We start from the raw sequence: 57,223 nt of genomic DNA, 5'->3' as shown, positions 1-57,223 counted from the left end.
GGGCGGCCATATGATCTGGATCGCACCGGAGCAGGAAATCGTGGCCGTGATGCGCTGGCTCGCCCCACCGCAGGCGCCCAAGTTTCTGGAACTGCTGATGGCGGCGTTAAGCGGCCCGGCCCGCAGCTGATAATCGAGAGGACTACACGATGGACATCAAAACCTTCGGCGTTGAAATGTGGATGAACGAATTCGAGAACCACTGCCGCTATAACCTTGCCGAAACCTGCGTGGACTCGATCACGTTGGGCGATCTGATCGACATGGCGGGTGTCGACAATAGTGTCTTGGGCGAACTGCGCGAGATGCGGATGGGATACGGCGCGATTGAGGGGTCCGACCGGCTGCGCGACGCGGCGGCGGGGCTTTACGAGGGCCAGTCCCGTGACAATGTGCTGACGACCCATGGCACCATTGGCGCGAATTCACTGGTACATCAGACGCTTGTGAGCCGTGGTGATCACGTCATCGCCATCGTGCCCACCTACCAGCAGCATTATTCCATCCCGGAAAGCATCGGCGCCGAGGTTGAGCTGCTGCACCTGCGCGAAGAGAACGGCTTTCTGCCCGATCTCAACGAATTGCGCGCCATGATGCGCCCCGATACGCGGATGATCGCAACAAACAACCCCAACAACCCCACCGGCGCTTTGATGGACCGCGAGATGCTGACCCAAATCGCGGAAATTGCGCGCGGCAGCGATGCTTGGGTGCTCTGCGATGAGGTCTATCGCGGGACGGATCAGGCGGGCGACGGCTATACCGCGTCGATCTGCGACCTCTACGACAAGGGCATCAGCACGGCGGGCATGTCCAAAGCCTATTCTCTGGCCGGGCTGCGCGTCGGTTGGGTCGCGGGCCCGCGCGACTTGCTAGAACGGATTATGATCCACCGCGACTATAACACCATTTCTGTCGGTAGGATTGATGAGTATTTCTCGGCCCTCGCGCTGGAGAACCGAGGGAAAATCCTCAAACGCGCCCATCGCATCACCCGCGAGAACCTCGCGATCCTGTCAGACTGGGTTGAGGCTGAGCCGCTGATTTCTTGGGTCAGGCCCAAGTCCGGCACGACCGCGCTGGTAAAGTATGACTTGCCGCTGCCCTCGCGCGATTTCTGCACCCGGTTGCTGGAGGAGGAGGGGGTGCTTTTCACCCCCGGCAGCGCGATGGACATGGAGGGCTGGCTGCGCATCGGCTATGCCAACCCCACGGCGGATCTGCGCGCTGGATTGGAACGGGTCTCGGCCTTCCTTGCGCGGCAGGGCGTCAGCTCAGCGGAGACTGTCGATCAGCTTTGACAGAAATGCGGCCCCACGGCGCAGCTCATCAGCGGTGATATATTCATCCGCTTGATGGGCTTGCGTGATGCTGCCCGGTCCGCAGACCACAGTGGCATAGCCCGCACTTTGGAAATGCCCGGCCTCGGTCTGATAGGCGACAAGGGTGTCAGAGTTGTCGCCGGTCAGCCGCCGTGCCAGTTCCTCGGCTGCGTTGCTGGGTTCGGGGGCCAGCGCCGGGGCGATGTCGATATCGCTCAGCGTTACACTGGTCTCAGGGTGGCGGGCCTGCATCGCAGCTTCGACCTTGGCAGCCTCGGCCCGGTAGGCCGCGATCCAATCGTCTGCGGTCTGGGGCGGTACATAGCGGATGTCGCTCTCAAAGACGCACACGTCGGGCACGGTATTCAGGGCCGTTCCGCCGTGAAGAGTGCCCACCTGAAGCGTCGTAAAAGCGGGGTCGAAACCACTCGGCCTTGCGCTTGCGGCCTCTTGTTCCATTTGCCGTTGATGCCAGTCGATTAGCGGCAGCGCATGGGCGATGGCCGAAACCCCGCGCCCGGGGTTAGAGCTATGCGCCGCCAGCCCGCGCAGAGTGGTTTTAATCCCGATCCCACCCTTATGGCCGGTCACCACTTTCATCTGCGTCGGCTCGCCAACGATCACGCTTTCGGCGCGCGGGTAATGCTGTGCCAGCGCGTCTATCAAGGGCAAGGTTCCAAGGCAGCCGGGTTCCTCATCATAGGAAAACGCCAATTGAATAGGGCGGACCAATGGCTGCGCCAACATCTGTGGGACAGCCGCAAGGACCAGCGCCACGAAGCCTTTCATGTCACAGGTGCCGCGCCCGAAATAACGCCCGTCCTCCAGCGTCAGGCTCCACGGGTCGTACCGCCACGATTGACCCTCGGTCGGCACAACATCGGTATGGCCCGACAGGATCACCGCGCCTTCGACCTGCGGCCCGATATGGGCGATCAGCCCTTCTTTCTCATCTGTCTCATCGGGAAAAATATGATGCGCCACCCCCAGCCCGCTTAGGTAGTCTGAGACGAAAGCAACCAGTGCACGGTTCGAGCGGTGCGACACCGTGGGGAAGGCGATCAACTTCTCCAGCAGAGCAAGCGCCGGTGAGATATCGGTCATTCCGCGTCTCCGTCTTGGCGCGCCTTCAGGTCGTTATAGATCGTCGCCCGGCTCACCCCCACCATCCGCGCCACATAGGCGGCGGCATGGCGTTCGGCCAAGGCGCCGGAGGCCGACAGGTCACCGATCAATGCACGGCGATCATCACGCCCAAGCGCGTCAATCCGCATCCCCCGGTCACGGCACCACGCGCTAGCATAGCTGTTGAGCCGATCATGCCAGTCATTGCGCAGCAGCGCCTGTGGCTCATCATCTTCCAAGGGCGTGGGGCCAAGCGCCTCAGCCACACGTCGCAGCGCCAGCAGATCGGCCTGATCGTGGTTGATGCAGATCACATAGGCCGCCGTGCCATCCGCGCGCCGTTGCAGGATGCTGATCGACCTTAAGGTGGAGCCGTTCCAGTTCACCTTTTCATAGGGGCCAATCACCGGGGCTTCGCCAAGGTCAATCTCATGCATGTTCGACGGATCGCCAATGCTGCGCTGTGACATCGGATTTGCGATATGGGCGATACGCTCGGCCGTCAGATCATGGACCACAACCTCCACCCGCGCGCCGAAGAGGCAGGCGATGGCATCTGCCGTGGCACAGGCATTGTCAAAGGTCGGCTCGGGCATCGGCGGGGCGTTCCATTGATTGACAGGAAATTGTAAATTAGATAATTCGATCCAGAAATCGGGTCAACCGATATTGCCAGTGATCCAAGGGGAACCGTGTGTGATCGACCTGAACAAAAGTCAAATCCAGGGGCATTTCGATCTGACGGCGGCGGCACAGGCTATCGAAAACGCCTATATCGCCTCTGCCGAGGGCCGGGTGCAGGCGCCGCCGGTGACCTATTTGGGCTTTGACACGGCCAATGGGGATTGCCATGTAAAAACGGGCTATGTGCTTGGCACCGAAGGGTTTGTCATCAAGGTTGCCACCGGCTTTTACGACAATCCCGCTAAGGGGCTGCCCAGTTCAAACGGCCTTAACCTGATGTTCTCGGCCACCACTGGCGCGCCGCTGGCGATCCTGCGGGATGAAGGCTGGCTGACCGATATGCGCACCGGGCTGGGCGGGGCGCTGGCCAGTCGCGCGCTTGGTGTTGACGGGTTTGAGCGGGTGCTGATCGTTGGTACCGGGCTGCAGTGCCGCTTCCAAGCGCGCTGTCTGAAGGCGCTGCTGCCCGAGCGGAAGCTGACCTTCACCATCTCGGGGCGCGATGCGGCCAAGGCAGAGGCGGCCGCAGGAGAGCTCGGAGCCGAGGGCCTTAACGCCACCGTCGCCCCCGACCTCGAAACCGCCTGCCGGGCGGCACAGGTTATCATCACCACCACACCTGCGAAGATCCCGCTCATTGCACGCAACTGGATCGCCCCAGGCACCCATATCACCGCCGTCGGTGCGGACAGCCCCGGCAAGCAAGAACTGGCGACGGACCTTGTAACTTCGGCTGACCTGTTGGTTTGTGACCTGGCTGCGCAGTCTCTGCATCATGGTGAATTCGCCACGGCGGAGGCTGAAGCCGGGATTGCTGAGGATGTTGTAGCCCTAGGATCAGTCCTATCTGGCGCGCATCCGGGCCGGGCCGATGAGGCGCAGATCACCATCGCTGACCTCACGGGCCTTGCGGTTCAGGATGCCGCGATTTCGCTCGCTGTGCTTCACGCCGCTCACCCCGATCTCACTTAATCTGATGGAAACTGCCATGTCCCCTGTCTCTGACCTGATCTCCCAATCCGCCGCGCGTTCCTGCGCGGTTCACCGCAAGATCGCAGGCGCAATTTACCGCACGCCGGTCATCGCGTCGCGCCTGCCGATGGCAGAGGGGACGCGGCTTTTCTACAAAACTGAGAACTTCCAGCACACCGGATCCTTCAAGCTGCGCGGGGCCAGTGCCAAGCTGACCACCGTGCCGCTCGACCGTCCGGTCATCACCGCGTCGTCGGGCAACCACGGCATCGCCTGCTCGCTTGCCGCGCAGACAACGGGGCATGAGTTGATCGTCGTGCTGCCTGAAACGGTGGTCGCCAAGAAACGCAAAACCATCGAAGGTTTTGGCACCAAGGTCGTGATCCACGGTGCTGATGCGTCACTCTCGGAACTGCACGCCCAGCAATTGGCTGAGGCCGAAGGCTATACCTATATCTCGCCCTATAACGACGCTGAAGTGATCGCCGGGCAAGGCACTGCCGCGCTGGAACTGCTGGACCAGATTGAGGGGGCCGACAACGTCTTTATCTCAATGGGCGGTGGCGGGCTGATCTCGGGCATGGGGTCGGTGATCAAGGAATTTTCGCCCCAGACCCGCGTCATTGGCGTTAGTGCGACGAACAGCTGCGCCTTGGCGGCCTCGATCAAAGCGGGCAAAATTGTCGAGACAGAGCATCTTGATACATTGGCCGACGGTGTGGCAGGCGGCGTCGACGCGGACTCGCTCACACTGCCGATGGCCAGCGAGGTGATCGACGAGATCGTGCACTGCGACGAAGGCCAAATCGCCGCGGCGCTGAAGGTTCTGGCTTGGGAAGAGAATATGCTGGTCGAAGGCGCCGCTGCCTTGGCGCTGGCCGCCTATTTGGCGGACCCCGAGAAATACGCGGGTCAAACCTCGGTCATTTTGCTCTGCGGCGGCAACTATGAGGTCGAGCAGTTGCGAGGCGTCATCTAAAGTCAATTCGGCCCGTTGCGGGTAACAGCGGGCCGAGGTTCTTTTATCCCTACGTCGGCATGTCAAACCGCAGATCAACCCAGCGGCCCTCGGGGATGTCACAGGGCTTACCCGCCGCCCAGCCGTCCTGCCAGATCACTGTGCTGGTCTGGACATTGAGCGCCCCATTTTCCGCGTCGTAGTTACAATCGACAAAGACCAAACGATTGCCATTCGCATCCTGCGGCACCTCAATCTGCCAGCCCTTGGAGGCAAGCGGCGGCACATTCGACAATGTGTATTCTCCCAAAGCGACCCGCTTAAACCGCGCATTCAATGGCACCGCCGGCTCTTCGCTGGTATCATGGAACAGACGCACGATGGGACTTGCCTCTTTAACAAAACCATTGGCATCGACGGTCGTGTTCGCCCCGGACCACAGCGCCTGCCAACTGCCCCATGCCCCGCCTGCCCGTACGCGAAAGGCCAGCCCCGGCGTGTCGATCCCAACCGCGATTTGCCAGAGGTAGGCACTCTGCCCGCCCAAGGTGCTGTTGCCGCAGAGCAGGCCAAAGACACCATCCAACGCCGGGAAGGGATTGGCCCCGGCGGCTGCCTGCGCATGGGCCCCGCCATAGCCCGAATAGCTGCCTGAAAGCTGATGCGCGTCGAGGTCGGTAACAGGTGGCCCGGCGTCCGCCCCGATCCCGAAATCACCCACGCGGATCAGCCGCCCTACCGTCGCGTCCACCACGCTTTGGGTCAGCGCCGCGCCCGAGGCCAGACCCGTCGCCGCGTCGAAAGCCAGCGCAGTCGTCCAGGCGCCGCCATCGGTGCTGACCTTGATGGCGAAATCATCCTCTCCCACCGTGCCCATTTCGGCGCGGCCTGACCAATCGGTCTGAAACAGGAGACTGGCGGTATCGCCGGTGCTGGCCTTATTGAGCTTCAGTTGATGCCCCGCCCCCTCATGGGTAAACAGCGTCGCCGGAGAGGCGACCGCCAGCCGATTGTCGCCGTCGTGACTTGTGTTGATCCCGACGCCGGGAAGGTCGGTCAAGTCGGGCAGTGTGACTGCCAGCCAGCCTCCATCGACGCGCCGGCGCAACGCACCGGAGGATTTATCAAGCGCCTGCCAGCCCTCCTGCGGGGCAATGAAATGCCAGTTCCCGTCGACCCAAGCGGCCAGTTCATCCGCATGACCTGCCCAAGCCCCTGTAGATGCCGCGCTAAGCGCATAGACTCCCCCCGCCTGCGGAAGGGCCGGCGGCACGCTGGTGTCGAAGCTCTCAACCGCAAGCTGCACCAAAAGGTCAAGTCTTTGCAGCGCCTCGTTATGGGTCACATGTTTCTGCGCCTGTGCTGGCATCAGATAGGGAAGGGACAGGCGCTCAGAGGTGTCGGACATGAGAATTCTCCGCGTTATGGGTCGCCTGTGACTGTGGGAAGGAAGTCTTGCCAGCCTGACAACCGGGCGTTCGGACGGCGCGCAACAGAAAGCCGTTGTAAGGCGAAGACATTGTTTCTGGATGCCCCGCTAGTTGTATAAAACCTGCGTTAAAGCGCCCGGTTTCGCCCCATTCTGGTGCCAGTTTCCCCCGGATTGCAGGTCAGTTTCCCCCTTGGGTTTAAGGGGGCTGTTGCCATGTATTTTCTACGAAGCGGACATATCGCGGCGAACGATGTCGCATTGGACACCGATCTGCGCGATCTCACGATCGTAACGCTTTCTTCAGGAAGCTATCTATATGGCGTCTCGGCGCAGGGGGGTGGGCTTTTGGCCTATCAACTGCGCCCCGATGGCGAATTGGCTCAGCTTAATGACACACAATATTTTCCACCTGCATTGGCCGGTGTCGCGGGTGGATTTGTCGAGGCAGTCACCATAGACGGAACCGAACATCTAGTCTTTGGCAGCACGGGCAGTGATCTCTTGCTGAGCTATGCGCTTAGCGATCAAGGAACCATTGGCAGCCTGCTTCGCAGTGATGGCCCCCAAGCGCCAGCCGATGTGACGGATGTGGCCGTAACCGACTTGGGCGGCAATCTTATGACCTATTTGGCGGATGCAGAAAGTGGGCGCATTTACGGCTACCGCTCGAATGCGGATGGCGAATTTGTTTTGCAAACACAGGCCCGGCTCACCCGCGCACCCGGGGCGGAGGAACCTATCATACTAGAGACGACGACCGTTGCGGGCACACATTTTTTAATCGCAACCGATCCGGCAGGACAGGGTATCGTCAGCTATCGTCTAGGAGGCAATGGCAACCTGAACCAAGTGAGCGCATTTGGCGCAGCCGAAGGGTTGGGTATCCAAACTCCTACTGAAATCGAAACCGTCAGTGCCTTCGGCTCAAGCTGGGTGATCGTAGGCGCGGCAGGAAGCAATTCGATCAGCGTGATGGAGATAGACGCGACTGGAGCGCTTCAACCAACTGAACATCTGATCGACAATGGCGCCACGCGCTTTGGCGATCTGCAATCCATCGCAGTGGCGCAATCCGGTGACCGCGTTTTTTTGATAGCGGGCGGAGGAGATGACGGGCTGAGCCTTTTCACCCTGCTGCCTGACGGGCGGTTGCTCCATCTTGAGACCATCGTCCACGAGACTGGTTCTGGGCTGATGAACGTCGGGGAGATCAGTGCCATAGTATTGAATGACCATCTGCAGATTTTTGTCACAAGCGGGACAGCGGCCGGCGTGACCCAGTATACAGTTTCGTTAGAAAACCTTGGAGCGATCCATCGCAACACAAGCGCAGACTCTATGCGGCTTGAGGGTGGCGCTGGCAATGACATGCTGGAGGCAGGGAGCGGCAACGACACATTAATTGGCGGTAGTGGGGATGACATTTTGGTCGGCGGCGGCACGGCATGTTCTCTGAGAGGCGGCGCCGGGTCGGATGTTTTCGTAATCGATGGCGGTGCGGGAACAACGACGATTATGGATTTTGTCAGCGGCGAGGACCGGATTGACCTCTCAGACTTGCTTATGTTGCGCAATAGTGGGCAGATCGCTTTCTCAACCACTTCCTGGGGTGCACGGCTCACCTTCCGCGATGTGATCGTTGAATTGCGGTCAAATTCTGGCGATTCCCTTGAAGCAGAGGATGTTTTTGGCCCGGTGTTTGATTGGCCAGACCGGTTGCTGGTGTTGCTCTCAGTGACCCAGCCCGATCCGGAACCTGAACCTACACCCGAACCTGAACCCACTCCGGAGCCGACACCGACACCTACGCCGGAACCTGAACCCCTCCCTTCTCCGACTGGTGGAATGAACCTCTTCGGCACGAGCGCAAGCGATCGACTGATTGGAGGGGCTGAGGTAGATACAATCTGGGGGGGCGATGGCACCGACAGTTTGAACGGCATGGGCGGAGCGGATCTGCTGCTGGGTGGAGGAGGCAACGACAGCATCAGCGGCGGAGATGGCGCCGACGCAGTTTGGGGGGGAACCGGCCACGATACCCTGCATGGTGGCGCTGGAAATGATCTCATGGGTGGCGGTCCCACCGGAAATGATTGGATCTACGGTGAAGCAGGGGATGACGAAATCTGGGCCGACAATGGTGAAGACCATGTCTGGGGTGGCGCCGGTCATGATCTGATCGGCGGGGGCAACGGTCATGATACGCTACACGGTGACATCGGGAATGATGCTGTTTGGGGCGGAGGCGGGAACGATGTTGTTCATGGGGGGATCGGTAACGACACCCTCGGCGGGCGCGAAGGCAATGACATTCTGTATGGCGATCTGGGCGATGATGTCATTTGGGCAAACGCCGGCGACGACCGCGTGATTGGCGGTGATGGTAATGATACGCTCGGTGGCGCCGAAGGAAATGACAGGCTTGAGGGTGGTGCCGGGCAGGATGACCTACGAGGTGGCTCAGGTGAAGACCTTCTACTTGGAGGGGATGGGGATGACCTTCTTTCAGGTGGGTCAGGGGCCGATAGTATTTGGGGCGGCGAAGGCAATAACCAGCTTGAAGGCGGCAGCGGCAATGATCTGATGGGAGGCGGGGGCGGTAATGATCTGATCCTCGGTGGCTCAGGATCGGATGAAATCTGGGCGAACGGCGGGCGTGATACCCTTTGGGGCGGCAGCGAAGACGACCTCATCGGTGGCGGTGGGGGAGACGACATGCTGTATGGCGAAGACGGCAATGATGCGCTTTGGGGGGGCGCCGGGAACGACATCTCTCGCGGGCACTTTGGCATGGACACGCTAGGCGGCGGCGACGGGGACGACGCGCTGCACGGTGGTGCCGGGGATGACGTGCTTTGGGGCAATGGCGGTGTTGATACTTTGAACGGCGGCCAGCATGATGACATCCTTGGGGGCGGCACGGGTAACGACCTCTTGTCGGGAGAAGGTGGATCAGACGACCTACGTGGCGGTGATGGCAATGATTGGCTTTCTGGCGGCACTGGCAATGACCTCCTTTCAGGAGGAAGCGGTGCTGATGTGTTTGTCTTCCGCCTGAATGAAGGGGCTGACCGGATCACGGACTTTGACGCTGCCAATGATACGCTGCATCTTATTGATACAGGTCAGACCTTCGGAGGTTTGCAGATGGTTCAGTCCGGCGAAGATGTGGTTATCACTCTGGGGACCGGACGGCTAATCCTTGAAGATATCGCGCTTGGTTCCTTAAACGAGTCCGACTTCCTCTTTCACTGACCTGACTTAACTCACCGTCAGGCTGTACCTTTTCAAAGGGGAAGGCGCAGTCTAACATCGCATTAGCGGCAGGCAGGAAAGGCCCCCATATGTCTATGACCAAGATCGCCGTGGTTGGTATCGGCTATGTGGGACTGTCGAACGCAGTGCTTCTGGCGCAGCACAATGATGTCACGGCCGTGGACCTAAACTCAGACCGTGTTGCGCAGGTAAATGCGCGTCGCGCGCCGATCGTTGATCCAGAGATCGAGCAATATCTGGCAAAAAAGCCACTTAATCTGAGGGCTACGACACAGGCGGAAGAGGCATATCGCGAGGCTGAGTATGTAATTATCGCCACGCCGACAAACTATGACCCGCGCACCAATGTCTTTGACACTTCCAGTGTTGAAGCGGTCGTGCGGTCCGTCCTCGCCGTCTCGAAAACGGCCACCATCGTTATCAAGTCCACGGTTCCGGTTGGGTATACGGCAGGTTTGGCGGCTTCAATAGAGACGGATCAGGTAATTTTTAGTCCCGAATTCCTCCGCGAAGGTCGGGCCCTTTACGACAACCTGCACCCTTCCCGTATCGTTGTGGGCGAAGACAGCCCCCGCGCGCGGCGTTTTGCGCAGCTGCTGGCCGAAGGGGCCATCGACAATGACATCCCGATGCTCTTTACCGGTGCCTCTGAGGCGGAGGCGGTCAAGCTTTTTGCCAATACCTTTCTTGCCATGCGGGTCGCTTATTTTAACGAGCTGGATAGCTATGCGCTGACCAATGGGCTGGACACGCGGCAGATCATTGATGGCGCCTGCCTTGATCCGCGTATCGGGGGACATTATAACAACCCCTCCTTCGGCTATGGCGGCTATTGTTTGCCAAAGGATTCAAAGCAGTTACTGGCCAATTATTCCGAGGTGCCGCAAAACCTGATCAATGCCATTGTAGAGGCGAACCGCACCCGCAAAGATTTCGTCTCGGAGCAAATTCTGGCGCTTGGCCCGCGGCGGGTGGGCATTTACCGGCTGGTGATGAAGACCGGGTCGGACAATTTCCGTCAAAGCTCGGTGCAGGGGATCATGAAACGGCTTAAGGCTAAAGGCATCGAAGTGGTCGTCTATGAGCCCGTGTTGGAAGAAGATGAGTTCTTTGGCTCAAAAGTCCTGCGCGATCTCGAAGAATTCAAAGCGCGGGCAGATGTGATTGTCGCAAACCGCAGTCACCCCGACCTCGCGGATGTTCCCGACAAGGTCTTCACCCGCGACCTTTTTGGTGCGGATTGATGACCCGACGGCTCTCATTCAATCAGTAGCCACAAACGACCGAAGGTAAAATGCGTAACACCATCGATAGCAAGAACTGGTGGACCCTGCCCACGGGGCCGCGAAATGACATATGCGATGTCGCGGGCCTGCGCGTCGGTAACCACGATCTGCGCGGGGATGTAGTCTGTACCGGGGTGACGGCGATTTTGCCGCATGAGGGCGATCTCTTTCGACAGCCCGTGCCTGCGGGGGTTGCGGTGCTTAACGGCTTTGGCAAAAGCGCAGGTCTGATGCAGCTTGCCGAACTTGGGCAGATCGAGACGCCGATCCTGCTGACCAACACCTTTGCCGTCGGAAGTTGTAGCAACGCGCTGATCCGACGGGCGATCTCTGCAAATCCGGCTATCGGGCGGGGCACATCTACGGTCAATCCGCTGGTATTGGAATGCAATGATGGCACCGTGAACGACATTCAGGCACTGGCGGTGACCGAAGATCACGCGCAGGCCGCGATTGACGCCTGCGGCTGTGATTTTGCTCAGGGCACCGTGGGGGCCGGCAGTGGAATGAAAACCTTCGGCTACGCCGGCGGGCTCGGTTCTGCGTCGCGCCGGGTGGTGCTTCCGGGTGGGGAGGGTTTTGGCTTGGGCGCATTGGTGCTGTCGAACTTCGGCCAACAAAGCACGCTTCGGGTGTTTGGTCAGCAGGTGCCGCCGCCGGGGCAGGTGGGCGACGTGCCCGACAAGGGATCAATCATTATCATTCTCGCGACGGATGCGCCGATGGACGCCCGCCAGGTGACCCGCATGGCCCGGCGCAGCGCGGCGGCACTCGGACGGTTAGGCAGCCACATTGGCCACCAGAGCGGTGATATCGCTTTGGCATTTACGACGTCCAACCGCATCGGATGCGGGGGTCCCGATACCCAAACCGTAACCCGGCTGAACGAGGACCGTATGGATGCCTTTTTCACTGCTACGGTCGAGGCGGTGGAGGAAGCGATCCTCAACGCGCTTTGGCACGGCGTCCCGCATCAGGGCTACGACGGTAGTATGTTGCCCTCGTTTCGCGATCGGATGACTGATTTCTATCGCAACTAGTCCGCGGCGGGGTTGTTAGTGCAAGTATCGATGAGGAAGGTAACGGTTTCGCTTGGGATAGCGGTGAAGGGGCAGTTATCGTTGAAGCCATGTTCAATCGCCTGCACGGTCAGCTGGCCTAATTATAGAGCGGTAAGTTTGAAGTGTGGGCCAGTCTTAGGCAGCCCGATGCCGAGTTGGCGAAGAGCAACGGCTCCATGCTAAGAGCCGCTGCCATCGTCAAATCCCGATCACGGGCGCAGCATGACCTTGCCGCCGCGCCCGGTGGTCAGCGCAGCCTTCATCGCCTCGGTCACCTCGGCAAGCGGGTAGATGCCGCCAGTGTCGAGGGGCAGCTGACCCTTGGCCGCAAGTTGCACCAACTCACCGATCAGCCGACCCCGTGTCTCAGGTGCCATTTCGCTGCTGACACGCGAGCCCCAAAAGCCTTTGACGGTGATATGCTTCATAATCAATTCGCCCGAGGATAGGGTGAGCGGCTGGCCCGTCGCCGTGCCGAAGACGATCAACTCGCCATCCTTACCCAGAAGCTCGACCAATTGACCGCCTAACTCGCCGCCGACCGAGTCGATGGCCGAAACCGCGCCTTCTTTGCCGATCACCTCACGCGCTTTGCTCTGCCAATCCGCATCCTCGGTAGAGAGAACGTGTTCCGCGCCAGTGTCGCGCATCTCTTCGGCGGCCCCTTCGCGGCGCACGAGGTTCAGCAGGTTGATACCGCGCGCTTTGGCCAGACCAACCATAATCTTGCCCACCGCGCCATTAGCAGCGGTCTGGATCAGCCATTCGCCTTCGCGGACCTTCAGGGTCTCCAACAGGGACAGGGCGCTGAACGGCATGGCGATCAATTGTGCACCGGCCTCGTCCGAGATTGCTTCGGGCAGGGGCAGCAGGCCCGCGGCGGGGGCGGTGAAATACTCGGCCCATGCGCCGTGGAACCCGGCCGCCGTGACCCGCTTGCCGATCAGCGCTTCGTCAACGCCTTCGCCCACGGCCTCGACGATACCAAGCGCTTCGGAGCCGCCGATGGCACCGGGCAGGTCGGGCTTGTAGCCATAATTGCCGCGTACGGTCCAAAGGTCGTGGTTGTGGATGGGCGAGAGCACCATGCGCAGCAGCGCTTCGCCTGCGGCTGGCGCGGGCTTGTCGGTTTCGCGGGTGGTCAGAACCTCGGCGGGCTCGCCGAATGTGTCGTGGATGGCAGCGAACATGCTGTTTCCTTTCAGGTTGGGAATTGGCCCCCGATGGGGGAGAGTTGAGCAGAGGTTTCAGCGCGGGCCATGCGCAGGGGCGCATCGCTGCGCGCCAATTTGGCCAGCACTGCAGCACCGAGCCATTTGGCGTAGAGCATGCGGGCGGTGGTTTCGGGGTGTTCGAGCATCCGAACGGTCCCATCCTCTGCGCCTTGGCGCAGCAATTGGGCAATCCGGGCGACCAAAGCATCGACACCCTGATCCAGCGTTTCGCGCATCGTCTCCGACAGATCGGCGACTTCGGATCCGAGTTTCACCACCAAACAAGCGCTGGCGATCCCCGGGGCGCTGGATTGGCTGAGCCATGCATCCCAGAAACTGTCGAGCTTGTCGCCCGCCGTTCCCGGGGCCGCGATCAACGCATCGACGCGGGCGAGATAGGCCTCGACGTAGTCGGCCAACATCGCGGTGCCGAAAGCCTCTTTCGACGCGAAGTAATAGTAGAACGAGCCTTTGGGCACGCCGCTTTCGCTCAGAATGCGCGACAGGCCAACGCCAGAGAACCCATGCCGCAGCACGAGGCTACGTCCGCTGTCCAAGATGCGGTGCCGCGTCTGATCTGATTTCTTTGCCTCTGTCATGAGGGGCATTTATGAAATAATAGACCGGTCGTCTAGTGCGCTCGCGCGAATGTGAGGGGCGGCCCCCGTGATGACTGGAATGCGGCGAAAAATCCTATCCCTGCGCAACCTTATATATTAGATTTTCCTCATCGGCCCTGAGGCCAACAAAAAGGAATGGGATAGTAGGATGGACCAAAAGATTGCTCTGATCACCGGGGCTGGTAGCGGCGTCGGCCTCGCCTGCGCGCAGCGGTTGGCGAAAGACGGTTTCACTCTCGTTCTCACCGGGCGGCAGCAGGATAAAATCGATGCCGCCTGCGCGGGGCTTGATGGGCAGGGGCATCTTGCCGTGGCTGCAGACGTGGGAGTTGAAGCGGAAGTCGACGCGCTTTTCGAGCGGGTGGAGACGACCTTTGGGCGGCTGGATCTGCTGTTCAACAATGCCGGGCGCAATGGTACGGCGGTTGAGGTAGACGCGCTCAGCGTGGCGGAGTGGAACGACATCGTCGCGACCAATCTGACCGGCTCTTTCCTCTGCGCCCGCGCGGCCTTCGCCTTGATGAAACGCCAAAACCCGAAAGGCGGGCGGATCATCAACAACGGCTCGATCAGCGCTCATGTGCCGCGCCCCCTCTCGGTGCCCTATACGGCTACGAAACACGCGATCACCGGCTTGACCCGCGCGCTGTCGCTCGACGGGCGCGCGCATAACATCGCCTGCGGACAGATCGACATCGGCAATGCGGCGAGCGAGATGACCGAGCGGATGAAAGAAGGCATTCTGCAGCCCAACGGCAGCCATATGTCCGAGCCGCGCATGGACGTGAACGACGTGGCCGAAACGCTGTCTTACATGGCGAAGCTGTCGCTCGACTCCAACGCCATGTTCGTCACCGTGATGGCCACCAAGATGCCGTTTGTAGGGCGCGGCTAAGCGGTCAAAGCACCTTGCCCGGGTTCATCAAATAACCCGGGTCGAGGGCAGCTTTGATCTGTTCCATCAACTCCAGCGCGACCGGATCTTTATACCGGCGCAGCTCAGCGCGTTTGAAGGTGCCGATTCCATGTTCCGCCGAGAATGACCCGCCCATTTCATGTACGATGTCATGCACGATGCGGTTGAAGGCACCGTATTCGGCAAGGAACGCCCCATCCGCCATATTCACCGGACGCGACAAATTGAAATGCAAGTTCCCGTCGCCGAAATGGCCAAAGGGGCAGGGGCGCAGCCCGGGCATGTAGTCCATACAGGCTTGGGTCGCCTCGCGGATGAAATCCGCCACGCGTGACACAGGGACCGAGACGTCATGTTTGATCGACGCACCTTCGGGCTTTTGCGCCTCTGACAGGTTCTCCCGCAGCGCCCAAAGCGCGTCTTTCTGGGCCTCCGATGCGCCGATCACGGCGTCGATGATTTCTTCCGTCTCGAACGCCGCTTCCAATGCGGTTTGCAGACGGGCATCAAGGTCCGTCTGCGCGCCATTGCCGGTGAGTTCGATCAGGCAGTAGGCGGGATGCGCCTCGGCCATCGGATCGCTACAGCCCGGCGCGTGGTCGATCACCATTTGCAGGCCCAGCCGGTCGATATACTCGAATGTTGAAAGCGTGTCCGCCGTCTGGCCGCGCATGCGCGCATAGAGCGCGAGCGCCGGATCGGGGCCGGTGCAGGCCACCAGCGCGGTGGCACGGGCGGTGGGTTTGGGCAAGAGCTTGATCACCGCTGCTGTGATAATGCCAAGCGTACCTTCGGCACCGATAAAGAGGTGTTTGAGGTCGAAACCCGTATTGTTTTTGCGCAGCCCACCAAGGTCATTCAACACTCGGCCATCAGGCAACACCGCTTCGATCCCCAGCACCAAATCGCGGGTATTGCCATAGCGCAGCACCGCCGTGCCGCCCGCGTTGGTCGAAAGGTTGCCGCCGATCTGGCAAGACCCTTCGGAGGCGAGCGAGAGCGGGAAGAGCGCGTCGACCTTATCCGCCGCCGCTTGGATATTGGCAAGGATGCAGCCCGCTTCGACTGTCATGGTGGCATTGGTCGGATCGACCCCGCGGATCCGGTTCAGCCGGTCGGTCGTGAGGATGATGCCCCCGTCCGGCACGCCGCCCCCCGCAAGGCCGGTGTTGCCGCCCTGCGGCGTAATCGGCACCTTTGCCGCGTGGCAGAGACGCATGCAGGCGGCGACCTCTTCGGTCGAGCCGGGGCGGATCAGCGCCAGCGCGGTGCCACGCCGCAGCCCGCGATCTTCGATCAGCCGGAGGGCGAAGTCATTGGCGTCGGTCATGACATGGCTGGCACCGATGGCTTGGCGCAGATCATTGAGCAGGGCGCTATGGTCTTGCCCGTCCGTTTCGGGCGCGCGGCGCGGCGCTGTCAGAGTGGTCATCTGGCTCATCCTTTAGCGCTGGTCGGCGTCGACTTTTTTCTGGGCCGCGGCGCGCAGCTTGCTGATCGTGGTGCGGGTCGAGATCTGCTCGGGGTCGGTCACCAGTTCGATCAGCGCCGGGCGGCCACTCTCACGGGCGCGGGTGAAGGCGGCGGCGAAATCCTCGGTCTTGGTCACCCGTTCGGCATGGGCGCCCAGCCCCTCGGCCATTTTGACGAAATCTTGGTTCTGCAAGGTGGTGCCCGAAATACGCTCGGGGTGATCGCGTTCTTGGTGCATGCGGATCGTGCCATAGATGCCGTTGTTGAACAGCAGCACGATGGGCCGTCCGCCATATTGGGCGGCGGTGGCCAGTTCATTGCCGCTCATCATAAAGCCGCCATCACCGACAAAGGACAGCGTCAGCCGTTCGGGTTCTGCAATGGACGCCGCGACGGCGGCGGGCACGGAATAGCCCATCGCACCACAGGTCGAGCCGACAATCCGCCCCGGACGCCCAAAGCGCAGGAAACGCTGCGCCCAGCCGGTGTGGTTGCCCGCGTCGAGCGTGACCACCACATCGTCGGGCAGCTCATCGCGCAGCTGCGCAAGTGCGACCCCCATATCGAGGTCCCATTCCCCGCCATTGGGCGCTTCGGTGTCCGTCAGATAATCGGCGTGGAGTTTCTCGCACCATGCGCCCCATGCGTCTGCTCGGCCCAGATCGACACCGTCCAAGGCGGCAGCGACTGAAACGGGCGCTGCGGCAACGCCCAGATCTGGCGAATAGACCCGCCCAATCTCATCCGCGTCGGGATAAAGATGCACCAGCCGGGTGTCGGGGTTGGGCGATTGCATGGTGGTGTAGGTCTTGGTCGTCATCTCCCCCAATCGTGCGCCAATCACCACGAGCAGATCCGCGTCGCGTTGATGGGCGTAGAGGCTGGGCGCGGTAGAGGTGCCGAAATCGCCTGCATAGACAGGCGAGAGGTTGTTCACGATGTCTTGCCGCCGAAAGGACGTGGTGACGGGGATCTTGTTGGCCTCGGCAAAGCGGGTGATGGCCGCGGCACTTTCATCCGACCAGCCAGAGCCGCCGAGCAGCAGCAGGGGCCGTTCGGCCTGCGCGATCTCGGTCTTGAGCATGTTGAGATCGTCAGGCGACAGCCCAGCATGGGTCGCCGTATAGGGTCGCGCATCGGCCACGGAAACCACCTCGGTCAGCATGTCCTCGGGCAGGGAGATCACCACCGGGCCGGGGCGGCCCGAGGTCGCTACGCGGAACGCGCGGGCCATATATTCCGGCACCCGCGCCGGGTCGTCGATCTGGGTGGCCCATTTGGCAATGGGGCCGAACATGGCGCGGTAGTCGACTTCCTGAAAGGCTTCGCGGTCGGTCGTGTCGCGGGCGATCTGGCCCACGAGCAGGATCATCGGCGTGCTGTCTTGTTGCGCGATATGCACGCCGATCGCCGCGTGGCAGGCCCCGGGGCCACGGGTGACCATGCAGATGCCGGGCTTGCCCGTAAGCTTGCCATAGGTCTCGGCCATATTGGCGGCCCCGGCTTCGTGCCGCGCGTTGATGAGGGTGAAACGGTCCTGCACGTCATGCAGCGCATCCAGCACCTCAAGGTAGCTTTCGCCGGGCACGCAATAGGCGGTGTCGGCACCGTGGATCAGCAGTTGATCCACAAGGACCTGTCCGCCGGTCCGCGCCTTAAGGGAAGTTTTTTGCAGCATGGAGAAGGCTCCGTTTCGTTCATTCTAGGATTTAAGTATGGGTCGCCGGTTGGCTCTTCGGGCTGGGGTTCCGGGCCTTTTGGAAGGCCAAAATAACACCCGCAATGACCAGCCCCGAGGCAGTGAGCCGCAGATCAGGATAGATCAGCAGCAGCGACGCACCGAAAAGCACGACCGACAGGACATTGGACAGTCTGCCAAAGTAGTAGCGCTGCAAGGCGGCGGCCAGCAGAATAACCCCGGTGGTGGCCTGCAACAGGACGAGCGTGATCTGTGTGACCGAGCCTTGCAGCAAGATCGCCGGTTCATAGACGAACATGAAGGGCACGATAAAGCCGGTGGCACCCAGTTTCACCGCAGCCCAGCTCGCCTCGACAATCTTGGCATGCGACAGGGTGTTGGCCGCATAGACCGCCATGGCGACGGGAGGAGTAATGGCCGAAAGGATCGCGAAGTAGAACACGAAGAGATGCGCCGCTTCGACCTGAACGCCCAGTTTCACCAGCGCCGGCACCAGCAGAGCGACCTGCACGATATAGGCGGGTGTTGTCGGCATCCCCATGCCAAGGATGATGCCCGCGATCATCGACAGGAACAGTGCGATGACCAGCGTATCTTGGGCCGCTTCGATCACAAAGTTCGAGAAGGTGAGGCCAAGGCCGGTGATGTCGATCACGCCAACCACGATGCCCGCACAGGCACATGCGGCCGCAATTGCCAGCACGTTGCGCGCGCCACCCTCAAGCGCGTCAAGGATGTTGTCCACGGTCACGTAATGCCGCGTCGTCTTGCGCAGCGCCGCGACCGGCACGACCGAGATGATCCCGCAAAGCGCCGCATAGGGGGCCGAGTAGCCCATCATCAGCACGCCCACGATGATCGCCAGCGGCAAGAACAGGTGGCCACGCTCAAGAAGCACGGTTTTCAGCGGCACCTGATCCTCTTTCGGGACCGAGCCGATGCCCTTGCGCTTGGCCTCGAAATGGACGGCTGCGAAAAGCGCGACATAGAACAGGATCGCTGGGGCCAGCGCATATTTCGCGACGGTCAGGTAGCCTACGCCGAGATATTCCGCCATGACAAAGGCTGCAGCCCCCATAACGGGAGGCATGATCTGACCGCCTGTCGAGGCAACGGCCTCTACCGCGCCCGCGAAGGCGGGTTTGAACCCCATGCGCTTCATCAGCGGGATAGAAAAGGTGCCGGTCGTCATCACATTGGCTACGGCAGAGCCGGAAACGGAGCCGAAGAGGCCGGAGGTTACACAGGCCACTTTGGCCGGGCCGCCTACCTGACGCCCGGTAAGTGCTACGGCGAAATCCATGAAGAGTTGGCCCACGCCCATCCGCTCAACCAATGAGCCGAAGAGGATGAACAGCACCATATAAGTCGCTGAAACCGCAATCGGGATGCCGAAAATGCCTTCGGGGGTCATGAACAGCTGCTCTAGGATCACCGAGGGCAGGGTCGAGGTGAAGGCCAGACCGTAGCCTAGAAACAGAAGCGCGGTGATCGGCAGCATTGGCCCAAGCATCCGCCTGGTTGCCTCAAGCAGCAGAACCACAAGGGTGATCCCCACTACGATGTCCATTGGCATCAGCGGATCGACATAGAGGAACCGCTGCGTGATGTAGTTAAGGTTAAAGGACGGGTAGAGTGCAGCGCTCGCCGCGATCAGACCGATCACCACATCATACCAACTGGGCACATCGTTGCGCAGACCTTTGCGGTCGACGGTCAGGAAAATCAGCAAAAGCGCCAGAGCGACGTGTACGCCGCGCATGATATAGGGGTTGGGCGGGCCGACGAAGGCGACGTAGAGATGCCACACAGCCATGCCGACCAGGATCAGCCTTGCTATACGGGTAATCAGGGGCATCTTTTCCAGAAAGATCGACAGTTGCATGGGGGTTCTCGCGTCTAGAGTGGAAGGCGGCCCCAATGCGTCATCGCGCGGGATGCGCGGGGCAGGGCCTTTGGGGGTGTAGGTCGGACGGAGCGCATGGCCCCGGCCGACCCGTTTCTCGTCAGGGGTGGATTACATCCCCGGGACGCCACGCTCTGCGTAGAACTCTTTCGCGGCGGGGTGGAAGGGCACGCCGATGTCGGTGGCCATTTCCTCAACCGTCAGGTCTGCCATGGATTTGCTGATCGCGGCAAAGCTGTCGTTGTTGTCGGCAATCGCGCCGAGCACCGATTTGATGATCTCACCGTCATAGTCGCAGGGCGCGACCATATGGGTGTCATAGCTGATCGCATGCACTGTCTCATCAAAACCCGGGTAGGCGCCGGCTTTGACTTCCCGACGCTGGAAGGCGGCGTTCTTGTCTTTGAAATATGCAAAGGTCTCTTCATCCACGTCGATCAGGCGGATTTTGCGCGAGGATGCCAGATCCATAACCGAGCCGGTTGGCAGGGACGAACCCAGTGTGAAAAAGTCGGCCTGACCGTCTTTCATCTGCGAGGCAGAGTCGGAATAGGACGTGTTGGCGACGCTATCGAGGTCGTCAAAGGTCATGTCGGCGGTCGACAAAAGTTCGCGGGTTAGGAACTCACCGGTGTTGCCAAGCTGCTGAGTGGTCAGGCGCTTGCCTTTCATGTCAGCGATGGTTTTGATGCCGGAATCTTCAAGTGCTACGATCTGGAAATACTGCGGATAAAGAATGCCAAGGTTACAGACATTGGTCGTCGCCTTGCGGAAAGGCTCTTTGCCCGAAAGACTGTCCACGGTCGAGATCGAGTTGGCGAAAGCGATGCCAAAGCGGCCTGCGTCCACACCGACAACGTTCGACACGCCCGCACCCGGCGTGACGGTAATGTCCATGCCGGGGTTCTCACGCTCAACAATCGCCTTGATCGCGCCGCCCACAGGATACCACGACCCGCCCTGTTGGCCGGTCGCCATGACAAAGCTTTGCGCATGCGCCGCAACGCCCGCGACGGCGAAAAGGATGGTGGCCGCCGTAGTGCGGCGAATTGATTTGAAGATTGGTGACATAGAAACTCCTCCCGAGTTTTAACTGTGTATCGGCTGTAACTGGATGGGTTCCGGGCTCCCCCCTGACACCCTCTTGCCGTAGGTCCGCAGACTGAGGGGGAATCTTCAGCCTGTCAATTAAAAATACAAATTTAGGGGGATTTCCTCTTACTTGTAATGTTGTATTCTGCTTGTAATACCTTAAGCGGCCCTATCTCCTCGTTATTGACAGCTTGTCATACAGGTGCTCCAATCGGCGAAAGGAAGTTGTTAACATGACTGGAAATCTTCAGGCGACTGCGCCTCTCGTCGATGGTGCCACGCTGAGCGATCAGGTGACCGAAGTCCTGCGCCATAACGTTGTGAACGGTGTGTGGAGCGTGGGCGATGTATTGCCCTCCGAAACCGCATTGGCGAGTGATTTTGACGTCAGCCGCACGGTGATCCGTGAGGCGGTTTCGCGCCTGAAGGCGGAGGGCATGCTGTCGAGCCGTCAGGGGCGGGGGGCTTTCGTGGCCAGCGACCGGCCCCGGCAGGGTTTCGCGATTCCTGAGCGCGATATGGAAAGTCAGCGCAAGCTTGAGCAGATCCTAGAGTTGCGCATGGGGCTTGAGATCGAAGCCGCCGCCATCGCCGCCGCCCGTGCAACGCCCGAAGCACGCGCGGGAATCCAACGCGCCGCAGCCGCCTATGACCAAAGCAACAAGATTGGCGGTCCGGCGGTCGCGGCGGGGGTCAGTGCTGACCTTGGTTTTCACCGCGCGGTTTGCGAAGCGACCGGGAACAGCTATTACCTCAGTCTTTTCAACTACCTCGTCGCCAGCCTGCGCGAGACGATGCTGGCCGGGCGTTTGCAGGCATTGAAACGCGGCGGCGAAAGCCGGGACGCCATTCAGGAACACTATGACATTGCGGCCTCTATTGCTCGGGGCGACGCCGAACGGGCGCGCCAGCGGATGCGCGACCACCTTCAAATGTCGAGCGGGCGTCTCTTGGCACAGCTCAAGACAGAGGATGGATTGGGCGAGTGACGGTTCCTGCCGCGCTCCAAGCTGCCCTCGCGCGGCCCGCATCATTGACCATCGCGCTTAGCGGGGGGATCGATAGTCTCACCCTTTCTGCCGCCGCGGCCAAGGTGCGGGGGGCGGAGGGGGTTACGCTTTGCCACGCGGTTTCGGCTGCGGTCCCTTCGGCGGCGACGGCGCGGGTAAAAGACTTTGCAGCCGCTTGGGGCCTGCCGCTGAAACTGGTGGATGCGGGCGAATTCGCCGATCCGTCTTACCGCGCCAACCCGGTGAACCGCTGCTATTTTTGCAAGTCGAACCTCTATGGCACATTGGCGGGGATGGGGCCGTTGGTGGCGGCGGGCACCAATACCGATGATCTGTCAGACTACCGCCCCGGTTTACAGGCGGCGGCAGAGCATGGCGTGCTGCACCCGTTCGTCGATGCGCAGATGTCAAAAGCCGATGTGCGCGCCTTGGCGCGGGCGCTCGGGCTGGAGGAACTGGCCGAACTGCCCGCGGCCCCCTGTTTGGCCAGCCGAATCGAGACTGGCCTGCGGGTGGAGCCTGCGGATTTGGCGGTGATCGATCGCGTCGAAACCCTCCTGCGTGCGGAGTTGGGCAATATCACTTTGCGCTGCCGCCTCCTGCGCGGGGGCTGGGTGGTGGAGCTTGATCCGCGTGTTTATGAAGACCTTTCCGCGCAAAAGCGCGCGGCGATTTTGACGCAAGTCCGGTTGGCCACGGATGACGGGCGCGCGGTTGATCTGCGGGCCTATTCAAGAGGAAGTGCATTTGTCCATCAATGAGAAAGGCCCCGACGGGCATCCAGACGTGACCTTTGACCGGGGCCGCGGCGGGCGCATCGGCATCGAAGAGGCCGTGCTGTGCGAGCATAAAGCGGTGGCGCAGATTGCCGCGATCATCGGCGATGCGGCAGCGGAGGGCCGGAGGCTGTTGCTGACCCGGCTGACGGCAGAACAGTTTGACGGCTTGCCGGACAATCTGGCCCAATCGGTCGATTACTGCACCGCCTCGCGCACCGCCATTTTAGGAGAGATCGGCCCCTTGGCCCGTGATCCCCGCATCGCCCTCGTCAGTGCGGGCACCTCTGACTACGCGCCCATGGCCGAAGCGCGGCGCACGCTCGCCTATGGCGGCATGGACGCGACCGAAGTGTCGGATGTGGGCGTGGCCGGGCTTTGGCGTTTGCTCGCGCGGGAAGACCTGCTGCGCGAGATGGATGTGGTGATCGTTTTTGCCGGGATGGACGCGGCCCTGCCGTCGGTCGTAGCCGGGCTTGTGCCGGGGGTGGTGATTGGTGTGCCGACCTCCGTGGGCTATGGTGTGGCCCGCGGCGGGAGGGTCGCGCTCGATTCGATACTCGCCAGCTGTGCGCCGGGGGTGACGGTGGTGAATATCGACAACGGCTATGGGGCTGCGACTTCGGCCTTGCGGCTGGCCAATATGATGCGCCGCGCCGCGGCGGGAGGGTAGCCGGTGACAACACCGAAACTAAAGATCAAGAAACGGCAGACCTTGGCCGATCAGCTTTACGGGCAGGTGCTTGAACAGATCGTGTCGAACAAACTCGCCCAAGGCGAAAAGCTGCCGTCGGAAAACCAGATCGCCACGGCCTTCGGCGTGTCCCGCCCCGTGGTGCGTGAGGCGCTGCGTAAGTTGCAAGAGGACGGGCTGGTCGAGGCGCGGCGCGGCGTGGGCACTTTCGTGCGGCGGCGGCCTTCGGAAAAGCTGATTGAATATGCCACGGCGGGATCCGTTGCCGGGCTGATGCGCGCGATGGAGGCGCGGATCACGATTGAAAAAGCCACCGCGCATATGGCCGCGCAACGGGCCAGTCCCAAGGATATTGCCCGGATTGAGGCGGCCTTGCAGACGCTGGAGGTATCCATGCAGGCGCGCGATCCGTCTTTTGACGCCGATTACCAATTCCACCGCGCCATCGCGGCGGCGTCAGGCAATGAAGTTTTCGTTCAGATGCTCGACTGTGCGCGGGAGTCGATTGAGCAGGGGATCGACGTGGCGCAAAAATTGACGCGCCAAGGCTCCCAAGCCCGGATCGACGTGGTCATCAGCGAACACCGCCAAATCCTCGAAGCGATCCGCGCGGGCGACAGCGAAGTCGCGGGCGTGTCGATGGCCTATCATCTGTTGCAAGCGCGGGCCCGGATCACCGACCACGCCGGTATCGCATAGCATTAATAACCCGAAAGACCTCCTGATGATCTACGACCACCGCACCTATTGCTGCCGCCCCGGCACGATCAAGAAACATCTCGCGCTCTATGCGGAGTTCGGCTTTCCCGCGCAGAAACGCATCCTTGGGGAGCCACTGATCTATGCGCAGGTTGAGACGGGGGATGTGAACTCATTCGTCCATGTCTGGCCCTATGAGGATACTGCAGACCGTGCCGCGCGGCGGGCCCAGATGGCGGCGGACCCTGAGTGGCAAGCCTACCTCAAGAAAAGTGCGGAGGCGGGGTATCTGGTGAGCCAGACCAATAAGATCCTCATGCCCGTTCCGCTCGAAGCCTAAGTGGGGTGCCCTCGGCCTGAGGGTTCAGGCCGAGGGCTCGTTTCAAGTGACGATGCAGCTTTCATCGATCCCGCGCCCTTCGTGGAAAGCGCGGATGTTGCTGGCCCAATGGTTGACCATGCGTCTGAGGTTATCCTCGCTATGGCCGCCGATATGGGGCAGCGGCAGGACGTTATCGAGGCGCAGAAGCGGGTTGTCCGGCTCGACGGGCTCTTCGGTGAAGACATCCAAAGCCGCGCCCGCGATGCGTTTGTTTGTCAGCGTGTCGATCAAGGCCGCCTCATCAATCAGCCCGCCGCGCCCGGTGTTGACCAGCAGGGCATCGGATTTCATCCGCGCCAGTTCCGCCGCGCCGATGGTGTGGTGTGACGCCTCAGTCAGCGGCATGTGCAGGCTAACGATATCGCAGGTCTCAAGGATCTCGTCCCGCTCGGCAAAGCGCGCGCTGGTGCCTTCGGCCTCTCCTGAGCGGCGGTAATAATGCACCTCGCAGTCAAAGCCCGTCAGCCGTTTCGCCACGAGTTGCCCAATGGCGCCAAAGCCGATCAGCCCGACCTTCTGACTGCTGAGATCCCGCGCGCCGGGGACGATCTCCGGCACGATCCACTTGCCCGCGCGGGTGTTGTTGTAATGCAGCGGGATGCGGCGCAGGGCGGCGATCATCATGCCGATGGTCAGGTCCGCGATGGTGGGGGCGTTAACGCCGGGGCTGCGTGCCACGGTCACGCCCATTTTCTTGGCAACATCCACCGGGATCTTGTCATAGCCTGTGCCCCATTGGTGGACGAGACGCACACTATCGGCCCCGCGGAGTACCGAGGCCGGAAGGCCGCGTCCGCGGGGAACGATATAGGCCGCGCCCTTTACCGTTTTGGCGAAGTCCTCTTCGGAGAAGGAGTGGGCGAACCGCAGGTCCAGCCCTTCGGCGTAGCCGCGCACCTTATCCTGCATATCTTCCGGCATCGCGTCGAGCACGGCGACGGGGCCGATCAGCGCGCCGCTCATGCCGATGCCCCGCGCAGGTCTTCAGGCAGCAGCGCCTCGGGCAGGTTCTGGTAGGACACGGGCCGCAGGAAGCGACGGATCGCCATGGTCCCCACGGACGTCGCGCCGAAATTGGTGGAGGCCGGGTAGGGGCCACCGTGCACCATGGCATCGCAAACCTCGACCCCGGTGGGGAAGCCGTTCACCAGCACCCGGCCCGCCTTGCGTTCAAGGATTGGCATCAGCGCTTTGGCGGCTTCGGTGTCGCCGTCGTCCATCTGGATCGTCGCAGTCAATTGACCTTCAAAACCCTTGGCCAGCTCTTGCATCTCATCGCCCGAAGACACCCGCAGCACCAGTCCCAAGGGGCCGAAAACCTCTTCCCCAAGGGCGTGGTCTTGCAGGTAGGTCTCGGCGTCGGTTTCAAAGAGGTTCGGCTGGGCACTGCGGCCTTCGCTGTCAGTGTTCACCAGCGCGCGCACGGCGTTGCGTCCGGTGAAACGTTCCTTGCCATCGCGGTAGGCTTTGGCGATGCCATCGGTCAGCATAACCTGCGGGCCGACCTGTTCCAGCGCCTCTTTTGCGGCCGCGACGAAGGCATCGCCCTCCGCGCCCTTGGCCACGACCGCGATGCCGGGATTGGTGCAGAACTGCCCCGCGCCCATGGTCAGAGACCCGGCCCATCCTGCGCCGATTTCCGCGCCGCGGTTTCGAGTAGCCTCGGCCAGAACGAACATCGGATTGACCGAGCCCAACTCGCCAAAGAAGGGGATCGGCTCGGGGCGTTGGGCGCAGAGATCGAACAGCGCGCGGCCCCCACCGAGGGAGCCGGTGAAGCCGACGGCTTTGATCAGCGGATGCTGCACCAGCGTCTGGCCCACCTCACGGCTGTTGGCATGGATGAGGGAAAAGACACCGGGATGGATGCCGCATTTCTGGATCGCGGCATGGATCGCTTCGGCCACGATCTCTCCGGTGCCGGGATGGGCAGAGTGGCCTTTCACAACGACTGGGCAGCCCGCCGCCAATGCCGCGGCGGTGTCGCCGCCCGCGGTGGAGAAGGCCAGAGGGAAGTTCGACGCGCCAAAGACCGCGACAGGGCCGATCGGGCGTTGGATCATGCGGATGTCGGGGCGGGGCATGGGTTGGCGCTCGGGCAGGGCGCCGTCAAAGCGACGGTCCAGATGGGCGCCTTTGCGGATGTGATCGGCAAAGAGGCGGAGTTGGCCGGTTGTCCGCCCCCGTTCGCCCTGAAGGCGGGCGGTGGGCAGGCCGGATTCCCGCGCGCCGACTTCGGTGATGATCTCGGCGCGGGCCTCCATCTCATCCGCGATGGCATCAAGGAAATTTGCGCGGCTCTCGCGGCTGGAATAGGCGTAGGACCAAGAGGCATCCTCGGCGGCTTCACAGGCGTGGTTTACATGGGCCGGGGTGCCGCTTTGGAATTGGTCGCTTTCGCCTGTGGCGGGGGAATTGGCAAAGGTTTTACCACCGCCGACCCATTCGCCTGCGATCAAGTGCTTGCCGTGGGGGTGAAATGTCTTGCTGTCAGCGCTCATGATCAATCCTTGTCGGTTTGCTGTTTCAAAGTGGGGGAGGGCTGCGCCATGGTCTGCACCAGCGCATCCATCTGCCGCGTGAGCAGCCAAGCGTCGCCCGCGATGGCGACGAATTCGATACCGCTGTCAAAATAGCGGCGCGCCAGATCGGCGCCGTAGCCAAGGATGCCCGCAGGCAGCCCGGCGGTGTGAATGGCATCGACCGCTTCGCGGATCTTGTCTTGGACATCGGGGTGCATCGGGTTGCCGGTATGCCCCATCGCCGAGGACAGATCCCCCGGCCCGATAAAGATCGCATCCACGCCCGGCACGGCGGCGATGGCGGGGATTTCGGCAATCGCTTCGGGGGTTTCGACCTGCACGATGACGCATTGCGCATCGGCATAGGTGGTCAGGTAATCCGTTTGCCGCGCGTAGTTATTGGCGCGGATCGTGGCCGAGATGCCGCGCAGCCCTTCGGGGGGATAGCGGGTCCAAGACACGGCGCGGCGGGCGTCTTCGGCGCTTTGGATCATCGGGAACATCAGGTTTTTCACACCGATATCCAGCAGCCGTTTGGTCATAGTCTGGTCAGAGGATGGCATGCGCACGACCATCTGCGCATCGGGATTGGCACTACCTGCGGCGCGCAGATGATCGGTGATCTGGCTCAAGTCATTCGGCGCATGTTCCATATCGAGCAGCAGCCAATCGATCCCACTGCCTGCGGCAATCTCCGTCACCGTGGGCGAGCAAAGCGAGAGCCAAAACCCCGACAGACGACTGCCGGGCCGGAGCGATTGTTTCAGTGTTTTTCCCGACATTTTCGCAGCCCGCCCCTCAAATGCTATCGACAATTGGGGTGATACGGTAATATATCAGTTCGAGCAAGATGTGTTTTCCACCCATTTTGCGATGATGTTTTAGCTGGCGAGGAATTCATGACCGAGACCAAGAAAACCGCCGATCAGCTGCGCAGCGCGCGCTGGTTCGCCCCCGACGATCTGCGCAGCTTTGGGCATCGGTCGCGGATGATGCAGATGGGTCTGGGCCCCGAGGATTGGGAAGGCCGCCCTGTGATCGGTATCCTGAACACTTGGTCCGAGATGAACCCCTGCCACCTCCATTTCCGCGACCGCGCGGAGGATGTGAAAAAGGGAATCGCGCAGGCCGGGGGGCTGGGGTTGGAGATCCCGACGATCTCCATCGACGAGAGCTTCACCAAGCCGACCTCGATGCTCTACCGCAATATGATCGCGATGGAGACCGAAGAGACGATCCGCTCGCATCCGCTTGACGGTGTGGTGCTGATGGGCGGCTGTGACAAATCCACGCCGGGGCTGACCATGGGCGCGATCAGCGCAGGCGTGCCGTTTATCTTCCTGCCCGCAGGCCCGATGCTGCGCGGCAATTACGCGGGGCGGGCGCTTGGCTCTGGCTCGGACGCGTGGAAGTTCTGGGATGAACGCCGCGCGGGCACGATTTCGGCCGAGGAATGGGTCGGCGTGGAAGGCGGCATCGCGCGGTCTTATGGGCATTGCATGACCATGGGCACGGCTTCGACCATGACCGCGATTGCCGAAGCGATGGGGCTGACCCTGCCGGGGGCGACCTCGATCCCCGCTGCGGATGCGGGGCACAAACGGATGAGCGCCTCTTGCGGGCGGCGCATTGTCGATATGGTTTGGGAGGACCTGACGCCGGACAAGATCATCACCCCCGCCGCCGTGCAAAACGCGGCCACGGTGGCAATGGCGACGGGCTGTTCGACCAATGCAGTGGTGCATCTCTTGGCCATGGCGCGCCGCGCAGGTGTGGCGCTGGAGTTGAGCGATCTGGATGCTTTGGGCCGTACCACACCGCTGATCGCCAATATCCGCCCCCTCGGCAGCAGCGAATACCTGATGGAGGATTTTTATTTCGCGGGCGGGCTGCGGGCGCTGATGGATCAACTGGGGGATAAGTTGGACCGTACGGCCATCACCTGCACCGGCAAACCCTTGGAGGAAGGGATCGCGGGCGCGCCTGTCTATAATGACGACGTGATCCGGCCCCTGTCGAACCCGGTCTATAAGGAAGGCTCGCTTGCCGTGCTCAAGGGCAACCTTTGCCCCAATGGCGCGGTCATCAAACCGGCGGCCTGCGATCCGAAGTTCCACCGCCACGAAGGCCCGGCAATGGTTTTTGACAGCTACCCGGAGATGAAGGCCGCCATCGACGACGAAAACCTCGACGTGACGCCGGACCATGTGCTGGTGCTGCGCAACGCAGGTCCCCAGGGCGGGCCGGGGATGCCGGAATGGGGCATGTTGCCGATGCCGAAGGCGCTGTTGAAACAGGGGCACCGGGACATGCTGCGGATCTCAGACGCGCGGATGTCGGGCACCTCTTTTGGCGCTTGCATCCTGCATGTCGCGCCGGAGTCTTTCGTGGGTGGGCCGCTGGCGCTGCTGAAGACGGGGGACATCGTGCGGATGGATCTAGAGGCGCGCACCCTCGACATGCTGGTGGACGAGGATGAACTCGCCGCCCGCCGCGCCGCGTGGAAAGCGCCCGAGCCGCGGTTCGAGCGGGGCTGGGGTTATATGTTCCAGCGCCATGTGGGGCAGGCCGATCAGGGCTGCGACTTTGACTACCTCACCGCGGCCTTCGGCCAAGCGGCGGGTGAACCGGATATTTTCTGAGAGGGTTAGCAATGACACATGATCTATCAAAGGCGCTCACTGGCATATCGGGCATCCTGGTAACGCCCTATGACGATGCTGGAGAGATCGCGCCGCGCAAGCTGGCGCCGATCATCGACCGTGCGCTCGCCGCCGGGGTGCATATCCCGGTCGTGAACGGCAATACCGGCGAATATTATGCGCTGACCAATGACGAGGCCTGCACCATGGTGCGCGAGGTCGCCCAGATGGTCGACGGGCGCGCGCCGCTGCTCGCGGGTGTCGGGCGCGGCATTCGGGATGCCTGCGCACTGGCCAAGGCGAGTGCCGAGGCGGGCGCGGATGCGCTGATGATCCACCAGCCGCCCGATCCCTTCGTCTCCCCCCGTGGCACGGTCGATTATGTGCGCGCGGTGCGGGATGCGTCGGGCGGGCTGCCGGTGATGCTGTACCTGCGCAACGATGCGATGGGGCCCGAGGGCATCGCGCGGCTTTGCGAAGTCGAAGGGGTGAAGGGCGTCAAATGGGCCACGCCGAACCCCTTGAACCTCGCCCGCGCGATCGAAGCTGCGCCGACAGATATCGTCTGGGTCGGTGGTCTGGCCGAGGTCTGGGCCCCGCCGCTCTATGCCGTGGGCGCGCGGGGGTTTACCTCAGGCCTGATCAACGTCTGGCCGGAGAGGTCAGTCGCCATTCACGCAGCACTCGACGCCGGAAATTACGCAGAGGCGAACCGCTTGATCGCAGGCATGCGCGCCTTTGAGGACATCCGCGCCGAAGAGCATAACGGCACCAATGTCACCGGCGTCAAAGCCGCACTCATGGCCATCGGACAGGATTGCGGCGCCACGCGGCCGCCCTCTGCATGGCCGCTGACGGAGAAGCAGCAGGCAGTGCTGGAGCAATTCGTGAAAGACAATCAACTGAAGGGAGAGGCGGCATGAGCCCCGAACTACGCGAGAAACTTCAAGCGGTCTCGGTCGCGACGCTGGCCACGGCGCTCTACAAGCGCGGGCTGCGCAATCAGGTGGTGCAGGGGGTCGGCCCGGTCGCGGCCAAGGGGCGCAATATGGTCGGCCCGGCGTTCACACTGCGCTATATGCCCGCCCGTGAGGATCGCAATCAACTGGTCGAGTTTCGCAATCCCGAACACCCGCAGCGCGTCGCGATCGAGACCTGCCCCGAGGGCCATGTGCTGGTGATGGACAGTCGGAAAGATGCGCGTGCCGCCAGTGCCGGGGATATCCTGATCACCCGGCTGATGATGCGTGGTGCGGCAGGGGTGGTGACCGATGGCGGGCTACGAGATGCAGCGACCATCGGCGCGCTGGAGATGCCCGCCTATCACGCCCGGCCCTCAAGCCCCACGAACCTGACCCTGCATGAGGCGATTGAGATCAACTGCCCCGTCGGCTGCGGCGATGCGCCGGTCTTTCCCGGCGACATCGTAGTGGGCGACGATGACTGCGTGATCATCATCCCCGCAGATATCGCAGAAGAGGTGGCAGATGAGGCGGTAGAGATGACGGCCTATGAGGATTTCGTCGTGGAAGAGGTCAAAGGCGGCGCGGGGATCATCGGGCTTTATCCGGGCACCAAGCAAGAAAACCTCGATAAATTCGCGGAATGGCGCAAGGCCAACAACCGCTGAATCAGGGCTTTTCCGGGGTGAAATACTCCGGGAAAGCCGCCCGCTTCTCGGTCATGCGGTCAACGGTGCGTTGCAGGTGTTGGCGCAGCGCCTCCATCGCGGCAGGGGCATCGCCCGCTTCGATCCCATCAAGGATCCGGCTGTGGCCGCCGATCACGTCCTTGTTGTTGAGGATGCGCCCCGCCTCATCGATGTCATCCAAATGCAGGCGGCGCAGACGTTCCAGATGGCCCGCGTGGCTGCGCATGATGCGCTGGCTTTGCACATGGCCCGCCGCCACAAAGAGGGTCTGGTGAAACACCTCGTCCAACTCCTGAAAGGTCGGCACATCGCCGGGCTGGTCAGAAATGCTGCTTTGCAAGGCGACGATGCTGCGCAGTCGGGTGAGGGCTTCGGGCGCGATTTCGGCGGCCAAGCGGCGCACGACTTCGGTCTCAAGCGCGATGCGCATGAACTGCGCTTCGCGGATCGCCGACATGTCGATTGGCGTCACCAAAGTGCGCGATTGCGGGTAGATCTTGACCAGCCCCTCTTTGGCAAGCTGCTGCAGCGCATCGCGCAGCGGCGTCAGGCTCACCCCATGGGTCTCAGCCAGTTCGGCGCGCAACAGCGGGGTGCCGGGCGGCAGGTCGAGCCGGACAATCTGATCACGCAACGTGGCATAAACCCCGCGCCCCGTCGGCCCACCCTCGAAGAGACCCAGATCGGCCCCGCCGCCCAAAATGCTTTTGGCGAGGGTCTGCGCGCTCTGTGCTGAAGGTTTGTTCGATGAGGTCATGTGGGCTCTTCCATAGCTGTTAAATCTAATATATCAGTTAATGACATCTTACCGAAGCGGTTTTTTCGACACCCTGGGGGGAGCATCCGATGGACAGCCAGACCATGCAAGAGGACAGACGCGCAAAGGTGATGCTGCTGTCACCGACCGATAACGTGGTCGTGGCGACCTCGGCGGTGCCCCAAGGCGCGGTATTGCCGCAAGACGGGCTGCGTGCCAACCACGATACGCCCCAAGGTCACAAGATTGCGATCCGCCCGATCCAACGCGGTGCCCCGATCCTGAAATTCGACACAGTCATCGGCTACGCGGCAGAGGATATCGCCGCAGGCGATTGGCTGCACAGCCATAACATCAAATTCGATGCGGTTGACAAAGACTATGCCTTTGCCCGCGATTACGCCCCGACCAAGCTGCTGCCACCGCAAGAGCGCGCGCAGTTCATGGGCATCCGCCGCGCGAATGGCCGCGTCGGCACGCGCAACTACATTGGGCTTTTTGTCACCGTGAATTGCTCGGCCACCGTGGCGCGCAAGATCGCCAATTACTTCGACGAAGAGCGGATGGAGGCTTGGGAGAATGTCGACGGGGTGATCCCCTTCATCCACGAATCCGGTTGCGGGATGGAGCTCACGGGCGAGCCGATGGACCTGCTGCGCCGCACGCTCTCGGGCTATATCCGCCACCCCAATCTGGCCGGGGCCGTGGTCCTATCACTAGGCTGTGAGCGCAACAATCTGGCGCAGTTCTTTGAGGAGGAAGGACTGGCCGAGGGCAAGATGCTGCGCACCATCACCATGCAGCATGTCGGTGGCACGGCCCGCGCGATTGCCGATGGCAAGGACGCCGTGCGCGAAATGCTGGATCAGGCCAATGCCGTGCGGCGTGAGCCCTGTTCGGCGGAACATATCACCATCGGGATGCAATGCGGCGGGTCGGACGGGCTTTCGGGGCTCTCGGCCAACCCCGGCCTTGGGGTGGCGGCGGATATCCTCGTGCGCAACGGCGGCACGGCGATTCTGTCGGAAACGCCCGAGATTTTCGGCGTCGAACACCTCCTGACCCGCCGCGCGCGCAGCGAAGAGGTGGGCCGCAAACTGGTCGAACGCATGGACTGGTGGCTGGACTATACGAAAGGCCGCGACACGCAGATCAACGGCGTGGTCAGCCCCGGCAATCAGGCAGGCGGTCTGGCGAATGTGCTGGAAAAATCGCTCGGCGGGGCCAAGAAAAGCGGCAGCACTGGGTTGATGGAGGTCTACCGCTATGCCGAACCCGTGACGCAAAAGGGGCTGGTCTTCATGGATACGCCCGGTTTCGATCCAGTCTCTGCCACGGGGCAGATCGCGGGAGGGGCGAACCTGATTTGTTTCACCACCGGGCGCGGGTCGTGCTTTGGCTCCTACCCCTCGCCGACGATCAAACTCGCCTCCAACACGCCGATGTTTACCAAGATGCGGGACGATATGGACATTAATTGCGGCACGGTGATCGACGGCGAGCAGAGCCTAGAGGAACTTGGCCAAGCGATCTTCGAGCGCATCCTCGCCATCGCCTCGGGAGAGCAGAGCAAATCCGAAGCGCTTGGCGTGGGCGAAGAGGAATTCGCGCCTTGGCCGATTGGGGTCACGGGGTAACAGATGTCGAAGGGGAGGGCGCAGATGAAACCGAACTATGTAAAACTGGTCGAGGATACGCCGCTGCCGCGCATGGCGCTCTGCCGGCAAACCTTTGCCGCGACCCGGATCGACGCCCCGCGCGCTGCCGTGGCGGAGGCGATGCAGGCCGGTTGCGCGGACAAGATCAAGCCGGGCATGTCCATCGCAATCACTGCAGGCAGCCGCGGGCTGGCGAACCTGCCGGAACTACTGGCTGCCATCGTGGCCGAAGTCCGCGCGCGGGGGGCGCATCCTTTTGTCGTGCCCGCGATGGGCAGCCATGGAGGGGCCACGGCAGAGGGGCAAACCGCGTTGCTGGCGAAACTGGGCGTGACCGAAGAGAGCCTCGGTTGCGAAATCCGCTCGTCGATGGAAACCGATGAGATCGGCGTGCTCGACAACGGCATGTCGGTGCGGATGGACCGACACGCCAATGCCGCCGATGGGACCATCCTGTTCAACCGGATCAAGCCGCATACTTCCTTCCGTGCGCCGAACGAAAGCGGGCTGGCCAAGATGCTCTCGATCGGTTTGGGCAAGCAATCGGGGGCCGAGACCTGCCATTCGCGCGGCATTGATAACGTCGGCATCTTTGTCGCCAAAATGGCGCGGATGAAGCTTAAGCGTTGCAAGGTGCTTTTCGGCATCGGCACGATCGAGAATGCCTATGACGAACTCTCGCAGGTGGTCGCCCTCGACAGCGACGGGATGCTGGAAGCCGAAGCGCCCTATCTGCAAGAGGCGATGCGCAACATGCCCCGCCTGCCGCTGGGGCCGCTGGACGCGACTTCGGCCTCGGGCGATCTGGACGTGCTGGTGGTGGATGAGATCGGCAAGGAGTTCTCCGGCACCGGGATGGACCCCAACATCACCCATCGTTTTTCAAGCGAAAAGATGCAGGTCCATCTACATATCTCGCGCCTTGTGGCGCTTGGCCTGTCGCCGCGCAGCAACGGCAACGGCAATGGCGCGGCGCGGGCGGATGTGATCACGCAGCGGTTGGAACAGGATTTCGACCGCGAGGCGGTCTATGCCAATGCCATCACCTCTCAGGTGTTGAAACAGTCGAAAATTCCGATGGTCATGCCCTGCGACCGCACGGCGATCCAGACGGCGGTCAAGACCTGCGGGGCCGAGGATATCACCAAGGTCCGGCTGCTGCGCATCCCCAATACGCTGAAGCTTGAGTATCTCTATGCCTCCGAGGCGATGCTGCCGGAACTGCGCGACCGTCCGGGGCTGGAGGTGGTCGGTGATTTGCAAGAGATGCAATTCGACGACGGCCTGCTGCGCAACCCTTGGCCGGAGGGGCATTGATGCTAGGCCAAGGACTTCACCTACACCTCGACCCCGTCGGCGGTGCGGCAGGCGATATGTTCATCGCGGCGATGCTGCATGCTTTCCCCGAATTGGCCGAACGCGCAATGGCCGATGTCGCCGCTGTGCTCCCTGCCGAGGTGGGTCGTGCGGAACTGAGCGAACACGTCGCCTCGGGCATTACGTCTCGAAGGTTCGAACTGGTGCTGACAGCACCCGACGCGGGCAGGCGGCACGGGGCGGAAACGACCTACCGCGCCATGCGCGAGTTGCTGGAGAACGCGGCGCTATCGGACGGCACGGCAGAGGCCGCCTGTGCCATCCTCCACCGGATTGCCGAGGCCGAAGCGCAGGTGCATGACATCCCCATCGACCGGGTGCATTTCCACGAGATCGCGGATTGGGACGCGTTGATGGATGTGACCGCCGCAGGCAGCATCTGCGCGGCGCTGGCGGGGGCGACATTCTCGCTCGCGCCATTGCCCCTTGGCGGCGGGCTGGTCGAGACGGCGCATGGCAAACTGCCAGTGCCCGCGCCCGCAACCGCGCTGATCTTGCAGGGCTATGACTGGCATGACGACGGCGTGCCGGGCGAACGGGTGACGCCCACGGGGGCCGCGATCCTCGCCCATGTCACCGGAGGCAGTCCCATCGCCAGCCGTCCACCGGGGCGGCTGCGCTGTACCGGGTCAGGCGCGGGAATGCGGGTGATGAAGGGGCTGCCAAATATCCTGCGAGTCAGCGTCTTCGACACCGCCTCGGGGGGGATCGCGCAGGACAGTCTGGTGCAATTCGCCTGCGATATCGACGATATGACGGGCGAGGAACTGGGCGCGGCGGTGGATCGGTTGCGCGCGATGGAGGGCGTGGTCGATCTGCTGATGCTCAGCGGACAAGGCAAGAAATCGCGCCCGGTGACACGGCTGGAATTGTTGGTGCAGCCGCAGGCAGCAGATGCGGTCGCAGCGCGGGTGTTTGATCTGACGTCAACGCTGGGGCTTCGCCGCAGCTTAGTGGATCGTTTGATCCTCGCACGAGAGAGCGATGACAGCGGCCCGCTTCGGCGCAAACGCGCGACACGCCCCGGCGGGCATGAGACAATCAAGGTTGAGAGTGATGATCTTGCCGGTGCCGAAACCCTGCACGAGCGCCGAACCCGTGCCCGTGCGGCGGAAGGGTAGGGCGTCGGCGTCCGGTGATCTGTCTTGCTTATCACCGACCTGCGTGTGAAAAACCTCTGATGTCATTTCAGGGGACCGCATGGAAAAGCCGCTCACCGCCACGCTGCGTCAGTACGAGGTCTTTGTCGCCATCGCGGAGACGCTGCATTTTGGCCAAGCGGCGGCGAACCTCGGGGTGGCGCAACCGGCGCTGACGCAGCAGCTCAAACACCTTGAAACCGTCTTTGGTGGCGCGCAGCTGTTTGACCGCAATCGGCGTCGCGTGATGCTGACCGAGTTTGGCCGCGCGCTTTTGCCCGAAGCCCGCGCGCTGTTGCAGCAAGCGCGGCGGGTCGAGGCTGTGGCCGAGGCAGCGCGGAGCGGCGAGCGGGGTCGAATTGAACTGGCCTATGTCGGCTCGGCCTCCTACGCAGGAATTCTCGGGCGGCTTTTGCGCGAGCTGCGCACCGGGGCGGCGGATGTGGAGCTGATCTTGCGAGAGTTGGACATGGACCTGCAGATCGCCGAGATCGTCGCGGGCAGGCTCGACGCGGGTTTTGTCCGTCTGCCATTGTCGGGCGTGCCAGAGACTTTGGAAACCCGCAGCGTACATACCGAGGATATCCTGCTGGCCGTGCCCCCGGACCACCGTCTTGCGGGGGTGCCCTCTGTCTCCATGGCGACGCTGCGCGAAGAAAGTTTCATTTTCAGCCATCTCGGCCCCGACATGGGCTTTGCTGCCTGCGCCTATCAACTCTGCGCCGACGCCGGTTTCGCGCCCCGCGTGGCGCATCGCGCGCCGCAGTTCACTGCCATCGTGAATTTCGTCTCGGCGGGTCTGGGCGTCGCCTTCGTCCCCGCTTCCGCCGCGCGGATGAAGGACGCGGGCGTGTCGTTCCTGCCGATCAGAGACGCAAAGGTGCAAAGCCGGATCGGGCTGGCCTATCTGCGCGATCCGAGCAATCCGGTCCTGCGCAGGCTGCTCGACGCCATAGAGCTTGGAAGCTGACTACCCGACCGCCGTGCCGCCGCAGACAAAGACCGTCTGCCCGGTGATAAAGCCGCTGCGTGCATCGGCAAAGAAGGAAACCGCCTGCGCCACATCATCAGGCGTGCCCATTCGGCCCAGGGGCACCGCGTCAACGATGGCACGGGTTTCGGGGGCGTCTTTGGGATTGTTCTCCCAAAAGGCCGTCGTGGCGATGGGGCCGGGGGCGACGCAGTTCACCGTGATCCGGTCGCGTGCCAATTCCAGCGCCCAAGTGCGGGCCATGGATTGGATCGCCCCCTTGGTGGCGGAATAGAGCGTCCGGTCGCGCTTGCCCTTGGTAACGCGGCTGGTGTTCATCACGATCCGACCGCCGCCCGCCGCGCGCATCCCCGGCACCACGAGTTTCGCGGCAAGGATACTGGGGCGGAGGTTCAGGTGCATGATAGGGTCGAAGTCATCAATCTCTACCGCGTCGAAGGACGCGGGTTTCACAATGCCGACGTTGTTGACCAGACAGGTGACCGGCCCGAGTTTGAGGATGTCTTCCAAGGCGGCGCTGGTTGCCTTGGGGTCCGACAAATCGACCTGCTGCGCATCGGCGTGAAGGCTGGGATCCTCCGGCTCTGCGATGTCGAGCACGAAGACGCGCCAGCCATCCGTTTGCAGCCTGCGCGCGATGCCAAGGCCGATGTTGCGCGCGCCGCCGGTGACGACCGCATGGCGCGGGTGGGAGCTTGGAGTCACGGGGGCATCCTTTTCTCAATCAGTTGTTTACTTATCACCACCATCTAGTGATAAGTAAACAACTGATATCCGGGAGGGGATAACATGGCCGACCGCATCATCATCGTGGGCGCTGGCACGATGGGGCAATCCATCGGCAGGCTCTTTGCCAGCCACGGCTGGGCGGTGCATGCGGTCGACCCGACCGAGGCCGCACGGGAGGGGTTTGCGGTAACCGTCACTGGCGCCACGGCGAGCGCGAATTTGGACGGGGCAGGGCAGGCAGATCTGGCGCTAGAATGCGTGCCGGAGGACCTTTCGCTGAAACAACAGGTGCTCGCCTTCTTGGAGGCTGCGGTTCCGGAGGGGGCGCCGATCCTTTCCAACACATCCGGGCTAACACTCGAAGAGATGTCGAAAGGCATGCGTCACCCAGAGCGCGCCGTCATCACCCATTTCTTCAACCCCGGCGATGTGATCCCAGCGGTCGAAGTCGTCGCGGCCAAGGATGCGCCCGAGGGCCTGTGCGAAAAGGTCATGACGCTGCTGCGTGGCTTGGAACGGCGGCCCGTGCGTTTGGATCACGCGCCGCCCGGTTTTGTCGCGAACCGCATTCAACATGCGATCATGCGCGAATGCCTGCATCTGGTGGACCAAGGCGTCGCCAGCCCGGCAGAGATCGACGAGATCGTGCAGTGGTCCGTGGGCGTCCGCATGGCGCTTTCCGGCCCTTTTCGGCAGCGCGATCTGAACGGCTTAGGCACGCATCTCAGTATCGCCGAATATCTTTATCCCGACCTCTGCGACCGGCATGATCCGTCGGCTACGCTCGCCGATCTGGTGCGGCGCGGGCATCTGGGCAAACGCAGCGGCAAAGGGTTCTACGACTGGCCCGAGGGCGGGGACGCGGAGGCGGGGGCGAAGGATGAGGCGCTGCGCCGTGTCATCGCCCTTGCCCGCGACAGCGCCGATTGACCGAGAGCCGAGGACACCCATGACCAATAATCCTGCCATCATCTGCGTGGCCATCACCGGATCGCTCCCCACGAAGGCCGACAACCCGGCGGTGCCGATCGACATCACCGAACAGATCGAAAGCACCCAAGCCGCATTCGAGGCTGGGGCGACGATTTGCCATGCCCATGTGCGCACCGCCGATGGCACCCCCACCGCAGACCCCGACCGTTTCGCGCGGCTGCAAGAGGGGCTGCGCAAACATTGCCCGGGCATGATCGTGCAATTCTCAACCGGGGGTCGGTCTGGCGCGGGCAAGAACCGGGGCGGGATGCTACCGCTGCGGCCCGATATGGCCTCGCTTTCTGTTGGATCGAACAACTTTCCCAACCGCGTTTACGAGAACCTGCCAGAGCTTGTCGATTGGCTGGCAGGGGAGATGAAGACCTATAACATCCTGCCCGAGATCGAGGTTTTTGATCTGAGCCACATTCTACAGGCCAAGGCGATGGCAGACGCGGCCGCGATCCCGGCGCGGCCCTACATTCAGTTCGTCATGGGGGTGAAAAACGCCATGCCAGCGGACCGAGAAGTCTTCGATTTCTACATCCAGACGGTCAAGCGCCTTTTCGGCGATATCCCTTGGTGCGCGGCGGGGATCGGGCGGCATCAGGCGGAACTCAACGCATGGTGCGCGGCGGCAGGAGGGCATCTGCGCACCGGGTTGGAAGACAATATTCGGATGGACAGACAGACGCTTGCACCGTCCAACGCAGCCCTTGTCACCCGCGCAGCGGAGTTCTGCGCCGAGGCCGGTCGCCCTGTCGCCACACCGCAGCAGGCGCGCGAGATTTTGGGATTGGGCTAGGGCTTATTGGTCCTCAGCCACTACGATTTTTGATAAGGACATTCAGATGAAGAAACTGACATTCATACTCGCCACCCTTGCCAGCCCGCTTGCAGCGCATGAGGGCGCGCATGTGCATCCGCATGGCAACGATCCGTTTTGGGCGGTGGCATTGCTGTCGCTGGCGATCGTGATCCTCGCGGCGGCGGTGATGCGGCGCAAGTAGACCGTGGAGGGGTCAGGCCATCCCCCTGTTGCATCTTTCCCTTGCAGAGCAGAAGTTGCGTTCGACATAAACCGCTGCACTGCAAAAGGATCGCCCAATGATTGTCAGGGATCAGCCAAGCGCGCTGAAGCTGTTCTTTGTCCTACAGGGTTCGATCGTGCCGAATATCATCGGGCGGATCATCGGCGTGGCCGTGCTGACCGCCGTGGTTCTGCTGGTGGATCTACATCTCATTGAACTGCACCATGTCTCCATCGCGGCGATGGGGATTTTCGGCGTTGCGCTGTCGCTCTTCTTGGGCTTTCGCAACAATGCCGCCTATGACCGCTGGTGGGAGGCGCGCAAACTTTGGGGGGCGATGATTGCGGACCTGCGGACGTTGGGGCGCGATCTTTCAATCTTTGTAGGGCGGGGAGAGGACCGGGCCGAGATCCTATCGCTTGGGGTGGGGTTTGCCCATTTGCACCGGGGATTCCTGCGCGGTGCCGATGTGCAAACAGAAATCACAGGCTGGGTTGGCGACGACCAAGCCAAAGCACTGTTGGCCCAGACCAATCCCGCCGATGCTGCCCTGCGCGCCATGGCAGAACGGATCAGCCAGCTTGCAGCGCAGGGTGGGGTGAGTGGTTTTGGGCAGATGAGGCTCTCAGAAACGCTGGCCGCCCTTGCCGCAGCGCAGGCCGGGTGCGAGCGCATTCTCACCACGCCCTTGCCCTTCGTCTATTCGCTGATGGTGCGCCGCACGACCTACCTCTATTGCTGGCTGTTGCCCTTTGCGCTGATTGAGGCAACGAATTGGTTCGCGCCGATTTTTGCCGCGATAGTGGCCTATGTCTTTTTCGGTCTTCAGGCTGTCACCAACGAGTTGGAGCTGCCCTTTCGCAATGGGCATAACGGCCTGCCGCTCGACGCCATGTGCCGGATCATCGAAGTCTCTGCCGCCGAAGCGCTAGATCGCGCGCCGCCGCCCCTGATGACACCGAATGACCATGTGCTGACCTAGCGCCCTTCAGCCCCCAAAGCCGCGCGACCCGCCAGAGCGTCCAAAGCCGCCCCGCGATGCAGCGGTGGCGCGGGTCATCGGGGTTTTGCCGATGGTGGTGCTGGGCCGGGTGAATTGCGAGGTGCTGAGCTTGGCAGCGCCGCGATTTGCCGAATAGGTGCTGGAGCGTGCGGCATTGGTGAAGCGGCCATCGGAGGTTTTATACAGCGGCTGTGCTGCCGCCATCCCTGCGCGATTGCTCATCATATTGCCGATCAGATAGCCCGCCAGCAGGGGCATAAAGATCCCGCTTGAACCGCTCTGGGTCGCAGCTTCTTCAGAGCCACAAGCGCCTGCGCCATGCTGCTCTTCGCAAACCTCAAGACTGTCATAGCGCGGTGCGGATTCCACATGGAGGGTTTGCGCCTCATCAAAGGCGGTTTCGCATTGTTGCTGGGTGTACATCCCGCCGCTCGAGGCATCGGCCAGACAGCTTTGCAGGTCAGGGAAGGCGGCGGCATCGACCTTCTCCTCCTCGCATCCTGCAAGGGTAAAGGCGGCGGCGCCGACGATGGCGATGGAAACCCGTTTCGAGCGTTTGGTCATGGTGGTCGTCTTTCTGCCAAGGGGCTGCGGAGCAATGGGTTATGCGAGAATGTAGTGCGGTTTGAAGCGGGACAAATCCTGCGTGATGCGCGAGCGGTCCTCGCGGATGCCGATGCCGGCGCAGGTCTCACCGACGATCCAAGACCCGATCACGGGGCGGAAGCCGTCAAATTCAGGCAGGGGAGCATAGGCTTGGACAATGCGCGGATGGTCGGCGTAGTCGGTGTTTTTCGACTGTTCGATCACCTTGCCGGATTGGTGGATCGTCACCGACGCCCCCTCGCGCGAGAGGATCGGCTTGCGTACATGCGCCTCAGCCAGATCGGCCGCCACGCGGTCAAAAGCCTCCGCGCAGTCGGGGCCGGCAGGGCCACGACCGGAAAGCGCCTCCGCCACATCTGCCTCAAAGAAGGCGGGCAGCAGATTGGGATGGCCTTCGAACATCTGCCATAGAACGGGCAAGAGGCCCTTGTTCGACAGCAGCGCCTTCCAAGCGGGTTCCAGAAATAGGCAGCCCGACCCTTGGATATGCGCGGCATAGTCATCGCGCAGCAGGTCTTCCCACGGGTAGAGTTTGAACAACACGGCGATACGGCGGTCTTGATCGTCAAGGAATTGACCGTCATCGCTCAGCGCGATTTTGTCGAGGTCACAGTAATGCGCGCCCAAGCCCGCCTCGCGCGCGGCCCAGCCCATTGCTTCGACGGTGCCGTAGTCTTCGGGATTGTCTGCCACAGCGGTAAAATGCAGGTCACTCTCCGGCTCGAAGACATCGGCAAAACGGGCGACCAATGCTTCGTGGATGCCGTTGAACTGATCCGAGCCCTCCGGCAAAACGCCTGCCTTCAACTGATCCTCAAGCCATTGCCATTGAAAGGCGGCGCTTTCGTAAAGGGAGGTCGGTGTGTCGGCATTATATTCTAGCAGTTTGGCCGGGCGCGCGCCGTCATAGGCCAGATCGAAACGCCCGTAGATTTCAGGATCGCCCCGGCGCCAGCTTTCCGCTACGAGATCACGGTGCGCCTCCGGAATGGCCAGCCGCGTCATCAATTCCTCGCTGGCAATGATCTCGGCCACGGCCTCACGGCACATGCCATGCAACTCGGTCGAGGGGTCTTCGATGTCGTTTTCAATCTGCTCAAGCGACAGCGCATAGGCCGAGGTTTCGTCCCAATAGGGCTCGCCGTGCATATCGGCGAAGGTAAAGCCGACCTCTTCAGCATGAGCGCGCCAGTCTGGCCTCTCGGGCAAATTGATTTTTTGCAACGGTTTGCTCCCTCGGTTTCCTGTCTGCTTCTAGTCGGCTTTGGGCGAAGCAGCCAGAGGGGGATCGGGGTTGGGCGGCCTGAACCGGGGCCTGATGCTTGTAATCCGCATTATGTAATGTACGCGGTCAATGATCAGAACGCGAAAACCCGCTCGCTTTAGGCTGCTTTCCCCCCTCCGCTTGCCGCATAGCCCCACCGGCCTACCTCCGACCTAGCCGATTGCCGGAGGGTTCTGCCCCCCCGCTCCCATTTAGCCAAAGGAATTTGTCGTGGAAACGAACTTGACCATTAATGGCACCGAACAGCGGCTGGATCTTGATCCCCGCACTACGCTGTTGGATGCGCTGCGTCACCATCTTGGACTGACCGGCAGCAAGAAGGGCTGCGATCATGGGCAGTGCGGGGCTTGCACCGTCATGGTGAATGGGCGCCGGATCAATGCCTGTCTGACGCTGGCCTGCATGCATGACGGCGATGAGGTGACCACCATCGAAGGTATTGGCCAGCCCGGCAACCTCAGTCCGCTGCAAGAAGCCTTTGTCAGCGAGGACGGCTTTCAGTGCGGCTATTGCACCCCCGGTCAAATCTGCTCGGCCACCGCGATGCTTGAGGAGGTCTCAAACGGGTGGCCCAGCCATGTGACAGACGATCTGGGCGGTAAGGTGGAGCTCACGTCTGAAGAGATCTCGGAACGGATGAGCGGGAACCTCTGCCGCTGCTCCGCCTATCCCAATATCGTCGAGGCGATCCGCAAAGCCGCGGGGGAAAACGCATGAGACCTTTTGACTATACCCGCGCCGAAACCGCCGAAGCCGCCGCACGTCAAGCGGCCGGCGGGGGCACATTTATTGCCGGAGGCACCAATCTGCTGGACCTGATGAAGCTGGAGGTCATGGCCCCCAAGGCGCTGATCGACATCAACCGGCTGGACCTCGATGAGATCGTTGAGACCGACGCCGGCGGGTTGCGCATCGGAGCGTTGGTTACCAACAGCGATCTGGCCAATGACGCCCGCGTGCGCGAGGACTGGCCAGTGCTGAGCCGCGCGCTGCTGGCCGGGGCCAGTGGACAGTTGCGCAACAAGGCGACGACGGGCGGCAATTTGCTGCAACGCACCCGCTGCCTGTATTTTTATGACCGCGCCATGCCCTGCAACAAGCGCGAGCCGGGCACGGGTTGTTCGGCGAAAGAGGGGTTCAACCGTATTCTCGCCGTGTTGGGCACTTCGGAGCATTGCATTGCCACCCATCCCAGTGACATGGCCGTGGCAATGCGGGCGCTTGGGGCAGAAGTGGAGACCTTGAAAGAAGACGGCAGCACCCGCCGTCTGACGCTTGACGATCTTTACCTCTTACCGGGAGATCGGCCAGACCAGGAGACCGTGCTTGAACCCGGTGAATTGATCACGGCTGTGGTGCTGCCCGTGCCTGTTGAGGGCAAGCAGACCTACCGTAAAGTGCGCGACCGGGCCTCCTATGCCTTCGCGCTCGTCTCTGTCGCCGGGATCATCAAAATGGAGGACGGGCGCATTGCCCGTGCTGATCTTGCCTTTGGCGGATTGGCCCCCAAACCTTGGCGCAATGGTGATGTCGAGGCGTTGCTGACCGGAGAGGCGCCCTCTGAAGCGTTGTTTAACAGAGCCGCCGATCTGCTGCTTGCAGAAGCGCAAGGCTATGGCGCGAATGATTTCAAAATCCCCCTCGCCCGCCGCACACTGGTTTCGGTGTTGAACGAACTCACTGAGGAGGCACAGCAATGACCGAGCAATTCAAGATGGACGCCCCTGCCACTGCGCACAGGCTCGACGATATGGTGCAGGGTCTTGTAGGCGCGCCGCTCGACCGCCCTGAGGGGCCGCTGAAAGTAACCGGCACCGCGACCTATGCCAATGAATGGCAGGTCGAGGGGATGGTGCACGGCGTGATGGTCCGTGCGCCCGGTAACAGCGGACGCGTGGTTCTGGCGAACCGGGATGCCGTGGCGAAGATGCCGGGCGTCTTGGCGGTGATTCAAGACGAGCGCCTGCTGCGCAACCCCGCCCAAGGCACCGCGAACAAGGCTCCCATTCAAGGCCCGCAGCACGTCGCCTACCTTGGACAATTGATCGCCGTGGTAGTCGCAGAAGGCTTTGAACAGGCCCGCCATGCCGCGCAATCGCTGCAGGTGCATCTTGAGAACGGTGAAGTCATGCCGGTCGATCCCGCCACGGCGGCGGTGGAACCGCAGGAGGGCAAAGCTCTGGATCAGGGCGATTTGGAAAGCGCGATGAAAGACGCGGCATTCTCGGTCGATGTGACCTATACCACTCCCTCGCATTCCAGCTCCCCGATGGAGCCGCATGCCTCTATTGCCTCGTGGGAAGTTGATGACCTTACCCTGCGCGGCAGCTATCAGATGCTGAAATACAACCGCAATGAACTCTCGGACGCGCTTGGTATTCACCCGGATCGGCTGCGCATTCTGTCTCCTTACGTCGGCGGCGGCTTTGGCTCGAAACTCGGGATCGCGCCCGAGGCGGTTGCGGCGGCGATTGCCGCGAAAGAGGTGGGCCGCCCCGTATCCGTCGCGCTACAGCGGCCACAGGTCTATGAGGCGACGATGCGCCGGTCCGAGACCACGCAGCGGGTGCGTCTTGCTGCGGATGCCGAGGGAAAGCTGACGGGGCTGGGCCATGATGCGCGCGTGTCAAACCTCCCCGGAGAGACTTTTGCGGAGCCGGTCTTGCAAGCGTCGCATTTCCTTTATGCCGGGGCCAATCGCAAGATGTCGATGGAACTGGCGCGGGTGCATCGCCTTTGCGCAGGGTCCGTCCGTGCACCGGGTGAAGCCGTGGGCGTGACCGTTCTAGAGGGGGCGATGGATGAGTTGGCCGTGAAGATTGGCATGGACCCGGTCGAGCTTCGCCGCCGCAACATCCCCGAGAAAGACCCTGAAAGCGGGAAAGACTTCTCCTCTCGCCGCTTCCGCGAGGCGCTGGACAGCGGGGCCGAAAGCTTTGGCTGGGCCGACCGTCCCGGTGTCAAAGAACGGCGCGAGGGGGAATGGCTAATCGGCTACGGCATGGCCTCGGCGGCGCGGATCAACGCGCTGATGGAAAGCCAAGCGCGGGTGACGCTTTTGCCCAAGGGCCGGGTGCGGGTCGAGACGGATATGACCGACATCGGCACTGGCACCTATGCAATCCTCGGGCAAATCGCGGGGGACATGCTAGGTCTGCCGCGCGATGCCGTGGATGTGGTACTGGGCGATACCGCCCTGCCCCCGGCCTCGGGCTCCGGCGGGTCTTGGGGGGCGTCGTCGAGCGGCACCTCGGTTTATCTGGCCTGCGAAGCGATCCGGAAACAATTGGCCGAGCGGCTGGAGGTGGATGAAAACGACCTCACGCTGAAAGACGGGATGGCCACTTTCGACAATCAGACCCGGAGCCTGAGTGATATCCTCAACGGGGATGAGATTGCCAAACTCGGTCATGTGCTGCCCGGGGACACTTCCGAGGCGGTGCGGCAGGCGACCTTTGGCGCCTATTTCGCCGAAGTCGCAGTGCATGCAGCCTCAGGCGAGACGCGGGTGCGGCGGATGCATGGCACCTTTGCCGCCGGTCGAATCCTGAATGCAAAGACGGCGCGGTCGCAATGTCTGGGCGGCATGACCTTTGGCATCGGCATCGCGCTGACCGAGGAAATGGCTTTCGATCCGCGGGATGGCCATGTGGCCAACCATAACTTGGCCGAATACCACATCCCGGTGAACGCCGATGTGCCGCAACTGACCGTTGATCTGCTGGAAGAGCGGGACGATTGGGCCAACCCGCTTCAGGCGAAGGGGATCGGTGAGTTAGGCATCTGTGGCGCGGCTGCGGCGATCACCAATGCGATCTACAACGCCACCGGAGTGCGGGTGCGCGACTATCCCGCCACCTTGGACAAGGTGATTGCGGGCATGTGAGTTAGAAGGGGCGGCCTAACCCGCCGCCCCCTGCTCTGCCAACAGATGCGTCAGGTCACAACGGGCCACGGCCTCCTGCAGCTCCTGCGCTGCTGCATCAAGGATTGCCCCCTCGTCCAGCGCCGTGCGGCGGTTTTGCATGCGGACCTCGCCATTCACGATCACCGTATCCACATCCGCCGCATTGGCAAATTGCGCCACGGTCGTCAGAGGCATCATTGGCGGATAGAGATGCGGTTTGCGCCGGTCCAGCAGGATGATATCGGCCTTCTTGCCTACTTCCAGTGACCCGAGCTCATCCTCCAGCCCAATGGCCTTGGCCGCGTCGATGGTGCACATTTCCAAGACGTCGAGCGGCATCATCACCTCGGGGTCGCGGAAGTGGCGGCGGTGGTAGTGCAGGCATTGGGCCATGTGGCGGAACATGTCATAGCCCCGATCCGGTGCCGCCGCGTCAGAGCCAAGGGCGACATTCACCCCCATCTCGCGCAGTTCCGGCGCAGGGCAGCGACCCAACACCGACATGATAGCCGAGGGGTTGTGCACGATGGAGGCGCCACTGCGTTTTGCGGCCTCCATGTCTTCGGCGGTCAGGTCAACCGAATGCGACAGATAGGCCCAGGGACCGAGGATGCCAAAGCTTTCGGCAAGCGCAATCGAACCGTCGCGGTGCCCGTCTTGGGTAAAGCGAAGGCCGTGCTTTTCGCGCAGGGCCATGGCCGCGTCGCACATCTGGCGGATCTCATCCGGGTCTTGCGCGGATTCCGCGGGGGAGTAGACGGGCATGATCAGGCAGATGCCGGTCCGGCTTTCCAGCAGATCGTTGTGCTTTTGTGCCAACTCACCGCAAACCGCCAGTTGATCTTCGAATGACATTGTGATGTCGCGCGTCAGATCAAGGCTTGTGTAGCGTTTCGGAAAAGGCCGCCGGTTCAGGCCTACAGCCAGCATGGTCCTGATGCCGATTTCTCGGGTGGCGGCGCAGTGCAGATTGCCCGCTTCGGTCGCATCGGTGCGATAATGATCCGCGCCGCCACCGAGCAGCATGGTGCAGGTGGTGATCCCGGCCTTCAACCGCTCCAATCCCGAGAGCCGCGCCTCGGCTTGCCAGAAACCGGGGGTGGAGCCGCGCGTATAAATGTCTTCGCAGGCCTGAAACCACGCATCGCCATCCCCGCCGCCCAAGTTGCGGGTCAGACCATGGCCCGCATGGGCATGGCTGTCGATCAGCCCCGGCAGGGTGATCATATCCTCCCCCGCAATACGCGCTGCCCCGTCGGGGATGCTGACCTCAACGGCGGGACCGACGGCGGTGATGCGGTCCGCTTCTATCAGGATTGTCGCATTCTCGATGACCCGGCGGGCGGGGTCCATGGTGATGGCGGTGGTGTTGGTGATCGCGCGGATGGTCATTACAGGTCCTCACTCAGAGCCGTGCCCAGAACGTCGTCCTGCAGCCCGTTTCCATCGCCCGAAACCTCTAGTTCCAGCAGGCGCTCGGCCTCGACCAGATGCGCGTCCATGGCGGTTTGTGCGGTTTTAAAATCCCCCGCGGCCAAGGCCGCCACAATCGCGGCATGTTCATCCGGGCCGCATTGGGCATCGCATTTGGGCTGGAAAACAGCCGTCACAAGTGTGCTTTTCGACACCAGATCGCGTAGGATGTCGGCCAACAGCGGTGAAGCGGCAAGCTCGGCCAAGAGCATGTGGAACGCCCCCGAGAGCCGGATGATTCGCGCCGTGTCCCCTTCGGCCAGCGCTTCGCGCTCCTCGGCGATATGGGCCTCTAATGCGACGAGTTTTTCCTGTGCACCGTGCTTTTTCAGCGCTTCGATCACGCCCCTCTCGACCACGCGCCGGGTAAAGAAAACGTCTCGTGCCTCGTCAACCGAAGGGGTGGTGACAAAGGCACCGCGGTTGGGGATATGGCTCACCAATCCGTCATGGGTCAACTGATCGAGCGCACGGCGGATACGTGGACGGCTTGCACCGAAAATCTCGCACAGGCGCTCTTCTTTCAGTCGCGTGCCGGGTGGCAGGCGACGTTCGGCGATGGATTTCCAGATCCGTTCGTAGATCTGCTTTTCCGTAAGCTTTGCTTTCGTCACTGCCGACCCCTTATCGAATGTTCATTTTTATAACTGCTCCGATTGTCGCCGAAGTGACCGATATTATGCAAGCAATTAGTGTATTCAAAAATTGTTAACAATAATTGTAGACAGAAAAATGGAATCATGCCAGCCTATCTTCAGTCGCTGTGATGCAGGCCCACTGTGCCCGCTTGGCAGCCGCAACAGGGAGATAACAATGACACCGCGTAATTTTCTATTTACCGCGACCTCCGCACTGGCGATTGCCTGTGCCGGGGGCGCTCAGGCCGAGACGTTCCGGCTGGGCACCAATGGCGATCTTTACGGCCTTGACCCGCACTCGATGACCGACAGCTTTACCGTCTCGTTCCTCAACCACGTCTATGAGGCGCTGGTGCGCTATGATGCGGACCTCAAGATTGAGCCGGCCTTGGCCACAAGCTGGGAGCAGATCGACGAGACCACCGTGCGCTACACATTGCGCGAAGGGATCAAGTTCCACGACGGTCAGGACTTCTCGGCTGAGGATGTGGTGGCATCGGTGAAACGCGCGGCGCATGAAGACTCGCCCATTCGCGGCAATATCGCCGGGCTGGTCGACGCCAAGATGGTCGATGAAATGACGGTCGATCTGATGCTCGACGGGCCAAACCCGCTTCTGAACAACTTCCTGACTAACGTGCTGATCTTTGACAGCGGCTGGCTGGAAGAGCATGACGCGCTTGACCCGATCGACGCGCAGAAGGGCGAAGAGGGCTACACGACCTCGAATGCCAATGGCACCGGACCCTTCCGGTTTGAATCCCGCACCCCCGACGCGCAGACTGTGCTGACCGTGAACGAAAGCTGGTGGGACGAGCCGCAGCACAACCTGACCCGGATCGAGTTGAACCCGATCAACTCCGACGCGACCCGCGTGGCAGCGATGCTGTCTGGCGAACTCGACATGATCTTCCCCTCCCCCCTACAGGACGCCAAGCGGATCGAGTCCACCGACGGCATGCATGTGTTGGAAGCCCCCGGCCTGCGCGCGATCATGATGGGCATCAACATGTCCGACAAATCCAACAACCCCAACCAAGACGGCAACCCGCTGCAAAAGGTCGAGGTCCGTCAGGCGCTGGTCCATGCGATCAGCTATGACCTGCTGCGCGACAAGATCATGCGCGGCAAATCCCGCAACCTTGGTGGGCTGGTCGCCCCGCAGGTGCCGGGCTTTGACGAAGGTGTCGATGCAATCCCCGCCTATGACCTCGAAAAGGCCAAGCAGATGCTGGCCGATGCGGGCTATCCCGAAGGTTTCAGCCTAAACATGAACTGCCCCAATGACCGCTACGTCAACGACGCGGCGATCTGTCAGGCGCTGGCGGCGATGTTTGCCCGCGTCGGCGTGAAGGCGGACCTCACGGCAGAGACCAAGGCGATCCACTTTGAGCGCGCCCGCGCCAATGAGACGGATATGTTCATGCTGGGCTGGGCGACGCTGCCAATGCTCGACGGCTACTCGGTCCTTTCGGCCATGTTGCACACCCCCGGCGGGCAGATGGGCACATGGAACCCCGGCGGCTATTCCAACGCCGAGGTCGACCGTTTGACCCAAGCGGTGGCGACGGAACTCGACGCCGAGAAACGGCACGAGATGATGGTTGAAGCCTTCCGCATCGCGGATGAGGAAGTGGCATGGTTGCCGCTCCACGCGCAGCCGCTGTCTTGGGCCGCCCGTGACGCCGTGAAGATCCCCCAGACCGCGGATGACAAGCCGCGCCTCTGGCTCGCCCGGATCGAGTAACCTCCCCCGGCGGGCGACCTCCCCACGCCCGTCACCCTTCCCTTGCCAGCCGGAGGCCAGCATGTTTGCCTTTCTTATCCGCCGTATCATTCAGGCCGCGCTGGTGATGCTCGTCGTCGCCTCGATCGCCTTCTTGATGTTTCGCTTTCTGGGCGACCCGATTTCCAACCTTCTACCCGAAGATGCCACCGTTCAGGACCGCGCCGAGATGCGCGAGAAGATGGGGCTGAACGATCCTGTTCTGGTGCAATACGGGCGCTTCATCGTCGATGCCGCCCAAGGCGACTTCGGCCAATCCTACCGCAACAACCGCCCCGTCTCGGACCTTCTGGCCGAACGCTTCCCCGCCACCGCCGAACTGGTGCTGGTCGCGGCCAGCCTTGCACTGGCGCTTGGCATCCCCTTGGGCATCTATACCGCACTGAACCCACGCGGCTGGCTGAGCCAGGGGTTGCAGGTGGTCTCTCTCTTGGGCATTTCGGTGCCGACCTTCGTGACCGGCATCCTGCTGATCCTTGTCTTCTCTGTCACCCTCGGCTGGCTGCCCAGCTTCGGGCGCGGCACGGTGGTTGATCTAGGCTGGTGGACGACGGGTTTCCTCACCACCTCGGGCCTCAAAGCGCTAATCCTGCCCGCGATCATGCTCGCCCTGTTCCAGATGACGCTGATCATGCGGCTGGTGCGCGCCGAGATGCTAGAGGTGCTGCGTGCCGACTACATCAAGTTCGCCAAGGCGCGGGGCATTCCCAGCCGGATGCTGCATTTTAAATACGCGCTGAAGAACACGCTGATCCCGGTGATGACCATCTTCGGTCTGCAATTGGGCGGGCTCATCGCCTTTGCCATCATCACCGAGACGGTCTTCCAATGGCCGGGCATGGGGTTCCTCTTTATCCAAGCGGTGAACTTCACCGATGTCCCCGTCATGGCCGCCTATCTGGTGCTGGTGTCCTTCATCTTTGTCGTCATCAACACGCTGGTCGACCTTTTGTACAACGTCGCCGACCCGCGCCTGCGGGCCGAGAGAACGCCCGCGCGCGGCGTCTGAGGAGCAGAATATGTCAAACTTCATGCCCATGCTGTACGCCTTCTGGGACAGCGATATCACCTACAGTTTCCGTAAATCACGGGTGGCTGTCATCTCGGCGCTGGTCCTGCTGGCGATGTTCCTCACGGCGATCTTTGCCCCGAGCCTCGCGCCACAGAACCCTTTCGACATCGCAGAACTGGACCTTTTCGACAGTGAATTGCCCCCGTTCTGGGTCGAGGGCGGCAGTACCGCTTACCTCCTCGGCACCGACACGCAGGCCCGTGATGTGCTGTCGTCTATCATGCACGGGATGCGGATTTCCCTGCTGGTGGGTTTCGCCAGTGTGATCCTCGCCGCTGTGATGGGGGTAACCCTCGGACTGCTTGGTGGCTTTCTCGGCGGGATCGTCGACGCGGTGCTGATGCGGATTGCCGACGTCCTGCTCAGCTTCCCGCCGATCCTCGTGGCGCTGCTCATCAACGGTGTGCTGCGCGGCGCTCTGCCCAGTTCGGCGCAGGCCGAGTCGGCGCTCATCGTGCTGATCCTATCGATCGGCCTGACCAACTGGGTGCAATACGCCCGCACCGTGCGCGGCTCGACCATGGTGGAGCGCCGCAAGGAATATATCGAGGCGGCGCGCACGCTCGGCACCGGTAAGGTGGCAATCATGATGAAGCATATCTTGCCCAACGTGCTTGGCCCGGTGCTGGTGATCGCCACCATCAACCTCGGCATGGCGGTGCTGACCGAAGCGACGCTGAGCTTTCTGGGTGTCGGCATGCCGCCCACCCAGCCCTCGCTCGGCACGCTGATCCAGATCGGCAATGAATTCTTGTTTTCGGGCATCTGGTGGGTCGTCGTCTTCCCTGCCGCGGCACTGGCGATCCTCGTGTTGGCGGTGAACCTGCTGGGCGACTGGCTGCGCGATGCGCTTAACCCCAAATTGCGGTGAGGTACCCCAATGTCACTTCTTGAACTGGACAATATCGTTGTCGAATTCCCCACCCGCCGCGGCCCGTTGGAGGCCGTCAAGGGGCTGAGCCTTGATCTCGACGAAGGCGAAATCCTCGGGCTGGTCGGTGAATCCGGCGCAGGCAAGTCGATCACCGGGGCGGCGATTACCGGGCTGATCGAACCGCCCGGCTTGATCCGCTCGGGCGAGGTGCGCCTGCGTGGCGCACGGATCGACAACCTGCCCCCCGAAAAGATGCGCCGCATCCGGGGCAAAGAAATCGGCGCGATCTTTCAGGACCCGCTGACCAGCCTCAACCCGGTCTATACCGTGGGCGAGCAACTCATCGACACGATGCGCGTGCATCTGGGGTTTGATCACAAGACCGCCCGCCAGCGCGCCATCGACTGGCTGGCCGAAGTCGGCATCCCGGCCCCCGAGGCGCGGCTCGACCAATATCCGCACCAGTTCTCGGGCGGGATGCGGCAGCGTGTGGTGATCGCGCTGGCGCTTTGTGCCGAGCCGAAGCTGATCATCGCGGACGAGCCGACCACGGCGCTTGATGTGAGCGTGCAGGCGCAGATCCTTGCCCTGCTGAAACGGCTCTGCCGCGAGAATGGCACGGCGGTGGTTCTGGTCACCCACGACATGGGCGTGATCGCCGAGACCGCCGACCGCGTCGCGGTGATGTACGCCGGGCGGCTGGTCGAGATCGGCGACGTAAAACAGGTCATCGAAGAGCCGCTGCACCCCTATACGCGGGGCCTCATGGCCTCGATCCCGCAGATCGGCAACCGCGACCGCCGCCTTACGCAAATCGAGGGCGCGATGCCCGGCCTGCGCAACCCCGCCCCCGGCTGCGCCTTTGCCCCGCGCTGCCCGCGTGCGATGGAACACTGCCACAGCTTGCGCCCCGCGCCACAGGATGCAGGCACCGGCCAAGTCGCCTGCCACCTTTATGGAGAGACAGCATGACCCCCCAGATCGCCCCCGACGACATCCTCAGCGTGCAGAATATCTCCAAGCGCTTCGATGTGTCCGAACCCTTCCTCAACCGGGTGCTGGAACGCCGCCCGCGCCGCATCCTGACGGCGGTGAACGACATCAGCTTTGACGTGCCGCGTGGCAAGACCTTTGCCGTGGTGGGCGAGTCCGGCTGCGGCAAGTCCACCGTGGCGCGGTTGCTGATGGGGCTGCACACGCCAAGCGCGGGCGCCATCCGCTTTGAGGGGACAGACATCACCCATATGCCACCCGGCAATCCCCCCGAACTGCGCCGCCGGATGCAGATGATCTTTCAAGACCCTTATGCCTCGCTCAACCCGCGTTGGCGGGTGCGTGACATCATTGGTGAGCCGCTAAAGAACTTCGGCATCTGCAAGACCCGCGCCGAGGTCACCCGCGAAGTGGAAAAACTGCTGAGCCAAGTGGGCCTGAACCCTGCCGACGCCAAGAAGTTTCCGCATGAGTTTTCGGGCGGCCAACGCCAACGCCTCTCGATCGCCCGTGCCCTCACGACACGGCCCGAACTGCTGATCTGTGACGAACCCACCTCAGCGCTGGACGTGAGTGTGCAGAGCCAAATCCTCAACCTGATGAAAGACCTGCAGGATGAGTTCAACATGAGCTACATCTTCATCAGCCACGATCTGGCGGTGGTCTGGTACATGGCCGATGTGCTGGCGGTGATGTATCTTGGCAAGATCGTCGAGGTCGGCCCCAAGGAGCAAATCTTTGAGAACCCGCAGCACCCTTACACGCGTCTGCTGATGGAAACCGTGCCTAAACTCACTGTCGGCGGCACCGAACGGACCCCGGTGGCGGGCGAGGTGCCGAACCCGATCTCGCCCCCGCCCGGCTGTTCGTTCCACCCGCGCTGCCCGCTGGCGAATGACACCTGCCGCAGCGTGGCACCGGCATTGCACCTGCGCGCGGGCGGTCAGAAATCGGCCTGTCACGCGGCGGACGAAGGGCGGCTGCCGACATGGCTGCGGCTGGCGGCGGAGTAGCGGGATGGAATTTGACTTCACCACTCTGCCCGAGCGCGACCGCTACCGCCTGCTGTCCAGCTTCGTCGCCCCGCGCCCCATCGCGCTGGTCACGACGCTTTGCCCCGATGGGGTGGCCAACGCGGCCCCCATGAGCTTTTTCAACGTCTTCTCGCAAGAGCCGCCCATTGTGATCCTTGGCATCCAGACCCGGCCAGATGGCACAGTCAAAGACACGGTGAACAACATCAACGCGCGACAAAGCTTTTGTGTCAACATGGTCGACATGGCGCTGGCGCAAGCGATGATCACCTGCGGCATCAGTTATGAGCCGGACGTGGACGAGATCGCCACCGCCGGGCTGACCATGACGCCGGCCAACCAGATCGAAGGCGGTTGGATCGCGGAAAGCCCCTGCGCCATGGAATGCGTGGTGGCCGAGACCATCAGATACGAGCGGCGCGAGATCATTCTGGGTCGGGTCGTACAGATGCATATCCGCGACAACTGTCTTGATGACGCAGGCCGCTATGTGCGCCCCGAGAACTACCAGCCGATCGCGCGGCTGCATGCTGACAATTACATCACCTCTGACCGACAGTTCGAGCTGAGGGCCCCCGCCCAGCCTCCCGCTGGCGTGACACGGAAAGCCGCCCCATGAAAATCCACCTCATCAATCCAAACTCGACCGTGGGGATGACCGAAGCCATCGCCCGCACCGCCCGCGCCCATGCCGGGCCGGGGATCGAGATCATGGCCGTGACCGCGCACGGCACGCCGCCCAGCATCGAAGGCTATGCCGACGAGGCCCGCGCCGTGCCCGCCATGCTCGACGCCATTATCGCCGCTGAAGCGCAGGGCGCCGTGGCCCATGTGATCGCCTGTTTCGACGATCCCGGTCTTGATGCCGCACGCGCCGTGGCGATGGGGCCGGTGATCGGCCTGTGCGAAGCCGCGCTGATCGCGGCCGGAAGGATCGCCAAGCGCTTTTCCGTGGTCACAACCCTGCCCCGCGCCGTGCCGATCATCGAAGACCTTGGGGATCGCTATGGCTGTGGCCGGGCGCTCTGCGCGGTCCATGCCGCCGACATCCCGGTGCTCGACCTTGAGTTCGCCCCCGTGCAAACTCTGCCCCTCATTGCCCGCAAGATCCGCCAGTCGGTCGAAGAAGATCGGGCCGAAGCCGTGGTCCTGGGTTGCGCAGGCATGAGCGCGCATTTGGAGCAACTGGGCCGCGACGCCGGGGTGCCGGTGATCGACGGCGTGGGCTTTGCCATTCGCATGGCCGCGGGCTTGGCCGCCACGGGGCTGTTGACCAGCAAGGCAGGTGCCTACGCCCTGCCCCGCGTGAAACAAGCCGCTGAAGCGCCGCCGCGCCTAGCCCCCCTGACAAGATAGACTGGACCAGAAAATGACCAAGCCCCTGCTGCTCAAGAACCTGCGCCTGATGGGTGCCGCGAAAACCGATGTATTGATCGAAGAGGGGCGCATTGCCCGGATCGCTCCTGAGGTCACGCCAACTGGCGATGTCACCGTCGAAGACTGCAGCGACGCGCTCGCCCTGCTCGGCCTCATCGACGCCCATGCGCATCTCGACAAGACGCTTTGGGGCATGCCATGGCATCCACATCAACAGGGCAAAAGCCTGCAGCAGATGATCGACACCGAGCGCCATCTGCGCCACGAGTTGGACATGGACCCGGAGCGCCAATCGTCGCGGCAGGTGGCACTGGCGCTATCCAAAGGTACGACAGCGATCCGCAGTCATGTCGATATCGACACCGACCATGGGCTGCGCCTTTTCGAAGGGGTCGCCGCGACGCGGGACCGCTACGCCGAGGTCATGCAGATCGAGATCGTCGCCTTCCCGCAATCGGGCATGATGATCCGCCCCGGCACAGTTGAGTTGATGGACCAAGCCCTGCGCGACGGGGCCGAGATTGTCGGCGGGTTGGACCCCTGCGGCATTGACCGTGACCCTAAGGGCCAGCTTGATGCCGTTTTTGGCTTGGCTGAGAAACACGGCAAGCAAATCGACATTCACCTGCACGAGCCGGGTGAGATGGGCGCATTCAGCCTTGAGATGATCCTCGATCGGACCGAGGCGCTGGCGATGCAGGGTAAGGTGACGGTCAGCCATGCCTTCTGCCTTGGCATGAACGATCAGGCGCGGGTCGCCGCACTGCTTGACCGGATCGCGGCGTTGGACGTGTCGCTGGCCACCACTGCGCCTGCCTCGCGCCCGGTGCCTTCGGTCGCGGCCTGCCGCGAGCGGGGCATTGCGATCTGTGCGGGCAATGACGGCATCCGCGATACGTGGACGCCTTACGGCAACGCCTGCATGTTGGAACGCGCGATGCTTGTCGGCCTGCGCAACAATTTCCGCGCCGATGTTGAGGTCGCCTGGGCGCTCGACACCTGCACCACCGACGGGGCGCGGGTGATGGGGCTTGAGGGCTACGGCCTCACCGAAGGCAGCCGCGCCGATCTGGTGCTGGTGGATGTTGAGGCGGTCTCGGAAGCGATCA

At 62.2% G+C, this 57,223-nt stretch carries 53 protein-coding genes (2 of these 53 cut by a window edge); 35 read left to right on the top strand and 18 right to left on the bottom strand.

Annotated features, from left to right (window positions below):
- Together K3759_RS18300 and K3759_RS18295 are read left to right on the top strand one after the other, a co-directional pair.
- On the top strand, positions 1–130 hold the end of the coding sequence (locus tag K3759_RS18300) for a serine hydrolase (protein WP_259986035.1). It extends 953 nt beyond the left edge of the window; the window shows 130 of its 1,083 coding nt (coding positions 954–1,083); its start codon lies beyond the left edge, outside the window; it ends in the stop codon at positions 128–130.
- A gap of 19 nt (positions 131–149) precedes the next feature.
- Positions 150–1,301, top strand: coding sequence for an aminotransferase (locus tag K3759_RS18295; protein WP_259986034.1), 1,152 nt, complete (start codon positions 150–152; stop codon positions 1,299–1,301).
- On the opposite strand, the gene argE is transcribed toward K3759_RS18295, so the two are convergent.
- Together argE and K3759_RS18285 are read right to left on the bottom strand one after the other, a co-directional pair.
- Positions 1,275–2,426 (bottom strand): acetylornithine deacetylase, encoded by a 1,152-nt coding sequence (argE, locus tag K3759_RS18290; RefSeq protein WP_259986033.1) that lies wholly within the window; start codon positions 2,424–2,426, stop codon positions 1,275–1,277. The two genes, K3759_RS18295 and argE, sit on opposite strands and share 27 nt — an antisense overlap.
- The gene (locus K3759_RS18285) at positions 2,423–3,043 is read right to left on the bottom strand and encodes a transcriptional regulator (RefSeq protein ID WP_259986032.1); all 621 of its coding nucleotides are present in this window, start codon (positions 3,041–3,043) and stop codon (positions 2,423–2,425) included. The genes argE and K3759_RS18285 overlap by 4 nt, the downstream gene beginning before the upstream one ends.
- Positions 3,044–3,143: 100 nt before the next feature.
- On the opposite strand from K3759_RS18285, the gene K3759_RS18280 reads away from it, so the two are divergent.
- Both K3759_RS18280 and K3759_RS18275 read left to right on the top strand, forming a co-directional pair.
- The gene (locus K3759_RS18280; RefSeq protein WP_259986031.1) at positions 3,144–4,103 is read left to right on the top strand and encodes an ornithine cyclodeaminase family protein; all 960 of its coding nucleotides are present in this window, start codon (positions 3,144–3,146) and stop codon (positions 4,101–4,103) included.
- Between the two features lie 16 nt (positions 4,104–4,119).
- Positions 4,120–5,082, top strand: coding sequence for a pyridoxal-phosphate dependent enzyme (locus K3759_RS18275; RefSeq protein WP_259986030.1), 963 nt, complete (start codon positions 4,120–4,122; stop codon positions 5,080–5,082).
- 49 nt (positions 5,083–5,131) lie between these two features.
- On the opposite strand, the gene K3759_RS18270 is transcribed toward K3759_RS18275, so the two are convergent.
- Complete coding sequence (locus K3759_RS18270; RefSeq protein WP_259986029.1) at positions 5,132–6,469, bottom strand: DUF2793 domain-containing protein; 1,338 nt, start codon at positions 6,467–6,469, stop codon at positions 5,132–5,134.
- A 237-nt stretch (positions 6,470–6,706) separates the two neighbouring features.
- On the opposite strand from K3759_RS18270, the gene K3759_RS18265 reads away from it, so the two are divergent.
- From K3759_RS18265 to K3759_RS18255, 3 genes are all read left to right on the top strand, one after another.
- A complete protein-coding gene (locus K3759_RS18265) occupies positions 6,707–9,748 on the top strand; it encodes a M10 family metallopeptidase C-terminal domain-containing protein (RefSeq protein WP_259986027.1) in 3,042 nt (1,013 codons plus the stop codon).
- Positions 9,749–9,837: 89 nt separating this feature from the next.
- Positions 9,838–11,013: a nucleotide sugar dehydrogenase gene (locus K3759_RS18260; protein WP_259986026.1), complete on the top strand. Its 1,176-nt coding sequence runs from the start codon at positions 9,838–9,840 to the stop codon at positions 11,011–11,013.
- A 50-nt stretch (positions 11,014–11,063) separates the two neighbouring features.
- Positions 11,064–12,095, top strand: a complete 1,032-nt coding sequence (locus tag K3759_RS18255) for a P1 family peptidase (RefSeq protein WP_259986024.1) — start codon at positions 11,064–11,066, stop codon at positions 12,093–12,095.
- Between the two features lie 230 nt (positions 12,096–12,325).
- Here the strand turns inward: K3759_RS18255 and K3759_RS18250 are convergent, their stop codons facing one another.
- Entirely contained in the window at positions 12,326–13,306 is a 981-nt protein-coding gene (locus K3759_RS18250; RefSeq protein WP_259986022.1) for a zinc-binding dehydrogenase, read from the bottom strand.
- 11 nt (positions 13,307–13,317) lie between these two features.
- Positions 13,318–13,929, bottom strand: coding sequence for a TetR/AcrR family transcriptional regulator (locus K3759_RS18245; RefSeq protein WP_259986020.1), 612 nt, complete (start codon positions 13,927–13,929; stop codon positions 13,318–13,320).
- 169 nt (positions 13,930–14,098) lie between these two features.
- Between K3759_RS18245 and K3759_RS18240 the strand changes: the two genes are divergently transcribed.
- Positions 14,099–14,845, top strand: coding sequence for an SDR family oxidoreductase (locus K3759_RS18240; RefSeq protein WP_259986018.1), 747 nt, complete (start codon positions 14,099–14,101; stop codon positions 14,843–14,845).
- Positions 14,846–14,849: 4 nt separating this feature from the next.
- Here the strand turns inward: K3759_RS18240 and K3759_RS18235 are convergent, their stop codons facing one another.
- From K3759_RS18235 to K3759_RS18220, 4 genes are all read right to left on the bottom strand, one after another.
- A complete protein-coding gene (locus K3759_RS18235) occupies positions 14,850–16,298 on the bottom strand; it encodes an FAD-binding oxidoreductase (RefSeq protein WP_259986016.1) in 1,449 nt (482 codons plus the stop codon).
- Positions 16,299–16,310: 12 nt separating this feature from the next.
- Positions 16,311–18,017: a thiamine pyrophosphate-binding protein gene (locus K3759_RS18230; RefSeq protein WP_259986014.1), complete on the bottom strand. Its 1,707-nt coding sequence runs from the start codon at positions 18,015–18,017 to the stop codon at positions 16,311–16,313.
- Positions 18,018–18,048: 31 nt separating this feature from the next.
- On the bottom strand, positions 18,049–19,923 hold the full coding sequence (locus K3759_RS18225) for a TRAP transporter permease (protein ID WP_259986012.1): 1,875 nt from the start codon (positions 19,921–19,923) through the stop codon (positions 18,049–18,051).
- Positions 19,924–20,055: 132 nt separating this feature from the next.
- The gene (locus tag K3759_RS18220; protein ID WP_259986010.1) at positions 20,056–21,015 is read right to left on the bottom strand and encodes a TAXI family TRAP transporter solute-binding subunit; all 960 of its coding nucleotides are present in this window, start codon (positions 21,013–21,015) and stop codon (positions 20,056–20,058) included.
- A gap of 254 nt (positions 21,016–21,269) precedes the next feature.
- On the opposite strand from K3759_RS18220, the gene K3759_RS18215 reads away from it, so the two are divergent.
- The 5 genes from K3759_RS18215 to K3759_RS18195 are packed head-to-tail and all read left to right on the top strand — an operon-like array spanning position 21,270 to position 24,555.
- Positions 21,270–22,025 (top strand): FadR/GntR family transcriptional regulator, encoded by a 756-nt coding sequence (locus K3759_RS18215; RefSeq protein WP_259986008.1) that lies wholly within the window; start codon positions 21,270–21,272, stop codon positions 22,023–22,025.
- Positions 22,022–22,807 (top strand): adenine nucleotide alpha hydrolase, encoded by a 786-nt coding sequence (locus K3759_RS18210; protein ID WP_259986006.1) that lies wholly within the window; start codon positions 22,022–22,024, stop codon positions 22,805–22,807. Before K3759_RS18215 ends, K3759_RS18210 begins: the two co-directional genes overlap by 4 nt.
- Positions 22,794–23,495, top strand: coding sequence for a nickel pincer cofactor biosynthesis protein LarB (larB, locus tag K3759_RS18205; RefSeq protein ID WP_409202526.1), 702 nt, complete (start codon positions 22,794–22,796; stop codon positions 23,493–23,495). Before K3759_RS18210 ends, larB begins: the two co-directional genes overlap by 14 nt.
- A 3-nt stretch (positions 23,496–23,498) precedes the next feature.
- On the top strand, positions 23,499–24,215 hold the full coding sequence (locus tag K3759_RS18200) for a FadR/GntR family transcriptional regulator (RefSeq protein ID WP_259986004.1): 717 nt from the start codon (positions 23,499–23,501) through the stop codon (positions 24,213–24,215).
- A gap of 25 nt (positions 24,216–24,240) precedes the next feature.
- Positions 24,241–24,555 (top strand): NIPSNAP family protein, encoded by a 315-nt coding sequence (locus K3759_RS18195; protein WP_259986002.1) that lies wholly within the window; start codon positions 24,241–24,243, stop codon positions 24,553–24,555.
- Positions 24,556–24,597: 42 nt separating this feature from the next.
- On the opposite strand, the gene K3759_RS18190 is transcribed toward K3759_RS18195, so the two are convergent.
- The 3 genes from K3759_RS18190 to K3759_RS18180 are packed head-to-tail and all read right to left on the bottom strand — an operon-like array spanning position 24,598 to position 27,901.
- The gene (locus K3759_RS18190) at positions 24,598–25,560 is read right to left on the bottom strand and encodes a 2-hydroxyacid dehydrogenase (RefSeq protein WP_259986000.1); all 963 of its coding nucleotides are present in this window, start codon (positions 25,558–25,560) and stop codon (positions 24,598–24,600) included.
- Positions 25,557–27,098: an aldehyde dehydrogenase (NADP(+)) gene (locus K3759_RS18185; protein ID WP_259985998.1), complete on the bottom strand. Its 1,542-nt coding sequence runs from the start codon at positions 27,096–27,098 to the stop codon at positions 25,557–25,559. Before K3759_RS18185 ends, K3759_RS18190 begins: the two co-directional genes overlap by 4 nt.
- A 2-nt stretch (positions 27,099–27,100) precedes the next feature.
- A complete protein-coding gene (locus K3759_RS18180) occupies positions 27,101–27,901 on the bottom strand; it encodes an HpcH/HpaI aldolase/citrate lyase family protein (RefSeq protein ID WP_259985997.1) in 801 nt (266 codons plus the stop codon).
- Between the two features lie 117 nt (positions 27,902–28,018).
- On the opposite strand from K3759_RS18180, the gene araD reads away from it, so the two are divergent.
- The 3 genes from araD to K3759_RS18165 are packed head-to-tail and all read left to right on the top strand — an operon-like array spanning position 28,019 to position 31,391.
- Entirely contained in the window at positions 28,019–29,761 is a 1,743-nt protein-coding gene (gene araD / locus K3759_RS18175; protein WP_259985996.1) for an L-arabinonate dehydratase, read from the top strand.
- A gap of 11 nt (positions 29,762–29,772) precedes the next feature.
- Positions 29,773–30,684: a dihydrodipicolinate synthase family protein gene (locus K3759_RS18170; RefSeq protein WP_259985995.1), complete on the top strand. Its 912-nt coding sequence runs from the start codon at positions 29,773–29,775 to the stop codon at positions 30,682–30,684.
- On the top strand, positions 30,681–31,391 hold the full coding sequence (locus tag K3759_RS18165) for a ribonuclease activity regulator RraA (RefSeq protein WP_259985994.1): 711 nt from the start codon (positions 30,681–30,683) through the stop codon (positions 31,389–31,391). Before K3759_RS18170 ends, K3759_RS18165 begins: the two co-directional genes overlap by 4 nt.
- 1 nt (position 31,392) lies before the next feature.
- On the opposite strand, the gene K3759_RS18160 is transcribed toward K3759_RS18165, so the two are convergent.
- Positions 31,393–32,169 (bottom strand): GntR family transcriptional regulator, encoded by a 777-nt coding sequence (locus K3759_RS18160; RefSeq protein WP_243263584.1) that lies wholly within the window; start codon positions 32,167–32,169, stop codon positions 31,393–31,395.
- 89 nt (positions 32,170–32,258) lie between these two features.
- Between K3759_RS18160 and K3759_RS18155 the strand changes: the two genes are divergently transcribed.
- From K3759_RS18155 to K3759_RS18140, 4 genes are all read left to right on the top strand, one after another.
- Complete coding sequence (locus K3759_RS18155; RefSeq protein WP_259985993.1) at positions 32,259–33,806, top strand: UxaA family hydrolase; 1,548 nt, start codon at positions 32,259–32,261, stop codon at positions 33,804–33,806.
- A 24-nt stretch (positions 33,807–33,830) separates the two neighbouring features.
- The gene (locus tag K3759_RS18150; RefSeq protein ID WP_259985992.1) at positions 33,831–35,144 is read left to right on the top strand and encodes a nickel-dependent lactate racemase; all 1,314 of its coding nucleotides are present in this window, start codon (positions 33,831–33,833) and stop codon (positions 35,142–35,144) included.
- Positions 35,144–36,325, top strand: coding sequence for a LarC family nickel insertion protein (locus K3759_RS18145; RefSeq protein WP_259985991.1), 1,182 nt, complete (start codon positions 35,144–35,146; stop codon positions 36,323–36,325). Before K3759_RS18150 ends, K3759_RS18145 begins: the two co-directional genes overlap by 1 nt.
- Before the next feature lie 79 nt (positions 36,326–36,404).
- Positions 36,405–37,313, top strand: a complete 909-nt coding sequence (locus tag K3759_RS18140) for a LysR family transcriptional regulator (protein WP_259985989.1) — start codon at positions 36,405–36,407, stop codon at positions 37,311–37,313.
- On the opposite strand, the gene K3759_RS18135 is transcribed toward K3759_RS18140, so the two are convergent.
- Positions 37,314–38,039: an SDR family NAD(P)-dependent oxidoreductase gene (locus K3759_RS18135; protein ID WP_259985987.1), complete on the bottom strand. Its 726-nt coding sequence runs from the start codon at positions 38,037–38,039 to the stop codon at positions 37,314–37,316. It abuts the gene before it with no gap.
- Positions 38,040–38,123: 84 nt separating this feature from the next.
- Between K3759_RS18135 and K3759_RS18130 the strand changes: the two genes are divergently transcribed.
- From K3759_RS18130 to K3759_RS18115, 4 genes are all read left to right on the top strand, one after another.
- Positions 38,124–38,993, top strand: coding sequence for a 3-hydroxyacyl-CoA dehydrogenase NAD-binding domain-containing protein (locus K3759_RS18130; protein WP_259985985.1), 870 nt, complete (start codon positions 38,124–38,126; stop codon positions 38,991–38,993).
- A 19-nt stretch (positions 38,994–39,012) separates the two neighbouring features.
- On the top strand, positions 39,013–39,840 hold the full coding sequence (locus tag K3759_RS18125) for a 3-keto-5-aminohexanoate cleavage protein (RefSeq protein ID WP_259985982.1): 828 nt from the start codon (positions 39,013–39,015) through the stop codon (positions 39,838–39,840).
- Positions 39,841–39,886: 46 nt separating this feature from the next.
- Positions 39,887–40,045, top strand: a complete 159-nt coding sequence (locus K3759_RS18120) for a peptidase M23 (protein ID WP_259985980.1) — start codon at positions 39,887–39,889, stop codon at positions 40,043–40,045.
- Positions 40,046–40,142: 97 nt separating this feature from the next.
- Positions 40,143–41,048, top strand: a complete 906-nt coding sequence (locus tag K3759_RS18115) for a bestrophin family protein (protein ID WP_259985978.1) — start codon at positions 40,143–40,145, stop codon at positions 41,046–41,048.
- 6 nt (positions 41,049–41,054) lie between these two features.
- Here the strand turns inward: K3759_RS18115 and K3759_RS18110 are convergent, their stop codons facing one another.
- Both K3759_RS18110 and K3759_RS18105 read right to left on the bottom strand, forming a co-directional pair.
- Complete coding sequence (locus tag K3759_RS18110; RefSeq protein ID WP_259985976.1) at positions 41,055–41,633, bottom strand: DUF1190 domain-containing protein; 579 nt, start codon at positions 41,631–41,633, stop codon at positions 41,055–41,057.
- Between the two features lie 39 nt (positions 41,634–41,672).
- Positions 41,673–42,899, bottom strand: coding sequence for a glutathionylspermidine synthase family protein (locus K3759_RS18105; RefSeq protein ID WP_259985974.1), 1,227 nt, complete (start codon positions 42,897–42,899; stop codon positions 41,673–41,675).
- A gap of 271 nt (positions 42,900–43,170) precedes the next feature.
- On the opposite strand from K3759_RS18105, the gene K3759_RS18100 reads away from it, so the two are divergent.
- Genes K3759_RS18100 through K3759_RS18090 form a run of 3 tightly spaced genes read left to right on the top strand, consistent with a single transcriptional unit; the run spans position 43,171 to position 46,846 of the window.
- Positions 43,171–43,677: a 2Fe-2S iron-sulfur cluster-binding protein gene (locus K3759_RS18100; RefSeq protein WP_259985973.1), complete on the top strand. Its 507-nt coding sequence runs from the start codon at positions 43,171–43,173 to the stop codon at positions 43,675–43,677.
- Positions 43,674–44,660, top strand: coding sequence for a xanthine dehydrogenase family protein subunit M (locus K3759_RS18095; RefSeq protein ID WP_259985972.1), 987 nt, complete (start codon positions 43,674–43,676; stop codon positions 44,658–44,660). The genes K3759_RS18100 and K3759_RS18095 overlap by 4 nt, the downstream gene beginning before the upstream one ends.
- Entirely contained in the window at positions 44,657–46,846 is a 2,190-nt protein-coding gene (locus K3759_RS18090; protein WP_259985971.1) for a xanthine dehydrogenase family protein molybdopterin-binding subunit, read from the top strand. The genes K3759_RS18095 and K3759_RS18090 overlap by 4 nt, the downstream gene beginning before the upstream one ends.
- Before the next feature lie 15 nt (positions 46,847–46,861).
- Here K3759_RS18090 and K3759_RS18085 read toward each other — a convergent pair whose 3' ends face one another.
- Both K3759_RS18085 and K3759_RS18080 read right to left on the bottom strand, forming a co-directional pair.
- A complete protein-coding gene (locus tag K3759_RS18085; protein WP_259985970.1) occupies positions 46,862–48,259 on the bottom strand; it encodes an amidohydrolase family protein in 1,398 nt (465 codons plus the stop codon).
- Positions 48,259–48,954: a GntR family transcriptional regulator gene (locus K3759_RS18080; RefSeq protein ID WP_259985968.1), complete on the bottom strand. Its 696-nt coding sequence runs from the start codon at positions 48,952–48,954 to the stop codon at positions 48,259–48,261. The genes K3759_RS18085 and K3759_RS18080 overlap by 1 nt, the downstream gene beginning before the upstream one ends.
- Positions 48,955–49,153: 199 nt before the next feature.
- Between K3759_RS18080 and K3759_RS18075 the strand changes: the two genes are divergently transcribed.
- The 8 genes from K3759_RS18075 to K3759_RS18040 form a co-directional block, all read left to right on the top strand.
- Positions 49,154–50,725, top strand: a complete 1,572-nt coding sequence (locus tag K3759_RS18075) for an ABC transporter substrate-binding protein (protein WP_259985967.1) — start codon at positions 49,154–49,156, stop codon at positions 50,723–50,725.
- A gap of 61 nt (positions 50,726–50,786) precedes the next feature.
- Positions 50,787–51,773: an ABC transporter permease gene (locus K3759_RS18070; protein ID WP_259985966.1), complete on the top strand. Its 987-nt coding sequence runs from the start codon at positions 50,787–50,789 to the stop codon at positions 51,771–51,773.
- Positions 51,774–51,783: 10 nt separating this feature from the next.
- Positions 51,784–52,707 (top strand): ABC transporter permease, encoded by a 924-nt coding sequence (locus K3759_RS18065; protein WP_093928662.1) that lies wholly within the window; start codon positions 51,784–51,786, stop codon positions 52,705–52,707.
- A gap of 9 nt (positions 52,708–52,716) precedes the next feature.
- Positions 52,717–53,682 (top strand): ABC transporter ATP-binding protein, encoded by a 966-nt coding sequence (locus tag K3759_RS18060; RefSeq protein ID WP_259985964.1) that lies wholly within the window; start codon positions 52,717–52,719, stop codon positions 53,680–53,682.
- Positions 53,679–54,716, top strand: coding sequence for an ABC transporter ATP-binding protein (locus K3759_RS18055; RefSeq protein WP_259985962.1), 1,038 nt, complete (start codon positions 53,679–53,681; stop codon positions 54,714–54,716). The genes K3759_RS18060 and K3759_RS18055 overlap by 4 nt, the downstream gene beginning before the upstream one ends.
- Positions 54,717–54,720: 4 nt before the next feature.
- A complete protein-coding gene (locus tag K3759_RS18050; protein WP_259985960.1) occupies positions 54,721–55,356 on the top strand; it encodes a flavin reductase family protein in 636 nt (211 codons plus the stop codon).
- A complete protein-coding gene (locus K3759_RS18045) occupies positions 55,353–56,093 on the top strand; it encodes an aspartate/glutamate racemase family protein (RefSeq protein WP_243263544.1) in 741 nt (246 codons plus the stop codon). The genes K3759_RS18050 and K3759_RS18045 overlap by 4 nt, the downstream gene beginning before the upstream one ends.
- Before the next feature lie 13 nt (positions 56,094–56,106).
- On the top strand, positions 56,107–57,223 hold the 5' portion of the coding sequence (locus K3759_RS18040; RefSeq protein WP_259985956.1) for an amidohydrolase family protein. Its footprint extends 89 nt past the window's final position; 1,117 of the gene's 1,206 nt are visible here — the first part of the coding sequence; it begins with the start codon at positions 56,107–56,109; the stop codon falls past the right edge of the window.

This window comes from Sulfitobacter sp. W027, from assembly GCF_025143985.1.
Lineage (GTDB): Bacteria > Pseudomonadota > Alphaproteobacteria > Rhodobacterales > Rhodobacteraceae > Sulfitobacter.
This window is presented reverse-complemented; position numbering and strand designations above follow the sequence as displayed.

Bases quoted from the DNA above. Each gene is read 5' to 3' on its own strand.
- K3759_RS18295 (WP_259986034.1), top strand. From the start codon at position 150: ATGGACATCAAAACCTTCGGCGTTGAAATGTGGATGAACGAATTCGAG.
- argE (WP_259986033.1), bottom strand. From the start codon at position 2,426: ATGACCGATATCTCACCGGCGCTTGCTCTGCTGGAGAAGTTGATCGCC.
- K3759_RS18285 (WP_259986032.1), bottom strand. From the start codon at position 3,043: ATGCCCGAGCCGACCTTTGACAATGCCTGTGCCACGGCAGATGCCATC.
- K3759_RS18275 (WP_259986030.1), top strand. From the start codon at position 4,120: ATGTCCCCTGTCTCTGACCTGATCTCCCAATCCGCCGCGCGTTCCTGC.
- K3759_RS18270 (WP_259986029.1), bottom strand. From the start codon at position 6,469: ATGTCCGACACCTCTGAGCGCCTGTCCCTTCCCTATCTGATGCCAGCA.
- K3759_RS18265 (WP_259986027.1), top strand. From the start codon at position 6,707: ATGTATTTTCTACGAAGCGGACATATCGCGGCGAACGATGTCGCATTG.
- K3759_RS18260 (WP_259986026.1), top strand. From the start codon at position 9,838: ATGTCTATGACCAAGATCGCCGTGGTTGGTATCGGCTATGTGGGACTG.
- K3759_RS18255 (WP_259986024.1), top strand. From the start codon at position 11,064: ATGCGTAACACCATCGATAGCAAGAACTGGTGGACCCTGCCCACGGGG.
- K3759_RS18250 (WP_259986022.1), bottom strand. From the start codon at position 13,306: ATGTTCGCTGCCATCCACGACACATTCGGCGAGCCCGCCGAGGTTCTG.
- K3759_RS18245 (WP_259986020.1), bottom strand. From the start codon at position 13,929: ATGACAGAGGCAAAGAAATCAGATCAGACGCGGCACCGCATCTTGGAC.
- K3759_RS18240 (WP_259986018.1), top strand. From the start codon at position 14,099: ATGGACCAAAAGATTGCTCTGATCACCGGGGCTGGTAGCGGCGTCGGC.
- K3759_RS18235 (WP_259986016.1), bottom strand. From the start codon at position 16,298: ATGACCACTCTGACAGCGCCGCGCCGCGCGCCCGAAACGGACGGGCAA.
- K3759_RS18230 (WP_259986014.1), bottom strand. From the start codon at position 18,017: ATGCTGCAAAAAACTTCCCTTAAGGCGCGGACCGGCGGACAGGTCCTT.
- K3759_RS18225 (WP_259986012.1), bottom strand. From the start codon at position 19,923: ATGCAACTGTCGATCTTTCTGGAAAAGATGCCCCTGATTACCCGTATA.
- K3759_RS18220 (WP_259986010.1), bottom strand. From the start codon at position 21,015: ATGTCACCAATCTTCAAATCAATTCGCCGCACTACGGCGGCCACCATC.
- K3759_RS18215 (WP_259986008.1), top strand. From the start codon at position 21,270: ATGACTGGAAATCTTCAGGCGACTGCGCCTCTCGTCGATGGTGCCACG.
- K3759_RS18195 (WP_259986002.1), top strand. From the start codon at position 24,241: ATGATCTACGACCACCGCACCTATTGCTGCCGCCCCGGCACGATCAAG.
- K3759_RS18190 (WP_259986000.1), bottom strand. From the start codon at position 25,560: ATGAGCGGCGCGCTGATCGGCCCCGTCGCCGTGCTCGACGCGATGCCG.
- K3759_RS18185 (WP_259985998.1), bottom strand. From the start codon at position 27,098: ATGAGCGCTGACAGCAAGACATTTCACCCCCACGGCAAGCACTTGATC.
- K3759_RS18180 (WP_259985997.1), bottom strand. From the start codon at position 27,901: ATGTCGGGAAAAACACTGAAACAATCGCTCCGGCCCGGCAGTCGTCTG.
- araD (WP_259985996.1), top strand. From the start codon at position 28,019: ATGACCGAGACCAAGAAAACCGCCGATCAGCTGCGCAGCGCGCGCTGG.
- K3759_RS18170 (WP_259985995.1), top strand. From the start codon at position 29,773: ATGACACATGATCTATCAAAGGCGCTCACTGGCATATCGGGCATCCTG.
- K3759_RS18165 (WP_259985994.1), top strand. From the start codon at position 30,681: ATGAGCCCCGAACTACGCGAGAAACTTCAAGCGGTCTCGGTCGCGACG.
- K3759_RS18160 (WP_243263584.1), bottom strand. From the start codon at position 32,169: ATGACCTCATCGAACAAACCTTCAGCACAGAGCGCGCAGACCCTCGCC.
- K3759_RS18155 (WP_259985993.1), top strand. From the start codon at position 32,259: ATGGACAGCCAGACCATGCAAGAGGACAGACGCGCAAAGGTGATGCTG.
- K3759_RS18150 (WP_259985992.1), top strand. From the start codon at position 33,831: ATGAAACCGAACTATGTAAAACTGGTCGAGGATACGCCGCTGCCGCGC.
- K3759_RS18145 (WP_259985991.1), top strand. From the start codon at position 35,144: ATGCTAGGCCAAGGACTTCACCTACACCTCGACCCCGTCGGCGGTGCG.
- K3759_RS18140 (WP_259985989.1), top strand. From the start codon at position 36,405: ATGGAAAAGCCGCTCACCGCCACGCTGCGTCAGTACGAGGTCTTTGTC.
- K3759_RS18130 (WP_259985985.1), top strand. From the start codon at position 38,124: ATGGCCGACCGCATCATCATCGTGGGCGCTGGCACGATGGGGCAATCC.
- K3759_RS18125 (WP_259985982.1), top strand. From the start codon at position 39,013: ATGACCAATAATCCTGCCATCATCTGCGTGGCCATCACCGGATCGCTC.
- K3759_RS18120 (WP_259985980.1), top strand. From the start codon at position 39,887: ATGAAGAAACTGACATTCATACTCGCCACCCTTGCCAGCCCGCTTGCA.
- K3759_RS18115 (WP_259985978.1), top strand. From the start codon at position 40,143: ATGATTGTCAGGGATCAGCCAAGCGCGCTGAAGCTGTTCTTTGTCCTA.
- K3759_RS18110 (WP_259985976.1), bottom strand. From the start codon at position 41,633: ATGACCAAACGCTCGAAACGGGTTTCCATCGCCATCGTCGGCGCCGCC.
- K3759_RS18095 (WP_259985972.1), top strand. From the start codon at position 43,674: ATGAGACCTTTTGACTATACCCGCGCCGAAACCGCCGAAGCCGCCGCA.
- K3759_RS18090 (WP_259985971.1), top strand. From the start codon at position 44,657: ATGACCGAGCAATTCAAGATGGACGCCCCTGCCACTGCGCACAGGCTC.
- K3759_RS18085 (WP_259985970.1), bottom strand. From the start codon at position 48,259: ATGACCATCCGCGCGATCACCAACACCACCGCCATCACCATGGACCCC.
- K3759_RS18075 (WP_259985967.1), top strand. From the start codon at position 49,154: ATGACACCGCGTAATTTTCTATTTACCGCGACCTCCGCACTGGCGATT.
- K3759_RS18070 (WP_259985966.1), top strand. From the start codon at position 50,787: ATGTTTGCCTTTCTTATCCGCCGTATCATTCAGGCCGCGCTGGTGATG.
- K3759_RS18065 (WP_093928662.1), top strand. From the start codon at position 51,784: ATGTCAAACTTCATGCCCATGCTGTACGCCTTCTGGGACAGCGATATC.
- K3759_RS18060 (WP_259985964.1), top strand. From the start codon at position 52,717: ATGTCACTTCTTGAACTGGACAATATCGTTGTCGAATTCCCCACCCGC.
- K3759_RS18055 (WP_259985962.1), top strand. From the start codon at position 53,679: ATGACCCCCCAGATCGCCCCCGACGACATCCTCAGCGTGCAGAATATC.
- K3759_RS18050 (WP_259985960.1), top strand. From the start codon at position 54,721: ATGGAATTTGACTTCACCACTCTGCCCGAGCGCGACCGCTACCGCCTG.
- K3759_RS18045 (WP_243263544.1), top strand. From the start codon at position 55,353: ATGAAAATCCACCTCATCAATCCAAACTCGACCGTGGGGATGACCGAA.